Annotated in this window: 49 protein-coding genes, 1 tRNA gene and 2 pseudogenes (2 of these 52 running past the window's edge); 41 read left to right on the top strand and 11 right to left on the bottom strand. The window is 60.3% G+C overall.

Annotated elements, in window-relative coordinates; translation table 11 throughout:
* The 4 genes and pseudogenes from CKW32_RS26090 to CKW32_RS26075 all read right to left on the bottom strand — a co-directional run.
* A pseudogene (locus CKW32_RS26090) lies at positions 1-2339 on the bottom strand (amino acid adenylation domain-containing protein) (it extends 1038 nt beyond the left edge of the window).
* Positions 2336-3274, bottom strand: a complete 939-nt coding sequence (locus tag CKW32_RS26085) for a diiron oxygenase (protein ID WP_095186345.1) — start codon at positions 3272-3274, stop codon at positions 2336-2338. Before CKW32_RS26085 ends, CKW32_RS26090 begins: the two are co-directional and overlap by 4 nt.
* Positions 3271-4029 carry a DUF3050 domain-containing protein gene (locus CKW32_RS26080; RefSeq protein WP_095186344.1) on the bottom strand — a complete coding sequence of 253 codons (759 nt, stop codon included), beginning with the start codon at positions 4027-4029 and terminating at the stop codon, positions 3271-3273. Before CKW32_RS26080 ends, CKW32_RS26085 begins: the two co-directional genes overlap by 4 nt.
* A 340-nt stretch (positions 4030-4369) precedes the next feature.
* Complete coding sequence (locus CKW32_RS26075) at positions 4370-5077, bottom strand: GntR family transcriptional regulator (protein WP_032884807.1); 708 nt, start codon at positions 5075-5077, stop codon at positions 4370-4372.
* 266 nt (positions 5078-5343) lie between these two features.
* Between CKW32_RS26075 and CKW32_RS26070 the strand changes: the two genes are divergently transcribed.
* The 10 genes from CKW32_RS26070 to CKW32_RS26025 all read left to right on the top strand — a co-directional run bounded on the left by CKW32_RS26070 (position 5344) and on the right by CKW32_RS26025 (position 15644).
* Positions 5344-6237 (top strand): TauD/TfdA family dioxygenase, encoded by an 894-nt coding sequence (locus CKW32_RS26070; protein ID WP_095186343.1) that lies wholly within the window; start codon positions 5344-5346, stop codon positions 6235-6237.
* 14 nt (positions 6238-6251) lie between these two features.
* Positions 6252-7277 carry an ABC transporter substrate-binding protein gene (locus CKW32_RS26065; RefSeq protein ID WP_095186342.1) on the top strand — a complete coding sequence of 342 codons (1026 nt, stop codon included), beginning with the start codon at positions 6252-6254 and terminating at the stop codon, positions 7275-7277.
* Position 7278: 1 nt separating this feature from the next.
* Positions 7279-8130 (top strand): ABC transporter ATP-binding protein, encoded by an 852-nt coding sequence (locus CKW32_RS26060; RefSeq protein ID WP_032884813.1) that lies wholly within the window; start codon positions 7279-7281, stop codon positions 8128-8130.
* 11 nt (positions 8131-8141) lie between these two features.
* The gene (locus CKW32_RS26055; RefSeq protein WP_032884815.1) at positions 8142-8990 is read left to right on the top strand and encodes an ABC transporter permease; all 849 of its coding nucleotides are present in this window, start codon (positions 8142-8144) and stop codon (positions 8988-8990) included.
* A 99-nt stretch (positions 8991-9089) separates the two neighbouring features.
* A complete protein-coding gene (locus tag CKW32_RS26050) occupies positions 9090-9716 on the top strand; it encodes an energy transducer TonB (protein WP_095186341.1) in 627 nt (208 codons plus the stop codon).
* A gap of 52 nt (positions 9717-9768) precedes the next feature.
* Positions 9769-10689: a LysR family transcriptional regulator gene (locus CKW32_RS26045; RefSeq protein ID WP_095186340.1), complete on the top strand. Its 921-nt coding sequence runs from the start codon at positions 9769-9771 to the stop codon at positions 10687-10689.
* Between the two features lie 233 nt (positions 10690-10922).
* A complete protein-coding gene (locus CKW32_RS26040; protein ID WP_095186339.1) occupies positions 10923-12458 on the top strand; it encodes an MFS transporter in 1536 nt (511 codons plus the stop codon).
* Positions 12459-12473: 15 nt separating this feature from the next.
* The gene (locus CKW32_RS26035; RefSeq protein WP_095186338.1) at positions 12474-13532 is read left to right on the top strand and encodes an HlyD family secretion protein; all 1059 of its coding nucleotides are present in this window, start codon (positions 12474-12476) and stop codon (positions 13530-13532) included.
* The gene (locus CKW32_RS26030) at positions 13529-14974 is read left to right on the top strand and encodes an efflux transporter outer membrane subunit (protein WP_095186337.1); all 1446 of its coding nucleotides are present in this window, start codon (positions 13529-13531) and stop codon (positions 14972-14974) included. The genes CKW32_RS26035 and CKW32_RS26030 overlap by 4 nt, the downstream gene beginning before the upstream one ends.
* Before the next feature lie 103 nt (positions 14975-15077).
* Positions 15078-15644, top strand: a complete 567-nt coding sequence (locus CKW32_RS26025) for a hypothetical protein (protein ID WP_095186336.1) — start codon at positions 15078-15080, stop codon at positions 15642-15644.
* Between the two features lie 86 nt (positions 15645-15730).
* On the opposite strand, the gene CKW32_RS26020 is transcribed toward CKW32_RS26025, so the two are convergent.
* Complete coding sequence (locus tag CKW32_RS26020) at positions 15731-16435, bottom strand: DUF3142 domain-containing protein (RefSeq protein WP_095186335.1); 705 nt, start codon at positions 16433-16435, stop codon at positions 15731-15733.
* Positions 16432-18591: an outer membrane assembly lipoprotein YfiO gene (locus CKW32_RS26015; RefSeq protein ID WP_095186334.1), complete on the bottom strand. Its 2160-nt coding sequence runs from the start codon at positions 18589-18591 to the stop codon at positions 16432-16434. Before CKW32_RS26015 ends, CKW32_RS26020 begins: the two co-directional genes overlap by 4 nt.
* A gap of 180 nt (positions 18592-18771) precedes the next feature.
* Between CKW32_RS26015 and CKW32_RS26010 the strand changes: the two genes are divergently transcribed.
* The 20 genes and pseudogenes from CKW32_RS26010 to CKW32_RS25915 all read left to right on the top strand — a co-directional run bounded on the left by CKW32_RS26010 (position 18772) and on the right by CKW32_RS25915 (position 41283).
* A complete protein-coding gene (locus tag CKW32_RS26010; protein WP_095186350.1) occupies positions 18772-20358 on the top strand; it encodes a glycosyltransferase family 39 protein in 1587 nt (528 codons plus the stop codon).
* A 33-nt stretch (positions 20359-20391) separates the two neighbouring features.
* Positions 20392-20646: a DUF2789 domain-containing protein gene (locus CKW32_RS26005; protein ID WP_095186333.1), complete on the top strand. Its 255-nt coding sequence runs from the start codon at positions 20392-20394 to the stop codon at positions 20644-20646.
* Positions 20647-20780: 134 nt separating this feature from the next.
* Positions 20781-21026, top strand: a complete 246-nt coding sequence (locus CKW32_RS26000; protein ID WP_095186332.1) for a type II toxin-antitoxin system Phd/YefM family antitoxin — start codon at positions 20781-20783, stop codon at positions 21024-21026.
* A pseudogene (locus CKW32_RS25995) lies at positions 21016-21297 on the top strand (type II toxin-antitoxin system RelE/ParE family toxin). Before CKW32_RS26000 ends, CKW32_RS25995 begins: the two are co-directional and overlap by 11 nt.
* 204 nt (positions 21298-21501) lie before the next feature.
* Positions 21502-21912, top strand: a complete 411-nt coding sequence (locus CKW32_RS25990) for a MarR family winged helix-turn-helix transcriptional regulator (protein ID WP_032884831.1) — start codon at positions 21502-21504, stop codon at positions 21910-21912.
* On the top strand, positions 21909-23987 hold the full coding sequence (locus tag CKW32_RS25985) for an FUSC family protein (RefSeq protein ID WP_095186331.1): 2079 nt from the start codon (positions 21909-21911) through the stop codon (positions 23985-23987). The genes CKW32_RS25990 and CKW32_RS25985 overlap by 4 nt, the downstream gene beginning before the upstream one ends.
* Positions 23984-24193, top strand: a complete 210-nt coding sequence (locus CKW32_RS25980) for a DUF1656 domain-containing protein (RefSeq protein ID WP_003187469.1) — start codon at positions 23984-23986, stop codon at positions 24191-24193. The genes CKW32_RS25985 and CKW32_RS25980 overlap by 4 nt, the downstream gene beginning before the upstream one ends.
* Entirely contained in the window at positions 24190-25080 is an 891-nt protein-coding gene (locus CKW32_RS25975) for an efflux RND transporter periplasmic adaptor subunit (protein ID WP_095186330.1), read from the top strand. Before CKW32_RS25980 ends, CKW32_RS25975 begins: the two co-directional genes overlap by 4 nt.
* Positions 25077-26519, top strand: coding sequence for an efflux transporter outer membrane subunit (locus CKW32_RS25970; protein ID WP_095186329.1), 1443 nt, complete (start codon positions 25077-25079; stop codon positions 26517-26519). Before CKW32_RS25975 ends, CKW32_RS25970 begins: the two co-directional genes overlap by 4 nt.
* Before the next feature lie 81 nt (positions 26520-26600).
* Positions 26601-27233: a hypothetical protein gene (locus CKW32_RS25965; RefSeq protein ID WP_032884836.1), complete on the top strand. Its 633-nt coding sequence runs from the start codon at positions 26601-26603 to the stop codon at positions 27231-27233.
* A gap of 147 nt (positions 27234-27380) precedes the next feature.
* Complete coding sequence (locus CKW32_RS25960; RefSeq protein ID WP_095186328.1) at positions 27381-28877, top strand: YdgA family protein; 1497 nt, start codon at positions 27381-27383, stop codon at positions 28875-28877.
* Between the two features lie 318 nt (positions 28878-29195).
* Positions 29196-31676, top strand: a complete 2481-nt coding sequence (gene pgaA, locus CKW32_RS25955; protein ID WP_095186327.1) for a poly-beta-1,6 N-acetyl-D-glucosamine export porin PgaA — start codon at positions 29196-29198, stop codon at positions 31674-31676.
* Between the two features lie 12 nt (positions 31677-31688).
* Positions 31689-33686, top strand: coding sequence for a poly-beta-1,6-N-acetyl-D-glucosamine N-deacetylase PgaB (gene pgaB, locus CKW32_RS25950; protein ID WP_095186326.1), 1998 nt, complete (start codon positions 31689-31691; stop codon positions 33684-33686).
* A 2-nt stretch (positions 33687-33688) separates the two neighbouring features.
* A complete protein-coding gene (gene pgaC / locus CKW32_RS25945; protein ID WP_032884842.1) occupies positions 33689-35029 on the top strand; it encodes a poly-beta-1,6-N-acetyl-D-glucosamine synthase in 1341 nt (446 codons plus the stop codon).
* Between the two features lie 2 nt (positions 35030-35031).
* On the top strand, positions 35032-35514 hold the full coding sequence (pgaD, locus tag CKW32_RS25940) for a poly-beta-1,6-N-acetyl-D-glucosamine biosynthesis protein PgaD (protein WP_032884843.1): 483 nt from the start codon (positions 35032-35034) through the stop codon (positions 35512-35514).
* Between the two features lie 695 nt (positions 35515-36209).
* Positions 36210-36692 (top strand): hypothetical protein, encoded by a 483-nt coding sequence (locus tag CKW32_RS25935; RefSeq protein ID WP_256585358.1) that lies wholly within the window; start codon positions 36210-36212, stop codon positions 36690-36692.
* 54 nt (positions 36693-36746) lie between these two features.
* On the top strand, positions 36747-36965 hold the full coding sequence (locus CKW32_RS25930) for a hypothetical protein (RefSeq protein WP_095186325.1): 219 nt from the start codon (positions 36747-36749) through the stop codon (positions 36963-36965).
* Positions 36966-37139: 174 nt separating this feature from the next.
* Positions 37140-37565 carry a hypothetical protein gene (locus CKW32_RS25925; RefSeq protein ID WP_095186324.1) on the top strand — a complete coding sequence of 142 codons (426 nt, stop codon included), beginning with the start codon at positions 37140-37142 and terminating at the stop codon, positions 37563-37565.
* Positions 37566-37590: 25 nt separating this feature from the next.
* On the top strand, positions 37591-38172 hold the full coding sequence (locus CKW32_RS25920; protein WP_095186323.1) for a hypothetical protein: 582 nt from the start codon (positions 37591-37593) through the stop codon (positions 38170-38172).
* A gap of 525 nt (positions 38173-38697) precedes the next feature.
* Entirely contained in the window at positions 38698-41283 is a 2586-nt protein-coding gene (locus tag CKW32_RS25915) for an autotransporter outer membrane beta-barrel domain-containing protein (protein ID WP_095186322.1), read from the top strand.
* A gap of 872 nt (positions 41284-42155) precedes the next feature.
* Here the strand turns inward: CKW32_RS25915 and CKW32_RS25910 are convergent.
* Both CKW32_RS25910 and CKW32_RS25905 read right to left on the bottom strand, forming a co-directional pair.
* Complete coding sequence (locus CKW32_RS25910) at positions 42156-42743, bottom strand: lipoprotein (protein ID WP_032884850.1); 588 nt, start codon at positions 42741-42743, stop codon at positions 42156-42158.
* 16 nt (positions 42744-42759) lie between these two features.
* A complete protein-coding gene (locus CKW32_RS25905) occupies positions 42760-43371 on the bottom strand; it encodes a hypothetical protein (RefSeq protein WP_095186321.1) in 612 nt (203 codons plus the stop codon).
* A 173-nt stretch (positions 43372-43544) separates the two neighbouring features.
* Here CKW32_RS25905 and CKW32_RS25900 point away from each other — a divergent pair, with 173 nt between their 5' ends.
* The 7 genes from CKW32_RS25900 (at position 43545) to CKW32_RS25870 (ending at position 49044) form a co-directional block, all read left to right on the top strand.
* Positions 43545-44126, top strand: coding sequence for a hypothetical protein (locus CKW32_RS25900; RefSeq protein WP_032884853.1), 582 nt, complete (start codon positions 43545-43547; stop codon positions 44124-44126).
* Between the two features lie 38 nt (positions 44127-44164).
* Positions 44165-44845 carry a CsgG/HfaB family protein gene (locus tag CKW32_RS25895; RefSeq protein WP_032884854.1) on the top strand — a complete coding sequence of 227 codons (681 nt, stop codon included), beginning with the start codon at positions 44165-44167 and terminating at the stop codon, positions 44843-44845.
* A 29-nt stretch (positions 44846-44874) separates the two neighbouring features.
* Positions 44875-45237, top strand: coding sequence for a DUF4810 domain-containing protein (locus CKW32_RS25890; RefSeq protein WP_032884856.1), 363 nt, complete (start codon positions 44875-44877; stop codon positions 45235-45237).
* Positions 45234-45884: a DUF799 domain-containing protein gene (locus CKW32_RS25885; RefSeq protein ID WP_032884857.1), complete on the top strand. Its 651-nt coding sequence runs from the start codon at positions 45234-45236 to the stop codon at positions 45882-45884. The genes CKW32_RS25890 and CKW32_RS25885 overlap by 4 nt, the downstream gene beginning before the upstream one ends.
* Before the next feature lie 215 nt (positions 45885-46099).
* Positions 46100-47722 carry a VWA domain-containing protein gene (locus CKW32_RS25880; RefSeq protein ID WP_095186320.1) on the top strand — a complete coding sequence of 541 codons (1623 nt, stop codon included), beginning with the start codon at positions 46100-46102 and terminating at the stop codon, positions 47720-47722.
* A 153-nt stretch (positions 47723-47875) separates the two neighbouring features.
* Complete coding sequence (locus CKW32_RS25875; RefSeq protein ID WP_032884859.1) at positions 47876-48448, top strand: RNA polymerase sigma factor; 573 nt, start codon at positions 47876-47878, stop codon at positions 48446-48448.
* Positions 48445-49044: a hypothetical protein gene (locus tag CKW32_RS25870; protein ID WP_095186319.1), complete on the top strand. Its 600-nt coding sequence runs from the start codon at positions 48445-48447 to the stop codon at positions 49042-49044. Before CKW32_RS25875 ends, CKW32_RS25870 begins: the two co-directional genes overlap by 4 nt.
* A 49-nt stretch (positions 49045-49093) precedes the next feature.
* Here the strand turns inward: CKW32_RS25870 and CKW32_RS25865 are convergent.
* Positions 49094-49170: transfer RNA gene (locus CKW32_RS25865), tRNA-Arg, on the bottom strand.
* Positions 49171-49528: 358 nt separating this feature from the next.
* Here CKW32_RS25865 and gabD point away from each other — a divergent pair.
* The 3 genes from gabD (at position 49529) to CKW32_RS25850 (ending at position 53780) form a co-directional block, all read left to right on the top strand.
* Positions 49529-50971 carry an NADP-dependent succinate-semialdehyde dehydrogenase gene (gene gabD, locus CKW32_RS25860; protein ID WP_095186318.1) on the top strand — a complete coding sequence of 481 codons (1443 nt, stop codon included), beginning with the start codon at positions 49529-49531 and terminating at the stop codon, positions 50969-50971.
* 183 nt (positions 50972-51154) lie between these two features.
* The gene (gene gabT / locus CKW32_RS25855; protein WP_032884867.1) at positions 51155-52432 is read left to right on the top strand and encodes a 4-aminobutyrate--2-oxoglutarate transaminase; all 1278 of its coding nucleotides are present in this window, start codon (positions 51155-51157) and stop codon (positions 52430-52432) included.
* 139 nt (positions 52433-52571) lie between these two features.
* Entirely contained in the window at positions 52572-53780 is a 1209-nt protein-coding gene (locus CKW32_RS25850) for an HDOD domain-containing protein (RefSeq protein WP_095186317.1), read from the top strand.
* 65 nt (positions 53781-53845) lie between these two features.
* Here the strand turns inward: CKW32_RS25850 and CKW32_RS25845 are convergent, their stop codons facing one another.
* Positions 53846-54847 (bottom strand): sensor domain-containing diguanylate cyclase, encoded by a 1002-nt coding sequence (locus CKW32_RS25845; protein ID WP_032884871.1) that lies wholly within the window; start codon positions 54845-54847, stop codon positions 53846-53848.
* Positions 54848-55035: 188 nt separating this feature from the next.
* On the bottom strand, positions 55036-56220 hold the full coding sequence (gene desA / locus CKW32_RS25840) for a delta-9 fatty acid desaturase DesA (RefSeq protein ID WP_032884873.1): 1185 nt from the start codon (positions 56218-56220) through the stop codon (positions 55036-55038).
* Positions 56221-56386: 166 nt separating this feature from the next.
* On the opposite strand from desA, the gene dibA reads away from it, so the two are divergent.
* Positions 56387-57671 carry the 5' portion of a phosphodiesterase DibA gene (gene dibA / locus CKW32_RS25835; protein ID WP_095186316.1) on the top strand. 629 nt of this gene lie beyond the right edge of the window, so only the first 1285 of its 1914 coding nucleotides appear in the window; the start codon lies at positions 56387-56389; its stop codon lies beyond the right edge, outside the window.

The raw sequence follows: 57671 nt of genomic DNA, 5'->3' as shown, positions 1-57671 counted from the left end.
GCCGACGAAACTGTTGGCCCCCGTCACAATCACCTTGTGCGGATCACCAGCGCAATTCCTATGCAAGGGAGTGATCACCCAATCCCGTTGGGCATCCAAGACTGCCTGGCCAGAGGATGCGTCGGGTGGTTCTCCGTCCTCCATCAGCGTTGCGAGCGTACGAATCGTCGGAACTTCAATGAAGTGGCTCAACGCGAAACTACGCCCAAATTGCTCGCGAACACGCAGCAAGAGAGTCGACAGCAAAATTGAATGGCCGCCCAACGCGAAGAAGCTTTCGTCGATGGACAACTGATGGCTGGGCACACCCAGCAGCTCGCTCCACACCTCGCTCAATCGTGCTTGAAGCGGTGTGTGTGCAGCCCGGTGCGCAGCGCTGAAAATCGGTTGGAAGGGGAGCGCCAGCAGCGTCTTCCGGTCGACCTTGCCGTTGTTGGTGTACGGCATGCATGGCAGCTCCACCCAGAAACCGGGTTGCATATAGTCCGGTAACCGTTGGCGCGCATGCTGCTGTAGGGCCACCAGCGTGGCGCCGGGTGCGGGCTGGGCGACAAAGACGCAGATCCTGCTTTCATGGTCGATCACTACCGCCAGTTCGCGATACAGCCGGCTATTGCGCAGGCATTGTTCAATCTCTCGGGGTTCGACCCGGAAACCGCGGATCTTCACCTGATCGTCGCGACGCCCACCCAGCACAATCCCTTGGGCCGTCCACTGTGCCAAGTCGCCGCTGCGGTAGGCCCGCAGCGGTTGACCGCTCGGCATCAGCAGTTCGACGAATGGGCTGTCAGCCTGATGCGGCGCATTCACATAGCCCAGGCTTAATCCGGGGCCGACGATGTACAACTCGCCCATCACCTGTTCATCCACAGGTTGCAGATCGTCATCGAGTATCAGCACCTGGCTATTGGCGATCGGGTGGCCAACGTTGCGATTGTTGTCATCGGGTGCGAGCGTCCGGTGCGTAATCAGCACTGTGGTTTCGGTGGGGCCATAGAGGTTGTGAAGCTGACACTGCGCTGCCAGTCGCTCGACGACATGGGGTTCGCAGGCATCGCCACCGGTGAGCAGGTGCGTCACACCCAAGGGTTGATCCAGCGGCAGGATATTGAGCAGCGCGGGCGGTAGGAAGGCATGGGTAACGCACTGTCGACGGAGCAGTTCCACCAGTTGCTCAGGGTCGCGTCGTTGTTCTTCACTGGGCACGATCAACTGCGCACCTGCAATCAGCGCAGGGAAAATGTCGATCAATGACGAGTCGAAACCCAGGGGCGAAAACTGTAGAACGCGGCTCCATTCATCTGGCTTCATGCAGGACCCAAGCCAAGCAGTGAAGTGCGCCAGGTTACCTTGACTGAGGAGCACCCCTTGGGCTGGCCCGTGCTGCCAGAGGTATAGAGCACCATGCACGGCATATCCGAGCAGGGCCGATTGTGCATCAACGGATGAGCAAATTTGAGGGTGTGTGGCTCAACGGTGCTGACATCGAGTGAAGTGAAATGCGCCCGTAACGGGTGCTGGCCGGTATCCAGCAACACTTGAGCCCCGGCGCTTTCGAGCATGGTCTGATGCCGTTTAAGAGGCTGCTCAGATTCCAGTGGCAGGTACACCGCGCCACAGCCGAGCAGCGCAAGAATGCTGGCGTACAGTTCGATGGACTTTTCCATGCACACGCCAACTATCCACGGCGTTTCAACAGCCTCCAGCAAGGGCTGTAATCGTTGCTGGATTGCTATGGCTTGAAGGTGCAACTCGCGGTAGGTCACCGTGTGCCCGGCGATATTCAGAGCCGTCCGGTCGGCGAAGGCATAAAGGCTGGACTGGAGCTGTTCGATCACAGGCACCTGGGCTTTCTGGATCAGGTTGGGGTCTGCCGTACGATTGAATCGGTGCATAAAGGCCAGCGTCTCCAGCCCCCGCAAGCTCTGCTCGGGCCAGGCAGTGGCAATCGCGCTCGTAGAGAGAGCCCCGGGATCACGTGAAAAACCACTGACGAGCAGCGCGACCCAGTCCACCACTGTGTCTGTGACCTGCCGACGCAGTTGCTGGCCGTTACCACTGGGTTCTTCGGCGATGTCCAGCACGGCAGACAAACGTCGCTCACGGTCATAGGCGCGCAGTTGCAACAGGGGCAACCCGCAATCGGTTACCGGACCGACCCCAAGGCGCAGACTTATACAGGAGGCTTTGCCCACGTCATCCGGCAACGGCAGGCTACCGTCTTCAATCCACAGGTCGATGTTCTTATCGCCCGACACATGCCCGTATTGCTCCAATACGGGCCTGATGGCGCCAAGTGCCTTGCTTGTTCCGAGCCAGCCGATTGTCAGGCACCTCATGGCGACACCGGCAGGTAGTCGTTCAGCGCCTGCGCCACACTTGGCGTTTGCAGCAAGCCGCTGTGTTGCAGGAAACCCATGATATTGCCCATCAATGGGTGCTGGCGGGTGATGGGAAACGCCAGCGCTGCGACTTCATCGCGCAGCTTCCCGCGTAGGCGGTTGCTGATGTCGAGGTGCTCGATCAGTTGCAGGTCGAAGTTTTTCTGCAGGTCGTTGGTCAGGTAATGCGCCAGGAATGTGGGCAGTACCTGAGCGATGCTGTCACGGTCGTCCGGGCTCGCGGTTTGCCAGTAAATACGCACCAGCCGGGTCCAGAACTGCGCGTGGCGGCCTTCGTCAAACAGGTGGTCGGCCATCAAGCCACGAACAGAAGCTTTGACACTGCTGTCCTTAGAGAACGCTGCGACATCGTGGGTTACGGTGTTTTCGGCGATAGCCACGCCAATCAGTTCCACAGCATCGCTCAGATGGGCGGGGGCCTGCGCCTGTGCCGCCGGCAGCGCACGGCTCAGTTCGATATGCTCCGGCAGGTCGAGCGGTTGTATGCCGGTCATTTCCACTGTCTGTTGCAGGAAATCCAGCGCTACCAGGGCGTGGTAGTCCTCATCCACCACCACCGTCATCGCATCAACGCGACAGGCTAGGGGGAAGGGTAGCGAGAAGCGATTCTTGGCAATATTGCGCGCAGTTTTTTCGACGATTTCGGTTTCAAAAATGACCACGTCGTTGATGAATTTGTAGAAGCTTTGCACCAGCACGAAGTCGCGCCATTGTGCGCAGTGTTCAACAAAGGTCTTGCTGAGTACCAAGGGCTGGCGGCACATCGGATAGATCAGATTGTCATCGTTTTCCAGCAAGCGGCGAGGGCGTGTACGGATGGTCGCGCGGCGTTCCCAGTCGTCGGCGATGGGGGTGTAGCCCGCGGTATTCATGGGCGCACCTCTTGCAGCGCGGCCCGCACCTCGTCCCAGAACGTGATACGGCTTTCTACGGCGGCAAGGGCTGCTTCGTCGGCTTGTTGCGGGTAACTCGGAGCCACTGCCAGCAAGCGTTCGAGCAACTGCTCAGCTGCCGGCCCATGATGCTCAGCGTCTAACTCAATGTGGCGCTCGAAGTAGCCGCACAAGGTGGGTGCTTGGCGATGGATAAACGTATCAGTCTGCAGGATGCGTTCGAACATGCGTGGGACGACACACTCACGGCCATGAAGGAATACGGCGGCTACACAATGGGTGGGTGCGTTCAGTGCCATGTGCAATGTGTCGCTGACGAAGCGTGCAGCACCAGCAGGAGCGTTCGACATGCTCAGGGCAGTATTTGCATCAACGCCTTGGTGTTGCAGTGCAATGAAACGGTTTATCGACGAGGTGCTAGCGCCGACTTCGACCATGGCTTCCAAGTACAACTCGAAGTGGCTGCAATAGCCTTGCCTGGGGTGTGAGTCTGACTCTTCGCCCAGCACTATCTCATTGATCAGGCGTGCAGCGTTCGGGTCGGCCGGTGGCAGCCAAGGCAGGCGAGTGCATGTCAGGTCCTGTTGCAGGCGTTTGGTGAGTGTCATGAAGTCCCAAACTGCAAACACATGGTGCTCCATGAATAGTTGTAATTTTTGCAGTGAGGTTATTTCCAGAAATAACGGATGGTTGCACAACTTCAGTTTTCTTTTTTCAAGTAATGGTGGGTACATGGTTGATGCCTATGAGTTGTTGCGTCTGCTGTTTAAGCAGTATTGGGTTGTTGTGAGTGGCAAGGAGATAAAGAGATATAAGCCAGACTTGGCGCGCACAAACGCTCGCGCGATTGGGGCTGCGCCGTCGAGTTAAGTGTCTGGTTTAGTGGCGGTGGATAATAAGCGGGTTAAACAAGTTGGTAAGCATATGAATGCATTAGATGTTTTGCTAAATAATATTAGCTGTCGGCAACTTGCATTATAAGAGTGAGAAGTTTCTTCGGCGCGGGGTGTGCTACCTGATCAGGTAGGAAGCCCCGCAGCTCTTGAGCGTCAAGACGAGAGACCTGGCGCTTTGTTATGGGGTGTTTTTTACAGTGGTATTCGGGCTGTTGAGATAGGCTGTGATCACTTCCATTCCGCGCATCAAGTGATTACGCAGTGTCAGGATGCTTTCGTCGGTTTTCCTCTGCGCCACAAGGTTTAGCAGTTCACGGTGATCTTCCTGGGATGTCTCACCCAGCCCCATCGCTTCTAGGTTGAAACGCAGGAAGCGCTCTTCCTCATTTAACCCGTGCTCTACCAATTTGAGTAGCCGTTGGTTAGGCGCCTTGCTGTAAAGGGTCATGTGAAACAGGCGGTTGAGACGACCGATCTCGGTGTAGTCCTTTTCCTGTTCGAGGGCACAAATGAAATTCTCTGCATCGGCCAGATCTGCTTCGGTCAGCAAGGGAATCGACAAGCGTAGCGCTTCAGACTCCAGCAACAGTCGCAGCTCATAGGTCTCAGCTGAGTTGTCTTCGATCAACGGTGCCACGACGGCGCCCTTGTGGGTGACCACATGCAGCAGTGACTGCGCCTCTAACTGGCGCAAGGCTTCACGCACCGGCATGCGGCTGACCCCGAACAGGCTGGCGAGCTCCTGCTGGCGCATGGCGGTACCGCAGGGCAACCGGCCATCGAGGATGGCATTGCGCAATGTTTCTTCAATCACGGAGCGAGCGAGATGGGCGGGAATAGGACCGCTGATCTTGATGCTGTTCAAAGGGTTCGGCTTCTGCGTCACGGCTACGCTATCCTCCTTATTCAAAGAGTGGTGGCTAATTGGATCCAATGCACACTAGTGGCTGCCAATAAGCTTGTCAAACGGCCACGGTTTCGGCTTGTAAGCGTTTCAACGCGGGGCTCCGGTGGCCCACATCCGAGCTTTCCGGGGTCTTACACGCTGCTGCCATGTTGCGACATTCCCGCATATCGATATTCATTAACGGTATTTAAAATGCCGTTCTTATACCTATAAAGTCACTCTCCTGTCTGACCGGGAGTGAACTCATGTCTGCCACCTCTACTGTTCCAACAGCGATCCTTTCCGCCCAGGATTTCGAGGTTCGCCCGCTGCCCGGCAGCGTCGGTGCGGAGATTATCGGTCTGGACCTGTCCCGGCCAGTCAATGACCAGGATTTCGCGCGTATTCATCGCGCGCACCTGGATCACCATGTGGTGGTCTTTCGCGACCAGTGCATCACCCCCGAACAACAGATTGCCTTCAGTCGCCGTTTTGGCGTGCTGCAGATCCACGTACTCAAACAGTTTCTGCTGGCCAACCACCCGGAAATCCTGATCGTTTCCAACATTATCGAAAACGGCCAATCCATCGGCCTGGGCGACGCGGGTAAATTCTGGCATTCGGACCTGTCCTATAAAGAACTGCCGAGCCTTGGCTCGATGCTCCATGCGCAGGAGTTGCCCTCTGAAGGGGGCGACACTTTGTTCGCCGACATGCACAAAGCCTGGGACCAACTGCCCGAGCACCTGCGCAAAGCTGTCGAAGGCCGCAGCGCCGCCCATTCCTACACCGCGCGCTACAGCGAGACCAAGTTCGAAGGCAATTGGCGCCCCACGCTTACTCCCGAGCAGTTGGCGCAAGTCGCAGAAGTGGTACACCCGATTGTGCGCACCCACCCGGAAAACGGCCGTAAAGCGTTGTTCGTCAGTGAAGGGTTCACCACCCGCATCGTCGGCCTGCCGGAAGACGAAAGCCGCGATCTGCTGGCTCAGCTGTACGCCCACAGCGTGCTGCCGCACAACATCTATCGCCACCAATGGCAGCCCCACGACCTTGTGTTCTGGGACAACCGCTCGCTGATCCACCTCGCCGCCGGTTGCCCGAGCCATCTGCGCCGCAAGCTGTTTCGCACCACCATCCAGGGCGACGCGCCTTTCTGATTCGGAGCATGACCATGTCCAGGAACATTCCATTTGCACGATTGGCCGCCACAGTTGGATTGGGTATCAGCCTGTTGGCGGGCAGCCTCGTCGCTCCAGCAGCGGCCCAGGCCGAAGGCGAGATCCGCATCGCCGAACAATTCGGCATCGTCTACCTGCTGCTCAACGTGGTGCGCGACCAGAACCTCATCGAGAAATACGGCAAGCAGGAAGGCATCGACATCAAGGTCGACTGGACCCAACTTTCCGGTGGCGCGGCAGTCAACGATGCGCTGCTGTCCGGCTCCATCGATATCGCCGGTGCCGGTGTCGGTCCACTGCTGACCATCTGGGATCGCACCCACGGTAAGCAGAACGTCAAGGCCGTAGCGTCCCTGGGTAACTTCCCGTACTACCTGGTCAGCAACAATCCCAAGGTCAAGACCATTGCCGACTTCACCGACCAGGACCGTATCGCCGTGCCTGCGGTGGGCGTTTCGGTACAGTCGCGCTTCCTGCAATACGCCGCTGCCAAGCAGTGGGGTGATAAGGAATTCAATCGCCTCGACAAGTACACCGTCGCCGTCCCGCACCCTGACGCCACCGCCGCATTGATCGCAGGCGGTACTGAACTGACCGGGCACTTTTCCAACCCGCCATTCCAGGACCAGGCCCTGGCCAACCCCAATGTGCATGTGGTGCTGAACACCTATGACCTGCTGGGGCCGAACTCACCGACGGTGTTGTTCGCCACCGAAAAATTCCGCAACGACAACCCGAAAACCTACAAGGCCTTTGTGGACGCGTTGACCGAAGCCGCACAATTCGCCCAGAACGATAAGGGCGCCGCAGCCGACACTTACATCCGCGTGACCAAGGCCAAGATCGACCGCGCCGAGCTGCTCAAGATCATCGACAACCCGCAGTTCGAGTTCAGCGTCACGCCGAAAAATACCTACCCGCTGGCGGAATTCCTCTACCGCGTCGGCGCCATCAAAAACAAGCCTGAATCGTGGAAGGACTACTTCTTCCAGGACGCCAAGCCCCTGCAAGGAAGCTGAGATGAACGCGCCCTTGCAAGGCCACACGGCCAGCAACCTGCACACCGCCGAGCCGTTGCTGGCGGTGGATAGCGTCAGCCTCGAATACCGTACTCCCGAGCGCGTGGTACGGGCCACGCACCAAGTCAGTTTCGAGATCGATCCGGCTGACCGTTACGTGCTGCTGGGCCCTTCGGGCTGCGGCAAATCCACGTTGCTCAAGTCCATCGCCGGGTTTATCAAACCTTGCGAAGGCGAGATTCGTTTGCTGGGGCAAAAGGTCGAACAACCCGGCCCGGACCGCATTGTGGTGTTCCAGGAATTCGACCAACTGCCACCGTGGAAAACCGTCAAACAGAACGTGATGTTCCCACTGTTGGCGTCCAAGACCCTCAAGCGCCGTGAGGCCGAAGAACGCGCGCTGCACTACCTGGACAAGGTGGGCCTGAGTGCCTTCGCCGACGCTTACCCCCACACGCTTTCCGGCGGCATGAAAGCCCGTGTGGCCATCGCCCGCGCGCTGGCCATGCAGCCGAAAATCCTGCTGATGGACGAACCCTTCGCCGCCCTTGATGCCCTGACCCGGCGCAAGATGCAGGAAGAATTGCTGCTGCTCTGGGAGGAGGTGCGCTTCACCTTGTTGTTCGTCACCCACTCCATCGAAGAAGCACTCGTGGTGGGCAATCGCATTCTGTTGCTGTCCCCCCATCCGGGGCGCGTACGTGCAGAAATCCACAGCCATCAATACGACCTGCACAGCTTGGGCGGTGTGGACTTCCAGGCGTCGGCGCGGCGTATTCATCGCTTGTTGTTCGATGAAACCAGCGCAGCGGAACCCGAGTTGGGTTTTGCCGACATCCGCATCGCTTACTAAGGGGGTAACCCATGCGCCAGGAATATGAAGTCACCCTCGAACCGCTGCTCAGTGTCCCCGTGGAGCGCGAGTTGCCCCTGCGCCAACGCCTTTGGCAACAAGGCTGGCTGCGCAAGGGCCTGATCCTGATCGTGCTTGCGATCCTCTGGGAAGTCGTGGCGCGCTATCAGAACAACGACCTGCTGCTACCGAGCTTTCTGCAGACTTTTAACGCGCTGTCCGACGGCCTGCTCAGCGGTGAACTGCTGAGCAAGGTGAGTATCTCGCTGGTGGTGCTGATCAAGGGTTACCTGATCGGCATAGTGCTCGCCTTTGCCCTGACCACCTTGGCCGTGTCGACCCAATTGGGCCGCGACCTGCTGAGCACCCTGACCTCGATGTTCAATCCACTGCCGGCCATTGCGTTGCTGCCGCTGGCGCTGCTGTGGTTCGGCCTGGGCCAGAACAGCCTGATTTTCGTGCTGGTGCATTCGGTGTTGTGGGCGCTGGCGCTCAACACCTATTCGGGGTTCCTCGGTGTGTCTGAGACGCTGCGCATGGCGGGTCGCAACTATGGTCTGAAGGGCATGCGCTTTGTGCTGTTTATCCTGATCCCGGCTGCACTGCCGTCGATCCTCGCCGGCCTGAAAATCGGCTGGGCGTTTGCCTGGCGCACGCTGATCGCCGCCGAGTTGGTGTTCGGCGCCACCAGCGGCAAGGGCGGGCTGGGTTGGTACATCTTCCAGAACCGCAATGAGCTATATACCGACAAGGTGTTTGCCGGCTTGGCGGTGGTGATCCTGATCGGTCTACTGGTGGAAAACCTGGTGTTTGACACCTTCGAGCGGCTCACCGTGAAGCGTTGGGGCATGCAGCGCTAAACAGGAATGATTGCTCTTTGTCCGACGTGAACCTGATAATGCCGGCCGAATTCGACGCTGCTCCGGCGTCGGATAGGCTTGGTAAAAGGATTTACGACGATGCGTTTTTTTGTCTTGGCCGCGGCCTTGTTGCTGTCGACCTCTGCGTTGGCCGAGTTCATACCCGAAACGGTATCGATGCCCAAGCCGGTCTACCCTGGCAACCTGACTAACACCCAAGGGCATGCGCGCATCAGCCTGAACATTCACAGCGACGGCACCGTCAGTGACGTCAAAGCACTCAGCGCCACCAAGCCGGAGTTCGGTGAGGCGGCCGTGGCGGCAGCCTCAAAATGGCGCTTCAAACCCTGGGCGGTGAATGCCGATCGGCCAGAGGTAATCGATGCTCAGAACGACATGATTTTCTCGCCCGTACCGACGAGTGAAGAAAGTACGCGACTGACCTTTACGCAAACCACCTATCAATCCTGCAGCGCGTTGAACGAGGAAGTCAGCCAGTTCCGGCGCGATCATCCCTCCCGGCCACTGATCGCCATGAAGAGCTTTGCCATTACCCGTGTGGCAGTGATGTTCCCGGCGTTAAGCGGTAAAAGCGACTACAACGAAGGCCTGTCCAAGGCCGACGAGCTTGAAAGCGCTCTGCCGGACATCGTGCGCAAATGCCAGGCCAATCCCAAACGAACCTACGCCGACTACCTGCCACGCAACCTCAAACGTTACCTGTAAAGCCTGCTACGATTGCGCCCAGTTCACTCCCTTCTGATCACGAGTGCTTGGCATGCAACTACCGGACATGAACCTGCTGGTCGCCCTCGACGCCTTGCTCGACGAGGGCAGTGTGGTCGGCGCCGCCCGGCGGATGAACCTCAGTCCGGCAGCCATGAGCCGTACCCTCACGCGTATCCGCGAAGCGGTGGGCGACCCGATTCTGGTGCGGGCCGGTCGGGGCCTGGTGCCAACGCCCAAGGCCCTGCAACTGCAAGGTCAGGTGCGCACCGTGGTGGAACAGGCGGCGCTGCTGTTTCGGTCGGCGGATCAAGTGGACCTGACCACCCTGCGCCGTCGCTTCAGCGTGCGCGCTAATGACTTTTTTATTGGCGTGTATGGCGGTCGTCTCTTCGACACCATGGAGCGTATGGCACCGCTGTGTGAGCTATGTTTCGTGCCAGAAGGCGACACCGACGACGAAGCGTTGCGCGAAGGACGCTTGGATTTGCGCGTGAGCAACACCCAGCCGGCAAGCCCCGAGGTCAAGGTGCAGAACCTGTTCTCCACCACCTTCGTCGGCCTGGCGCGGCAGGATCACCCGTTATTCGACGAGGAGATCACCGCCGCACGTTTCGCCAGTTACTCCCACATCAGCATCTCGCGACGCGGCATCGCCCGGGGGCCGATCGATACCGCGCTGAATGCCCAGGGTTTGGAGCGCCGTGTGGCGATGATCGCCCCAGGGTTTCACGGTGCGATGTTCATGCTGCCTGACTCCGACTTGATCCTGCCGGTGCCCAAGGAGGCGCTCTACAGCGCTAATCGCCTGAAGCTACCCTTGCGCGCCTTCCCGCTGCCGATCTCTTTGCCGACCCTTGTCCTGGCCCAATCCTGGCACCCTCGCTTCGATAAAGACCCCGCTCACAAATGGCTGCGCGAAACCATGCGCGAGAGCTGCCACGCCACGTGGCTGGAAGCCCAGCCGACCTGAACATCAAGCGTACACAGGGCAAATGTGAGAGGGCGCTTGCCCCCGATCGCGGTGGATCAGACAGAGAATCTGAGCCTGCCACACGGCAATCGGGGCAAGCCCCCTCCCACGAGAGATCTGTGGTGGATTCAGGATTGCGTCTGACGCACTTATACCCTGCCAACATGTAACTTTTTGTCATGTGTGTGCCTGATTAAACTGCTCGGGTATTTTTAATCCCGAGTTATCCGTTCATGACTTCCCTCGCTGCCCCCACCCTCGCGGCCGCAGCCAAACCCACCGCCATCACCCCACCCGTATTCGGCCCGCGCATCATCATCGGCCTGGTTGGCGTGTTGTTGGCGGTGCTGGTGTCCGGTCTCAACGAGATGGTCACTAAGGTGGCCCTCGCCGATATCCGTGGTGCGCTTTACATCGGTTTTGACGAAGGCACCTGGCTCGTCGCGGCCTACACCGCCACCTCGGTCGCGGCCATGGCCTTTGCCCCCTGGTGCTCGGTGACGTTCTCCCTGCGCCGCTTCACCCTGTGCGCCATAGCCCTGTTCACCGTACTCGGGATCCTGTGCCCCTTCGCGCCGAACTACGAAAGCCTGTTGCTGCTGCGCACCGTGCAAGGCCTGGCCGGTGGCGCGTTGCCGCCAATGCTAATGACCGTGGCGCTGCGCTTCCTGCCGGCCAACGTCAAGCTGTATGGCCTGGCCGGCTACGCGCTCACCGCTACCTTCGGCCCGAGCCTTGGCACACCACTGGCGGCGCTGTGGACCGAATACGTCGGCTGGCAGTGGGCGTTCTGGCAGATCGTCGCGCCATGCCTGCTGGCGATGGCGGCCGTGGCCTATGGCTTGCCCCAAGACCCGCTGCGCTTGGAGCGCTTCAAGCAGTTCAATTGGCGCGGCCTGCTGCTGGGCTTCCCGGCGATCTGCATGCTGGTGATCGGCATCCTGCAAGGCAATCGGCTGGACTGGTTCGAGTCGGGCCTGATCACCTTTTTGCTGAGTGGCGGCTCGCTGCTGCTGGTGCTGTTTATGCTCAATGAATGGTCGCACCCGATGCCGTTTTTCAAGTTGCAGATGCTCGGCCTGCGTAACCTCTCGTTTGCTTTGATCGTGCTGGCAGGCGTGCTGATGGTGCTGACCTCAGTGATCATCATCCCGTCGAGTTTCCTCGCCCAAGTCCAAGGCTATCGACCTCTGCAAACCGCGCCAGTGATGCTGCTGATGGCGTTGCCGCAGTTGATCGCGCTGCCGCTGGTGGCCGCGTTGTGCAACCTGCGCTGGGTCGATTGCCGCTGGGTGCTGGGGATCGGCTTGAGCATGTTGGTGCTGTGCTGCATCGGCAGCGCGCACCTCACTTCGGCGTGGATCCGCGACGATTTTTACGGCCTGTACGTGCTGCAAATCTTTGGGCAGCCCATGGCTGTGTTACCGCTGTTGATGCTGTCCACCGGCAGCATTCAGCCACAGGACGGCCCGTTCGCTTCGGCCTGGTTCAACACCGTCAAAGGCCTGGCCGCCGTGGTCGCCACCGGCGTGCTGGACGCGCTGACCACCCAGCGCCTGCACTTTCACTCGACCATGTTGGTGGATCGCCTGGGCAATTCGCCCCTGGCCGACGGCGACACGCCGGGCCTCGCCCATCGGCTGCACGAGCAGGCGGTGGTGCTCACTTCTTCGGATCTTTATTACGTCATGGGCGGTGTCGCCGTGGCGTTGATCCTGCTGATTTTCTGGATGCCCACGCGGATCTTCCCGCCTCGCGCACCGACCTAGCCACAAGGACTTTCCATGAAACGCAAAGACAAAATTGCCGTCTCCGTCATCACCGTATTTGCCGTCGGTGTGCTGTTCTATCTGGTCGCGCCAGGCTTGCTGGGCAGCAAGCATCAGAGCACTAACGACGCGTTTGTTGCGGCAGACTTCACCCTGGTTGCCCCGCGCGTGGCGGGTTTTATCAAGGAAGTGCTGGTGGAGGACAACCAGCGAGTTAAGGCCGGACAGTTACTGGCGCTGATCGACGACCGTGATTTTCGCGCCGCCGCCCAGGCCGCTGATGCGGACACATTGGTTGCCCAGGCCCAGCTGAAAAACGCCACCGCGACCCTGGAACGCCAAAGCTCGGTGATCGCCCAAGCCCAAGCCACCGTCGCGGCGGATCGCGCCGAAATGGCCTTCGCCGAGCACGAACTGAACCGCTACAACCACCTCGCCGGTGTGGGCGCCGGTACTGTGCAAAACGCCCAGCAAGCCAAGACTCGCATCGACCAGGCCACCGCACGCCTGGCCAATGCTACGGCGGTGCTGGCGGCCGAACGTAAGCAGGTGGAGATTCTCACCGCCCAGCGCGATGCGGCCGAAGGCGGGCTCAAGCGCGCCCAGGCAGCGTTGGAGATGGCCAGCTATCAGCTGTCCTACACGCGCATCGTTGCGCCGGTGGATGGCATGGTCGGCGAGCGCGCCGTGCGGGTCGGCGCCTATGTGACGCCGGGCAGCAAGATCCTCGCCGTGGTGCCGTTGGCGCAGGCGTACGTGGTGGCTAACTTTCAAGAGACCCAACTCTCTCACATGCGAGCCGGCCAAGCCGTTCAGGTGCGTGTCGACAGCCTCGACGGCGAGCTGCTCAACGGCCATCTGGAGAGCCTCGCACCCGCGACTGGGGTGACCTTCGCCGCGGTCAAACCGGACAACGCAACGGGTAACTTCACCAAGGTGGTGCAGCGCATTCCGGTCAAAATTGTGCTGGAGCCCAACCAGCCGCTGACCGAGCGCCTGCGCGTCGGCATGTCGGTGGAGGCCAGCGTCGACACTCAGCCGGTCGCACGTCAGCGTGAGGTTGCCCAGCAATGAAACGAGTTGCCTGGCTCACCCTCAGTTTGATCAGCCTGAATGCATGCACCGTCGGCCCGGATTTTCAGCGCCCGCAGAACGCTCAAGTGACGCAATGGAGCGCACCCCAAGGCCGCCAAGCCGACAGCCGCGCCGTCAGCGACCCGCTCCAGGAGCGCTGGTGGGATGTATTCCACGATGCACAACTCTCGGCCCTGACGCGCCGCGCCCTCACCGATAACCTCGACTTGAAACTGGCCAGCAGCCGTCTGGAACAAAGCCGCGCCGTGCGCCAGGTGACCACTGCCGAGCGTTACCCCAAGGTTGATGCCACGGGGGCTTACCAGCGCAAACGCAACAGTGGCAAAGGCTTGAACGACCCGTCCGGCGAGAATGGCCGCGCGGCGTTCAGCCAATGGGATTCGGGTTTCTCCGCCTCCTGGGAGCTGGATTTCTGGGGCCGGGTCAAACGCGAAACTGAAGCCGCCGATGCCACCTTGCAAGTCGCCGAAAACGACCGTCGTGCTGTGCTGCTCTCGGTGCTGGCCGAGACCGCCCAGGACTACATCCAACTGCGCGGCATGCAAAATACCCGCGCGGTGACCGAGCAAAACCTCGACGTCGCACGCCATAGCCTCAAGCTCTCGCAACTGCGCCTGGCTGATGGCGTCGCCACCGACCTGGACGTGGCCGAAGCCGCCGCCCAAGTCGCCGCCATCGAAGCGCGCCTGCCGGATTTGCAGCAACGCCAGGACCAGTTGATCAACGCCCTGAGCCTGCTGATGGGCGAGCCACCCCAAGCCCTGCACGCGCAGTTGTCCAAGGACGCCGCCGTACCGCAGACCCAGCGCCAAGTTGCTATCGGCCTACCGTCGGAGCTTGCCGAACGCCGTCCGGATATCCGCCAGGCTGAAGCTCGCTTGCATGCCGCCACCGCCAACATCGGCGTGGCCAAGGGCGATTTCTATCCGCGTATCACCCTGTCCGGCAGCCTCGGTTCACAGGCCATGCAACTGTCGGATTTCGGCTCCTGGGGCTCACGCGCCTTTGCCTTCGGCCCACAGTTCAGCCTGCCGCTGTTCAATGGCGGGCGCCTGCAAGGCATGGTGAATCTGCGCGAAGCCCAGCAACAGGAAGCGGCGCTGGCCTATCAGCAAACCGTGCTGCGCGCCTGGCATGAAATCGACGACCAACTGACCCGCTACAACGCCAGCCAACTGCGCCGCGACAGCCTGGCCGAAGCCGTGCGTCAGAACCAGATCGCCCTGACCACCGCGCAACATCAGTACGTGGAAGGTGTGGCAGATTTCGTCAATGTTCTCACCGTGCAAAGCGCGTTGCTGGCGACGCAAGAGCAGTGGGTGGAAAGCTCGACCGGCGTGTCGTTGGCGATGGTGGGGTTGTACAAGGCGTTGGGGGGAGGATGGGAGTCGGTGTATCCGCTGCAAGCTGTTAACCGATGAACTCACGAAGTCGAGAGTAGGAAGGCTCTCTATTTTGGCGCGGGCCAAAAAATCGGGAACGCGAGCAGTACTGTGGCGGGCTATTCCTTAAAGAGCCCTCGCTATGTCCATTGCTGAAAACCCTTACGCACCGCCGCAAGCCGATCTCACCCTCGCAGCGGCCCGGCCCGCTGCCTTTTTTGTGGTGGCCCACCGCAAGCTGCTGGTGATGATGCTGTTGTCCTACGGCCTTTATGGCTTTTACTGGTTGTATAAGCACTGGGATGCCTATCGCAGCGCTACCGGTGCCAGAGTGCTGCCTGTGGTTCGGGCATTTTTTTCAATTTTTTTTGCTTATTCGCTCGTCCTGAAAATCAAGCGGGCGCTCGATTTGAAAGATGCGTCCTATCGATGGTGGCCTCGTTGCTTCGCCCTGGGCTGGATAGGCTGCGCCTTTTTACCCTATACCTACATCTGGTTTGTATCGCCTTTGACGGTAGTAAAAGTGGGTGTCTGCTTCACCATTGTTCAGGTTGCCCTGATGGTGCAGATTCAGCTCGCGGTGAACCACCTTGAGGATGATCCAAAAGGCGAAGCCAACAGCCGTTTTACATGGGCCAACGGAATTTGGATCGTCATAGGCGTGAGTTTGTGGGCGCTGGGAATAGCGTCTGCGTTCCTTACCGCTTAGTAGACGTGAGCTTGCTCGCGAAGGGCCAGCAGTCGCCGCGTGCATGCAGAATGCACGCGTATTTGTTGATGTTTTTCTAGCGTTCATCAGAGGTTCTGCAAAAACACCACATACCCCCGAAACCACTCACTCCCCTTCAAATACTCCGGCTCCTCCCACGCCCCGCCCTGGATCAAACCAATCTTGAACGCCAGCCCCAACCGATTCATACGCGGTAAGTACGCCGCGTAATCCGGGATGCTGTGGCGGCCTTGATACGTTTGCACCACCACCTCATCCACCACGCCCTTGAGTTGGGCGATGGCGGCCGGGTCGGCGTTGCTGCTCCAGTCCATCAGGCCGGTGATGCTCAGGCGCAGGTCGGCGGGCAGACGGTGGCGCAGGTCGCGCAGGAAGTCGGCGTATTCGTGCAGGTATTGGGTGCGGGCGTCAAAGTCGATCTGGATGCCGACCACCGGGTTGCCCGCGTCGCGCCAGCGTTGCACTTGGCCGAGCAGTTGGGTGTAGACCCGTTCCGGCCAATGCAGGGTGTGGGCGCGGTAGACCACCCAGACTTCACCTTGAGTGATGCGCGGCACGCTGATGCCCTGGGCGATAAATTGCACGCCGCGTTGGGGCGCGCGGCGCGTTGAGTTGATCTGGCCCTGGAGGATGTACAGGGTTTTCGCCTGTTTGAGTACCGGCTGGGGCGTGACGCCGCTCCACAGCCAGAAGGCGTCATAGTCGCGAGCGTCGACGGCGGCGAAGGCTGGGCTTGCCAGCAACAGCAAGCCCAGCCACAGCTTTTTCACCAGTAGTACTGCAGGGATTTGCCCCACTGGGTGTCGCCAAACCCGGTCTTGAGTTGGCGGAACCAGGCTTTGCGCACAGCCGGTTCCACGTCCTGGCCGCCGCAGCTGTTATAGCCGGCCGGCGCGTAGCAGTTGATGGCGCGGAACAGGGCGTAAGCCTTGTCGTTCTTCGGCGCCTTGGCATTGGCGATGACCTGCTTGTAACCGTCGAGGCGCGAGAAGGTTTCTCCTTTGAAGTCCGACGCGGTGCTGCCCAGGCTACCGGCGGCGCGGGCCTGTTCCAGGGGCATGCCGTCCAAGTTGTTGCGCAGGATGAACTCGCCGAAGCAGTTCAGGGCTTGCGGGTTTTTCGCGTCAGCCTGCAACGCCGCTGCGGTTTGCGCGATGCTCGGGCAGGCGTAGCCGGATTCGGCTTTGTCACCGCTCCACTGGAACAACTTCAGGGTCTGGTTGCCGCTGTAGACATAACCCAGGCTGGTGCCCAATTTGTCCTCAGTGGGCGAGGCGGGCAGTTGCTTGAGATCTTCGGCGAAGGTGGCGTACTGGCCGCGCAGCAGGTCTTTATAAAGCAGGACGAATTGCGCGGTCTGGCGCTCCAGCGGATCGCTGGCCTGGGCGATCTGCTGGCGCAGTAACTCAGGCCCGGCGACGTTGCGCAGCAGAATGTAGCGCACCTGCTTGGCACTGATGGGCGAGTCGCTGGCAAACACCTTGGCTAATTGGCCGCTGCGTTCGTAGTTCATGGCCAGAGCCAGTTCCAGTTGGTCACGTTGCAATGGCAACTTGGCCTGAGCGAGCAGTTTCAGCCACAGTGCTTCGGCGCTTTTCCAGTCCTTTTTTTCTTCAAGCGCCAATGCACGCAGCGTTTGTTGGCTGAAGGCGAAATAATCCAGGTTCGACGGCATGTCCTGGGGTAGGTGCTTCAAGGCGGTGTCGGGCTGATGCTCGACGTACAGCGCAAAGGCCGCCTGCAGGTAGTCGTACAGTGCTGGCGTGTTGGCAAACGTGGCTTTCTGCTGGGCGAGGGCTTCGCGGGTCAGGCGTGGCGGAGTGTTGGCGCGCATCAGCATCAGATCGGTGACGGTTTGCAGCAGCGGCTCTTTGAGGTTGGCGCTGTTGACCATCAGCAGCTTGAGGTCGGCTTCTTCCACCAGTTCGTCCACCGACACATTGCGTTGGGCGTCGGTGGCTTGGGTCAACTGCCAGGCGAAGTCTTCGGCCAGTTTGTCGTTGTCGTCCGCCAGCCAGTGCACGCGGCGCAGCAGGCCGTGGGCGGACGTCGCGTAGACACCTTGTGGATAAGTGTTCAGGTAGACCAGAAACCCAGCTTCCGCCTGGCCCAGTGCAGACTTATCCACATGCTCAAGCTGCGGCATGCCGTACTCATCGAAGGCCTCAGCTTGGGCCTGGTTGAGTGAGTTGCGCGCGGTCATGTACAGCGCGGTCTCCTTCAGCCAAGGGATCGTCGACAGGTTAGCGGCGGCGAATCCGCGTTCGGCGTCACTGAAGCGGCCGCTGTAGAAGTCAGCGGCGGCTTGCAGGTAGGTGCGAAAGAGCAGGCCGTGGGCGGACTCGATGGGATCGGTCACCACCTGGCCATCCCAGTCGCAGGTGGTGAGCAATTGCAGGCGGGCCTTCACCAGCGCCGTGCGCTCGGTGCTCGGCATGTCGGCGTTGATGACCTGGCTGATAAACGCGGTGGCGCTGTCATCGTCATTGCTGCGGCAGCGGCTGCCTTCGCCGTCGACGAAGGCTTCGCCAGCGGTCTTGTACTCTTCGCGCTTGATCCCCAGACCGGTCAACAAGGTGTCCAGCTCGGCGGTGGGCGATTGGTCGGAGTCGGGCTGCGTCTCTGCGCTTGAGGCGGGTATCAGGCGATACACCGGAAACGGCACCGGGCCAAAGCCCTGGGACAGATCATCTTCACTCAGCGCGTTGGGCGTCAGCGCCGCGTTCTTTTTGTCGGCCAGCAATAGGCGCAGGTTGGCCCGGCTGTCATTGCCAGGGCTCAGAAACGGTAGGTTGTTGCAGGGATCGAGGCTGTCACGTGACACCCGCCAGTCCGGGTAGCACGAATCGTCTGAACTGGCCTGGGCCGGCAGGGAAACACTGGCCAGCAGGGCCAATGCCAGGGGTGACAGAAAACCGATGCGCATGACGTGTCCTTGATCCTGAGTCCTTGGAGGGAGGCAATCATAGCCTGATCCGACGCGTGCTTCGTTGAAGCCCTACACAAATTGCCGATTTGTCCGATTCCAGCAGCGACTCAGGGGCTTTTGTCCTAGAGTGGCGGGAGTTTGCACATGAGCAATCAAGGCAGTGGCAGGGGAATCGGGGTGCGTCGGTCTGTGGTAGAGCAAAATGAAAAGGTCGGGGCGTTGCCCGCAATCAGCCGTCTCACGTGGGAGGGGGCTGCTTGGCTGAGCCGTCTTTGGTGGGTGCCGATCCTGGCGTTGGCCATGGCCCTGCGGTTTTATCACCTCACGTCGGCGGCGATCTGGGGAGATGAAGGTTCCAGCCTGCTGCTCAGCGAGTACGCCCTTGGCGACTTGTGGTTTCACGCCGCCCATGATGTGCACCCGCCGCTGTATTTCTTCCTGCTGCGCGGCTGGATCGAGCTGTTTGGCGACAGCATCTGGTCAATTCGCGGCATGAGCGCCATTCCCGGTGTCATTGCGGTGGGGCTGGGCATCTGGCTGACGCGGCAACTGTCCACCCGTCGCGCTGCAGTGCTGGCGGGCGTGCTGCTGGCGCTACTGCCGACCGCCGTGCGCTACAGCCAGGAAGTGCGCATGTATTCACTGCTCGGTGTGTGGCTGCTGGGTGCCACGCTGGCGTTGGTCTACTGGGTGCGCCAACCTGAGCGCACGCGATACATGGCGGTGTATGTACTGCTGATGAGTGCCGGGTTTTATACCCACTACTTCACGGCGCTATGCGTGCTGGTGCATTGGGCGTACCTGGGACTGTTGAGTGCCGCCCCCGGTCAGCGTTTGATCAAGCGCCCGGCGTGGTGGGGCGCCAATGTCGTGATTGTGTTGCTGTACCTGCCCTGGTTGCCGAACTTGCTGGACCTGGTGCAACACGTCGACCAGCTCAAAGTGGGCGGTGACATTGGCTGGGAAGAACCGGTCAACCTGCTGTCCCTGCCGTCGATGATCTGGCAGTTCGTGCTGCAGGATGAAGGTGTTGGTTTCTGGCCGCCGCTGTTCTGGCTGTTTCCGTTGCTGCTGGTCGCGGTCGTCGTGGTGACCGCCTGGCGCGACCGCGAGCGTTATCGACCGGCGAGCCTGCTGGCGTTGTTCTTTCTGCTGCCGCTGCTGCTGGTCTACGCCGTGTCGTTTATTTCACCGGTGTTTATCGAGCGTTATCTCACGGTGTACGCCCTGGCTTTGCCGATCCTGCTGGCGCTGGCCATCGACCGTTTGTCGTGGCTGGGTGCGGCGGTGTTTGTACTGTTTGTGGGCGTGGAGCTGGTGGGGCTGAAGAACAACTTCGCTGTGGATGAACACGACCAGTTCAACGTGCCCGTGGAATTCGTCAACCGTAACTACCAGGAAGACGACCGCATCGTGCTCAGCGACATGATGTGGTACCTCAGCTACGTGTATTACGACCAGACCGATGCCCAGTTGCAGCTCTACACCCCGCCAAAACCCGATGGCACGCCGACCCGCCCCAACGCCTACGGCTTCGGCACCCTGGTGGACCAGGACGGTGGCCGTATATACCTCGACCACTTGTCGGCATTGCCCGAAGGCACCCGCCGCGTTTGGCTGATCAGCAGCAACGAAGCCCCGGACGATTTCGCCCCACTGCCTGCGGGCTGGCGCGAACTCAGCCGCCAGGACGGTGGTGGCGCCAGGGCGCGGTTGTTCGTGCTGTGCAACGCGCCATCGGCGCAACCCGAGGGCTGCCGCTAGACTCGTTTCAACCGCCTTTATCAGGAGCTCATCATGGAATCGCCTGTGCATAGCTTGTCGTCATTGTTCAAACAGCTGGGCCTGCCGGATGACCCGGTGAGCATCGAAAAGTTTGTGTCCGTTCACTCGCCACTCAAGTCTGAGCTGCATCTGGCGGACGCGTTTTTCTGGACGGGCAGTCAACGGGCGTTTTTGCGTGAGGAGATTTTGGAGGATGCGGATTGGGCTGAGGTGGTGGATGAGTTGAACTTGATGTTGAGGGGTGGGCGAGGGGGGCAGAAAGCTTAGGCAACACCGTCGGATGTGAAAAATCTGATGAAAGGATGAAGGATCTGTGTAGAACGTTCTGTAATCAAACTGCTCGGTGTTGCTGAGTGGGACAAAAATAGACCAGAATAAAGCACCTAATTGAGGTCTTTATTATGCAGATTGTCTTGGCCGATATGGCCGTCAGTGTTTCCGAACTTAAAAAAAACCCCTCTGCAGTGCTGAGTGGTGCGCACGGTGGCCCGGTTGCTGTGCTCAACCATAACCGTGTGATGGGTTACATGGTCCCCGCCGAAGTATTCGAAGCGATGATGGATCGTTTAGATGACTTGGAGTTGGCTGAACTCGTTCGTCAGCGTAGCCACGAGACGCCTGAGCCGGTGAACCTGGATGACCTATAAGCTTGAATTTCTGCCTTCGGCACGTAAGGAGTGGGACAAGCTCGGACACACATTGCGAGAGCAGTTTAAAAAGAAGTTGGCCGAGCGTCTTTTGTTGCCGCGCATACAGTCTGACGCGCTGCATGGAATGCCAGATTGCTACAAGATAAAACTCAAGGCTTCAGGCTATCGCTTGGTTTAACAGGTAATCGAGGCGCGTGTAGTAGTCGCGGTCGTCGCGGTAGGTAAGCGTGAGCGTAGCGATGTTTATGAGCGCGCTAAAAAGCGGTGAGTTTTGAAACGTCGGGGGTATGTACGAAACCATGACGCCATGGTTGGGCAAGCCAGCCCATATTGCGAAGCGCAGAAATCAGCCCCTTCCCATCCGCAAAATTGTTTCAAAACTTGACGCATCCTCCTCCTTCCACCATATTGATAGTTAGCAAACTAACTGTATGCGAACTATCCAGTGCCTCAATCCCTCGAACAACTCCAGATGAACCTCAGCAGCAGCATGGTGGTGGGCGCCCGTAATTGGCGCAAAATCTGCCAGACCACGCTGGTGAGCTATGGCATCTCCGAAGCCTGCGCCGTGCCGCTGTTGATGATCGGCCGCTTGGGTGACGGTGTGCACCAGGTCAAAGTCGCCCAGGCGTCCGGTATGGAGAGCCCATCCCTGGTGCGCCTGCTCGATCGCCTGTGCAGTGACGGCTACGTATGCCGCACCGAAGATGTCCACGACCGTCGCGCCAAGGCCTTGAGCCTCACCGAGCGTGGCCGTGAGCTGGTGCAAGCGGTGGAAGTCCAATTGGTGCGCCTGCGCCGTGAAGTGCTGGCGGACATCGACTCCACCGATATGGAAGCCGCGCTGCGTGTGCTGCGGGCCTTTGAGGCAGCGACGCTTTGAACGGATTCTTTACCGGTTTTCCGCCGGCCCGCGACTGGTTCTACGGCGTGCGTACTTTCGCCGCGTCGATGATCGCGCTCTATATCGCCATGCTGATGCAAATGCCGCGTCCGTACTGGGCGATGGCCACGGTGTACATCGTCTCCAGCCCGTTTGTCGGCCCCACCAGTTCCAAGGCCCTGTACCGCGCCATCGGCACCTTGATGGGCGCGGCGGCGGCGGTGTTTTTTGTGCCGATGTTCGTGCAGTCGCCGTACATTTTGGTGGTGGTGATCGCACTGTGGACGGGCACTTTGCTGTTCCTCTCGATGCACCTGCGCACCGCCAACAACTATGCCTTGATGCTCGCTGGCTACACCTTGCCGCTGATCGCCCTGCCGGTGGTGGATAACCCGTTGGCGGTATGGGATGTGGCCGAGGCGCGAACCGAAGAAATCTTCCTCGGTATTGCGGTCGCCGCCGTAGTGGGTGCGATGTTCTGGCCGCGCCGCCTGATGCCCGTGTTCGATGGCTCGGTGGCCAAGTGGTTTGCCGATGCTCAGGTCTACAGCCAACGCTTTCTGACGCGCAATGTGCAGCGTGAAGAAGTCAGCACTTTGCGCGGCGGCATGGTCGCCACCTTCAACACCCTCGAATTGATGATCGGCCAATTGCCTCACGAAGGCGCGCGGCCGCAAACGGTGCGCAACACCAAGGAACTGCGTGGACGCATGATCCACCTGCTGCCGGTGGTGGATGCCCTCGACGATGCGCTCTACGCCATCGAACATCGGGCGCCGGAATTTCTCGACCGCATCCAGCCGATTCTGGAAGCCACAAGCCAGTGGCTGGAAAACACTCAACAAAGTGCACCGTTGGAAAGCTGGCGCGCCCTGCGTGACCAGGTCGACGCCCTGCAACCCCAAGGCGAGGCGCTGGACGACCGCCACACCCTGCTGTTTTCCAACGCGCTGTATCGCCTGGGCGAATGGATCGACCTGTGGCAAGACTGCCGCAGCCTGCAAGCGGCCATCCAGTGTGAAAGCCAGGACAGCTGGCGCGCCGTGTATCGTCACTGGCGCCTGGGTCGGCTCACGCCATTCCTTGACCGTGGTCTGATGTTCTATTCGGCGTTTTCTACGGTCACCGCGATCATCGTCGCCTCGGTGCTGTGGATTCTGCTGGGCTGGACCGACGGCGGCAGCGCGGTGATTCTGGCCGCCGTGGCGTGCAGCTTCTTCGCCTCGATGGACGATCCGGCGCCACAGATCTATCGGTTCTTTTTCTGGACCGCCATGTCGGTGCTGTTCGCCAGCCTGTATCTGTTTCTGGTGCTGCCCAACCTGCACGATTTCCCGATGCTGGTGCTGGCGTTTGCGGTGCCGTTCATCTGCATCGGTACCCTTACTGTGCAGCCGCGCTTCTACCTGGGCATGTTGCTGACGTTGGTGAACACCTCGTCGTTCATCAGCATCCAGGGTGCCTACGACGCGGACTTTCTCAACTTCGCCAACGTCAACCTCGCCGGCCCCGTGGGCCTGCTGTTTGCGTTTGTGTGGACATTGGTTGCGCGGCCTTTCGGCGCCGAATTCGCCGCCAAGCGCCTGACCCGTTTCAGCTGGCGTGACATCGTCGGCCTCACCGAGCCCGCAACCCTGGCCGAACACCGACACCTCGCCGTGCAGATGCTCGATCGCCTCATGCAGCACCTGCCGCGCCTGGCACTCACCGGCCAGGACACCGGCATCGCCCTGCGCGATTTGCGCGTGGCGCTGAACCTGCTCGACCTGCTGGCGTACTCGCCGCGCATCCTTGGAGTGCCACGGGTGTTGCTCAACCAGGTCGTCGAAGGGGTGGGCGCTTACTTCAAAGCCTGCCTCAAGGCGGGTGAACGCTTGCCCGCGCCCAGCGGTCTGCTGATGACCCTCGACCGCACCCGCCGGGCCCTCAACGGCCAGGGTCTGCAAGACGAGGACGATACTCGCCTGCACCTGTTGCACGCCCTGGCCGGCCTGCGACTGGCGTTGTTGCCTGGCGTCGAATTTATTGGCGGCACCGAGATGGAGGCGCCGCTGCCTGATGGAGCGCCTTTATGATCGGTGATCTGGATATAAGCGGGGTGTTCCTGCCCACGCTGCTGGTGCTGATGGGCATTACGTACGTGTTGTTTCTGGTGGTGCACGGGCTGTTGACGCGCATGCACTTCTATCGCCTGGTCTGGCACCGGGCATTGTTCAATGTGGGGCTCTACGCGCTGTTGCTGGGCGCGGTGGACTCACTCAGTCGATACCTGATGACATGAAAAAACCTTTTTTGACCATCGGCCGTGTAGTCCTGACGCTGCTGATCGTGAGCTTCGCGGTCGTCGTTGTGTGGCGCATGGTCATGTACTACATGTTTGCGCCCTGGACCCGCGACGGGCACATCCGTGCTGACATCGTGCAGATCGCCCCGGACGTGTCCGGGCTGATTCAGCGCGTGGACGTGCGTGACAACCAGTTGGTGACCAAGGGCCAGGTGCTGTTTGCCGTCGACCAGGACCGCTTCAAGCTGGCCCTGCGCCAAGCCCAGGCCGCCGTGGCCGACCGCCAGGAAACCCTGGCCCAGGCCCAGCGCGAGTACAAGCGTAACCGTGGCCTCGGCAACCTGGTGCCCAGCGAGCAACTGGAAGAAAGCCAGTCCCGCGTGGCCCGTGCCCAGTCGGCCCTGGCTGAAGCACAAGTGACGGTGGATTCGGCCCAACTGAACCTGGATCGCTCAGTAATCCGCAGCCCGGTGGACGGCTACGTCAACGACCGGGCGCCGCGTAACCAGGAATTCGTCACCGCCGGCCGGCCGGTCCTGTCAGTGGTGGACAGCAATTCCTTCCATATCGACGGCTATTTTGAAGAGACCAAACTCGACGGCATCCACGTCGGCATGGCGGTGGATATCCGCGTGATCGGTGATAACGCTCGCTTGCGCGGCCACGTGCAGAGCATCGTCGCCGGTATCGAAGATCGCGACCGCAGCAGCGGCTCCAACCTATTGCCCAACGTCAACCCGGCGTTTAGCTGGGTGCGCCTGGCCCAGCGGATTCCTGTACGCATCGCCTTTGACGACGTGCCGGCGGACTTCCGCATGATCGCCGGGCGTACGGCCACGGTGTCGATCATTGGCGACAAGCCCAATGACGGAGCCACGCCATGAAGCAACTGTTGGCAACCGCCGCGTTGGGTTTGCTGCTGTCGGCCTGCCAAGTGGTAGGCCCGGACTACCAGTTGCCGGACAAGGCTGCGGTCAACCGTGGCGACCTGCAAGGGCAACTCGCGGGCGAGGGCGCCAACGTGGTGTCAGCGCCGGTGCCGACCGACTGGTGGAAACTGTACAAAGACCCGCGCCTGGATGAGCTGGTGCGCCAGGCCATGGCGTCCAACACCGACTTGCGCGTGGCCGCTGCCAATTTGCAGCGCGCGCGCTTCCAGACCCAACAGGCTGAATCCGCCGGCGGCTGGAGCCTCGGCGCCAAGGCTGAGGCGCAGCGCCTGCAGGAGTCCGGCGAAGCATTTTTGCTGGCCGACAAAGTGCCGGTGGGTAACATCGGCAGCGTCGGCATTACCACCTCGTATCAATTCGATCTGTTCGGCACCTTGCAACGGGGCATCGAAAGCGCCCAGGCCAGCGCCGATGCCGCTCAGGCCGCTGCCGATATCGCGCGCATCACCCTAGTGGCCGATGTGGTGCGTTACTACACCCAGGTGTGTGCGGCCAACGAAGAGCTGGCGATTGCCAACGAGTCCCTGGACTTGCAAGCCCAGAGCACCAAGCTGACCCAACGCCTGCGTGACGCCGGCCGTGGCGATGAAACCCAGGTCACCCGCTCGCAAACCCAGTACAAATCCCTTCGCGCCGACATGCCGCGCTACGAAGCTGCGCGCCAGGCCGGGCTGTTCCGTCTGTCGATGCTGCTGGCCAAGCCGTTGGACCAACTGCCGGCGGGCACCGGCAACTGCGCCGAGCTGCCGCACATTGCCCAGTTGTTGCCAGTGGGTGACGGCGCGGCGCTGCTCAAGCGGCGTCCCGATGTGCGCCAGGCCGAACGCCAATTGGCCGCTGCCACCGCACGTATCGGCGTGGCCACCGGCGCCCTGTACCCAGACATCGCCATCGGCGCCACCGTAGGCACCGTCGGCTTGCTCGACAACCTCGGCACGCCTGCGACCAACCGCTGGGGTTTTGGCCCGATGATCAGCTGGACCGTGCCGACCAACGGCGCCCGGGCCCGCGTCCACGAAGCCGAAGCCGCCACCCAGGGCGCCCTGGCGCATTTCGATGGGGTGGTGCTCAACGCCATTCGCGAAACCCAGACCGGTCTGGCGCAATACACCGCGCAACTGCAACGCCGTGATGCGTTGGCCGAAGCCGGCGAGTCGGCCAAGGAAGCGGCGGGGCAGACCCATCGCTTCTTCCAGGCCGGCCGCGCGTCGTTCCTGGCCGACCTGCAAGCCACCCGCACTTACACCGATGTGCGTGCGCAATTGGCGGCGGCAAATACCCAGGTCGCCATGAGCCAGATCGATCTGTTCCTGGCCCTGGGCGGCGGTTGGGAAAGCGGACGAACGCAAGCGTCACAGCCCGGCAAACCCTGAGCGGGTAGCTATGCTTTGTCAGGTGGGCCGCCGTGATGGCCTACCTGACACTGCTCGCGTTTGCTCATGGGGATTCCAATAATGAAAAACCCTTATGCTCCCGCTTTCTGGTGCGTGCTCCTCGCACTGGTGCTGTTATCGGCCGCGTATTTCTACGGCGTCATGCTCGCCCACCAGCTCGACAAGGCCATGGTCTTTCTCGACAGCGCCTGCCTGGTGATCGGCACCTTGTCCATCGGCGTGGTGGCCTGGGCCTCTTACCAAAATCAACGGATCAAGAAAAAACTTCTCGAACAAGGCAAGACCCGCGTGGCGATCTGGGACACCAAGGTCGCGCTCCGGCGTGTGGAAACCGTGTTCGATCGTTATTTCTGGGGCAGCTACTGGCAGCCGGGTCGCACCTTTCAGGAGGTCATGGGCGACCTCACCGGCACCCCCCTGGAAAAAAGCCTCGAAGTTCTGAAAAAACAGTGCGTGGCCCTCGATCAGCAGGTCGCCGATGGTAGGCATTGGCTTAACAATGCGCGTGAATTGTCTGACGTCGCGACGCAGATGGCCCGCGAACGCTACCAACTGGACTTCTGCGACCCCAAGGCCGATACCCCCGGCAACGCGGTGATACACCGCGAATTTGAGGTGTTGGTGTACACCTGGACCGCACGGCTGAAGAGTTTCGATCACCAACTCGACGAGATCGAACTGGAATACTCGTGAACCAACTGCTCGCCTGAACCTCTGAGAAATCTGGGCCCTTCGCGGCTGCCAGTGCTAATCTTCCCCCGTTTTCGGCGGGCTTGAGCCAACCCCATCGGGGTTCAAGGAAGACAGCCCACTTCTCACAGGATTTGATCAGGTCACTTCATGAATAAGCCAGCAGTCGTTCTTTTGGGTTTTGTTGTCGCCGTAGGCGTCGTCAGTGCAGGCGGCGCCTGGTACACCGGTAAACAACTGGAGCCAGTGCTGCAAACCGCGATCCAGAACGCCAACAAGGAACTGCAGACCTCCATGGCCGGCGTCGATGGCACTGTGGCCCTGGAGCTGGTCTCCCTGGACCGTGGCGTGTTCAGCAGCACCGCCCATTACCGCTTGAAAGGCCAGGGTTCGGTCTTCGGCGAAGAAAACCCTAATCCGGAACTGCTGTTCGTCGACCATATCGAACACGGCCCGCTGCCGTTCTCGCGCCTGGTGACACTCAAGTGGCTGCCGGTCATGGCCACCAGTCACTACGAGCTGGAAAAGAACGCCACCACCGAGAAGTGGTTCGCCGCCGCCAAAGACGTATCTCCACTCAAAGGCGTGGCCAACATTGGTTACACCCGTTCGGTCAACGGCAATATCGAATTGCTGCCCCTGGAGTTCAAGGACGATACGTCTTCGGTGAGCTTCTCCGGCGCAAACATGAATTTCGACAGCACTGCCGAAGGCCAGAAGGTCAAGGCCGACGGCTTCATGAACAGCGTCAAGGTCGCCGCGGTAGACGCCAAGGGCGAGCACTTCGAAGCTGAGCTGTCTGGGCTGACCATCGCCAGCAACCTGGAAAAATCCACCTTCGGCTTCTACACCGGGCAAAACACCGTTGAGCTGACCGACAGCAAGTTCACCTTCGGCCCGCAGAAAGCCGTGCTGACCGTCAAAGGCTTCGAGCAGAAAGACTCCAGCGAAACCAAGGACAACAACCTGGCCGGCCGTGTCGACTACAAGATCGACGAGATCGGCTACCAGGGTAAACCTGTAGGTTCGGCGGCCTTGGCCGTGAGCATGAAGAATGTCGACATCCCGGCCATGCTGGTGCTGACCAAGCTGTACCAGGACAAGATGCAACCGGTGCAAGCCGCCGCCGCCGCCAACCAGCCTGCCCCCGAGCTGCAACTGACTGAAGCCGAGCAAGCCCTGGCTGAAGCCAACGTCAATCAGGTCCTGGCTGCCAAGCCGCAAGTGGCTGTGGAAAACCTGTCGCTGAAAACCACCCACGGTGAAAGCAAGTTCAGCCTGCTGGTAGACCTGGCTAAACCGGTGTCCATGGAGCTGCCGCCAGTTGAGCTGGGCAAGCAGATGATTGCGCTGCTGGATGCCAATCTGACCCTTTCCAAGCCGATGATCGCTGACGTTTCCGCACTGCAAGCCCAACTCGGTGGCGTGACCGACCCGAAATCCATCGAGCAGCAATCCCAGATGGCCGCCGAGATGGTCAGCGGCATGGCGGTTGGCACGCAGTTGGCAACTTTGGTCGGTAGCGACGTGGTCTCCAAGCTGCACTACGCCAACAATGAAGTGACGTTCAACGGCCAGAAGATGACCGTCGAGCAGTTCATTGGTTTTGTAATGGCCAAAGTTGGTGCGGTCAGCGGCGCACAGTAACGCCTCAACACTCGGCCTCTTCGTGAGGCTGCTTGAAATGCAGTCAAAATGTGGGAGCGGGCTTGCCCGCGAATGCAGTGGATCAGTCACCACTGCGTATTCGCGAGCAAGCCCGCTCCCACATTTGTTTTGTGCAGGCCCGACTCAGCGGCTACCCATCAATTCTGAACAATTGTTCTGAATTGGTCTTCTCCCTACTTTCCTAAGAGATAGTTCACACAGGAAAGCTAGGCCGGGTCATTAGACGCCGGCACCCTGTAGCATGTCGCTCAGGATCACCTATCGTTACAGCTTTCCGTGTGTAAGGAAGCTCACGATATGTTGCGAAACCTACCACTCAGTGCATCAGGCCGGTTGCGACTGCTCATCGGGGCAGCTTTATGCAGCCAGCTGTTGATGCCCACTTTCGCCATGGCCGATCCGGCCTATGACGCGCTGATTATCCAGGCGCGCAACGGCAACTTCACACCCGCCCTTACGCAATTGCGTCAGCTGTCTGCCGAGCGCCAGACGCCAGGCCAGGTCAGCGATCATGTGGTGATCGCCGGTTGGGCCGGGCAGGACGCCGAAGTGCTGAAGGTGTACGAAGCTGAGGGTAAACATCGCAACCTCAGTACCCAAGCGCTCGCCACCGTGGCGCGCACCTATCGCAATCAAAAGCAGTGGCCCCAGGCTGAGGCGACCTATCGCCAGGCGCTGCTGCGTGAACCAAATAACGTCGACCTGCAACTGGGCCTGGCCCTGACCCAGGCTGACGGCGGCAAAGCCAATGAAGCCGTGCAACGCACCCGCGCGCTGGTGGCCGCCAAGCCAGACGACCCCAACCGGCGCATGGCCCTGGGGTATGCGCTGACCCGCGCTGGCTTGAACTACGACGCGCTGTTTGAATTCGATCAGGCGTTTATCCGTGCTGGCGACAAGCCTGAAGTCGCCCGCGAATACATCGTCGCCCTGCAAAAGGCTCGCTTGCCGGAAGCCGCTTTGCGCCTGTCGGCCCAGCGTCCGGGCCTGCTGGACCCGGTGACCCAACGCCGCCTGGAGGGTGACCTCGCCGCCGAACGGGTGCGCATGGCCGAGTTCGCCACGCGCAGCGAAAAAGACCGCTATGTGATTGCCGACCGCGCCCTGGCGGACTACGACAAACTGCTCGCCCGCTGGACCCCGGACGCCACCGCCCATGACGATGTGGTGCGCTGGCGCATCGACCGCCTGGGTGCACTCAAGGCGCGTGCACGTACCGCCGAGGTGATTCGCGAGTACGAAACGCTTAAGGCCGAAGGTGTGCAACTGCCGACCTACGCCGTGCGTTGGGTGGCCGCGTCCTACCTCGACCAGCGCCAGCCGGAAAAAGCCGAGCCGCTGTATCGCCAGGCGCTGAGCGCCACCGACGCGGAGCCCGATGATCGGGTCGAAGACACCACCGCGCTGTTCTACGCGTTGCAGGAAAGCGACAAAGGCGAGGATGCCAACGAGGTCGCCAAAGGACTCGCCAACAGCCAGAACCCTCGGGTCGAACTCAAGGGCTTGCCCATCGGCAACCCCAACGACGCGTGGATGGACGCCCAGCAACTGTCGGCCCAGGCCGGTGTCTACGGTGGCGACCTGCCGGGCAGCGAAGCCGGTTTGGAAGCGCTGGTAGCAAAAGCACCGGGCAACGTCGGCCTGCGTCTGGCCCAGGCTGACATGTACCGCGCCCGCGATCTGCCCCGGCGCGCCGAAGGCATTCTCAAGGAAACCGAAGCCCAGGCCCCGCGCGACATCGGCTTGGAAGTGAGCCAGGCATACACCGCCATGGACCTGCAGGAGTGGCGCCAGCTCGACGTGCTCACCGACGACGTGGTTGCGCGCAACCCGGATAACCGTCAGGTGCAGCGCCTCAGCCGCCTGCGCGATGTGCATGACATGGCCGAGCTGCGCGTCGAGGCCTACACGGGTAAAAGCTTCGGCGGCGGTAACGACAGCGAAGCGGGTGCGGTGTCGGGGAGCCGTGACTGGGGCATCGAAAGCCGTCTCTACACGCCGCCTATCGACGAAGACTGGCGCCTGTTTGCCGGTGCCGGCTATGCCCGCGCAGATTTCGAAGAGGGTACCGGCCAGCATCGTTGGCAGGTTGTCGGCGTGGAGCGGCGCACCCGTGACATGACCATCGAAGCCGAGGTATCCAACCATTCCTACGGCGATGGCTCCAAACAAGGCGCCGCGATCTCGATTGCGCGCGACATCAACGACAACTGGCAATACGGCGGCAGCCTCGGCTACCTGCTGAGCACCACGCCGTTGCGCGCGCTGAATGATGGCATCACCGCCAACGGCGGCAGCGGTTTTATTCGCTGGCGCGCCAACGAAAGCCGCGAGTGGAAACTGACCCTCAGCCCGTCCCACTTCAGCGACGGCAACGACCGCTTCGAAGCCTTGCTCAGCGGCCGCGAAGGCCTCTACAGCTCGCCGCGAGTGCAAGTGGACCTGGGCCTGGAAGTCGGCGCCAGCCGCAACAGCAAGGAAGACACGGTGTACTTCAATCCGAAGTCGGATTTGACCGTGCTGCCCGTCATCAACATCAACCATGTGCTCTATCACCGCTACGAGACCCAGTGGAGTCAGCAGTTCCAGGTCGGTGCGGGTACCTATAGCCAGCGCGATTACTCCACCGGCGGCATGGCGTTGATCGGCTACGGCCAACGCTATCGCTGGAACGATGTACTCGACGCTGGCGCCAACCTGAGCCTGATCAGCCGACCTTACGACGGTGATCGCGAACGCGATCTGCGCCTGCTCGTCGACCTCACTTACCGTTTCTAAAAGAGCCTGACCATGACCTTCCTCAGCCGTTGCTTGTTGGTTCTGGGCGTATTGCTGGCCAGTGCCTGCGCCCAGCAACCCGCACCTTTCACTCCACCCGCCGAGCGGCCGACACCGCTCAACGAGCAGGCGTGGCCGAAAAACCACTTCCTGGGCATTGCCTACCACGATGTGTCGGATCGTGATCCTGACCAGGCCGTGGTGGCGGTGCGTACCGAGCGTTTGATCGAGCAGTTGGCTTGGTTGCGCGAGAACGGCTACCAGGCGGTCAGCGTTGACCAGATCCTGGCCGCCCGCCATGGCGGCCCGGCATTGCCGCCCAAAGCAATCATGCTCAGCTTCGACGACGGCTATTCGAGCTTCTACACCCGCGTGCTGCCGATTCTGCGCGCCTACCATTGGCCGGCGTTGCTGGCGCCGGTGGGCAGCTGGATCGACACACCGCTCAACCAGCCGGTGGATTTTGCCGGTTCACCCCGGCCGCGTGGTGAGTTCCTGACCTGGCAGCAGATTCGCGAAGTGTCCCAGTCCGGCCTGGTGGAAATCGCCGCGCACACCGATGCCAATCACAAAGGCATCCTGGCCAACCCCCAGGGCAACCTGGAGCCAGCTGCGACTTCCCTGCGTTATGACCCGGCCACCGGTCGTTATGAAAGCCAGGCCCAGTTCGATGCGCGGTTGCGTGCGGATGTGGTCGCGATCTCCAACAAGATCCAAACCGTGACCGGCAAGAAACCACGGGTCTGGGTATGGCCGTACGGCGCCGCCAAAGGCACCTCGCTGGCCATCGTTGGCGAGCAGGGCTACCAAATGGCCCTGACCTTGGAAGACGGCCTCGACAGCTCCGATGACCTGATGAACAGCCCGCGCTTTCTGGTGGCCTCCGATCCGGACGGCGAGCATTTCGCCAACAGCATCGTCGCTGTGCAAACCCCGGCACCGCTGCGGGTGTTGCATGTGGACCTGGATAACGTCTACGACCCGGACCCGGCCCAACAGGCGCGCAACCTCGACCAGTTGGTGCAGCGCGTGGTGGACATGGGCGCCGGCACGGTGTTCCTGCAAGCCTTCGCCGACCCCAAGGGTGACGGCCTGGTCCACTCGCTGTACTTCCCCAACCGCCACCTGCCAGTGCGCGCCGACCTGTTCAACCGCGTCGCCTGGCAACTGCACACCCGTGCCCATGCCAGCGTGTATGCCTGGATGCCAGTGCTGAGTTTCGCCCTTGATCCCAAGCTGCCGCGTGTGACGCGCTGGGACCCGGAAACCGGCAAAGTGGGCATCGACCCGGATCAATACAAACGCCTGTCGCCGTTCGACCCGCAAGTGCGCAAAATCATTGGCGAGATCTATGAAGACCTGGCGCGCAACAGTGCCATCGACGGTGTGCTGTACCACGACGATGCGGTGTTCTCGGACTTCGAAGACGCCAGCCCCGCCGCGCTCAAGGCCTATGCTGCCAACGGCCTGCCGGGCAGCATCGAGGCACTGCGCGCCGACCCTGCGGTGATGCAGCGCTGGACGCGCTTCAAGAGCCGCTACCTGATCGACTTCACCAAGGAGCTGACCGCCAAGGTCCGCGCTATCTCTGGGCCGCAGGTGCTGACCGCGCGCAACATCTTCGCGCAGCCGATGCTCAACCCAGAAAGCGAAGCCTGGTTCGCGCAGAACCTCGACGATTTCCTCCAGACCTACGACTGGACCGCGCCCATGGCCATGCCGCTGATGGAAGGGGAGACGCTGAAGAACTCCAACGCCTGGCTGGAGAAACTGGTGGCGACGGTCAAAGCCCGCCCCGGTGCGATGCAGCGAACGGTATTCGAACTGCAAGCCAAAGACTGGCGCACCCCAGCAGCCCCCGACCTGTCCGCCGAGCAAATGGCTGAATGGATGGGTGTACTCAAGCGCCAGGGTGTCACGAGTTTTGGCTACTACCCGGACAATTTCCTGGAAAACTCCCCGGACCTGAAGACTGTGCGTCCGGCCCTTTCCAACCAATGGAACCCTTGACCATGTTCGACAGAATCCTGGCTTTATTCGTGCTGGCACTGGTATTAGGCGTGCCCCTGGGACTGATCTTCCTGGTCACCGGGCAGTTCCTGATGGACTTCGTGTTTTTCTACCCGCTGTTCATGTCGGCGCTGTGGATCTCCGGCGGCTTGTACTTCTGGTTGCACTGGGAGCGCCACTGGCCCTGGGAAGAAGACACCCCGGCGCCGACCCTGGCCGGCAACCCGCTGATCTCGATCATCATCCCTTGCTACAACGAGGGTGATAACGCCGCCGACACCATTCATGCGGCCCTCGGTCAGATGTACCCGAACATCGAAGTGATCGCGGTCAACGACGGTTCCAAAGACAACACCGCCGCAGTGCTCGACGCCCTGGCGCTGGAGCATCCACGCCTGCGGGTGCTGCACCTGGCGCAGAACCAGGGCAAGGCCGTGGCCTTGCGCATGGGGGCCGTGGCGGCGCGCAGCGAATACCTAGTGTGCATCGACGGCGATGCATTGCTCGATAAAAACGCGGCGGCTTATATGGTCGCGCCGATGCTCGACAACCCGCGCCTGGGTGCCGTGACCGGCAACCCTCGTATCCGCACACGCTCGACCTTGATCGGCCGCGTGCAGGTGGGCGAGTTCTCGTCGATCATTGGCTTGATCAAGCGCACGCAACGGGTGTTTGGTCGGATCTTCACCGTGTCGGGTGTGGTGGTGGCGTTTCGTAAAAAGGCGCTGGACCGCATCGACTACTGGTCCACCGACATGATCACCGAGGACATCGACGTCAGTTGGAAGCTGCAACTCGACCACTGGAGCATCTTCTACGAGCCTCGCGCGCTGTGCTGGATTCTGATGCCCGAAACCGTCGGCGGCCTGTGGAAACAACGGCTGCGCTGGGCCCAGGGTGGCGCCGAAGTACTGTTCAAAAACATCCGTGGCATCTGGCAATGGCGTCACCGCTACCTGTGGCCGCTGTTGTTCGAATACTGCCTGTCCACCGGTTGGGCGTTCACCTTCATGCTGTCGGTCATCTTTTGGGGCGTGGGCAAATTCACGCCGCTGCCCCAGGCGATCGCGGTGGACTCACTGATGCCGCCCGCGTTTACCGGCCTGGTGTTGGCGATGGTATGCCTGCTGCAATTTGCCGTGAGCATCCTGATCGACCGCCGCTACGAGAAAGACCTGTGGAAAACCCTGTTCTGGACCGTGTGGTACCCGATGGTGTTCTGGCTGGTCAGTCTGTTCACCACCCTGGTCAGTTTCCCCAAGGTGCTGTTCAACCAGCACCAGAAGCGCGCGCGCTGGGTCAGCCCGGATCGTGGCATCAAACCTGTTGAAGAGGAGGCGTGATCATGAAACTGGTCAGAACTCGCCAAAGTACCGTCATGTGGATCATCGACGTGGTGTTGACCCTGATGGCCTGGGCCGGATTGGTTTGGCTGCTGGCGCGAGGGATTACCTCGATGCTGGATACCCACGGCGGCCCGCGCATCGACGCGCCGATTTTTGCGGCGCTCAACACCTTGCAGATCTACCTCTGGATCGCGTTGTTCAACGCCGTGATCCTGGTCAGTTGGGCACGCTACCAGCAGCGCAAAGGGCGCAAGTTCGCCCAGCGTCGCGCCCAGGCCAAGGCCCTCAGCGACAAGAGCCTGAGCGAAAGCTTCAGCCTGGCAGAAGGCGACTTGGAGCAACTGCGCCGGCCAGGCGTGCTGGTGATTCATAACGACGAAGAGGGCGGCGTGTCGGAAGTGAAATCCCATGTCTCTCGTGACGTGGAGAAACCGGGGTTGACCTTGGTACCTGGCGCTGTCCAGAACAAAGACGCCAGCTAGTGCGCTAAACAACGCCTAAAGGTCGACCCATAACTCTGAAGTGAGCGGACTTGCCCCGCGCTGGGCTGCGAAGCCGCACCAAAACCTGCCACCGCCTTTTTACTGAGTAAACGCGCCGGTCTTAATGGGGCTGCTTCGCAGCCCGGCGCGGGGCAAGCCCGCTCACCACAGAGTCGTGTGGCAGCTTTTAATATTTGCGTCTATATCCATGCACCGGTAGCGGTGGGTCAGTTACAGATTTATTAGCTGACGCTCCCTCATCGGCGGCTGTTTCATCCTGCCAATAGTGATTATTGCGATCCAGTTCCCAGGCCCACCCCGCGAACTTTTCTGCATTTCCCATTACTAATTTACTGGGCAATAACTTGACGGCCAACTAGTGGCAGCTTCTAAGTTCTCCGACGAATCGATATCAAAACAGCTGCCGCCTGTCGGATTAATAGATTCGGTCTCAGGTCGCCAAACTTTTTGATGATTATTTATTGTTATCAATTAATGTGTTGGGGCTTCAAGTAGCGCGAATGTCCAACTAGCTCGGATTCTTTGGTTGGTCAAAGTTTGATGTTAGTTTTCCTGCCCTTGAAATAGGGGTCAGACCACGGTTACATTAATAGTGGTCTGATCCCTGTGGTTTTCCCATTGCCCTGCTAGTTGACAGGGAACCACGAATTTATCAAATAAATCAGGAAGTCACGGTGATAATCCAATGGCCTCGCTTGCTTAGATTCAAACAGGATGATGTCCTTGATATACCCGAGGGCTCCCGTTCACTCATTGATGAGGGTGTCTACAGCATTTCAGACACTCAATACTGTCTCGCCGATGTGATTAATGAGAACGGACAGGACACGCTGAGGGTGCTCTCGTTTTACTGGGCTGCCAGTCAGGGTGCGTTTCGGCGAGCCTGTTTCAGAGAAGTTGAAAGTGATGATATGGCTCTCGGTTATCCACCAGAAGTGCTAATACCTGAGCGGGCAGGGGCGACCTATAGTCAAATAAAACAAGCATTGACGGCGATGGGTGACGTCATGGAGCATGCTTCTTATCGAATAATGTCTGATGGCGCCTTTATTCATAAAAGCTTGGAGAGCGCGTCAGTGGTGTATCATTTTCGGTCGCTAGACTCGCTGGATGATGAGTTGCCTTATGCAATTGTATGGAAGTGTCGTCGTACTTAGCGTCTCTGCATAAAGTTGAAAGGAGACAGCGTATTTACATAGCAAGGAGTGGCCATGAGAAAAAATGAACCTTGGTGGGTAGCTGTTTATCTGCCTTGTGCCTCGGCGTTAGCGCTAGTGTTTATGTGTGCATTTTTTCAGATAGCGGGTTATTGGCTGAGTGGTGGTGAGGATATTATTAGCCTCTTGGAAGCGCATGTATTTTTCTATCTGCAAATGGCCGTGGCTGGATTTGCTTTAGGTTTCGTGCTTTGGTTTTTTAATGTCCGTTAGTGTTCCTGTAATAGAAGAGGCCTCTTGGTTAGGGTGTAACTCTGATCGGTGAGCTATTAAGTGAAACTGCTTTTTTAATTTAAACTAGTGTGTCGCTATAATGTGCAGGACGACTGGCCTCGACAACCCGGATAATCGGCGCGCTGAGTTATTTTCTCTCTTCAAGGATGATCAATGAATCCCCGTATTCCGACACCACTGGCGCGCACGTTGAGTATCGGCTGTCGAGTCGCGCAGGGGTTGTGCCTGCTGGTAATGGCCGTCAGTGCCACTGCGTTCATGCTGGTCTGGGTCTACTTCGATAGGCGTGCGTCAATGTTGGGCTCGGCGGCGGCCGGTGTTTTGTGGTGCGCCATCGGGCTGTTGTTCGCGTTTGTGTTTGAGCAGCCTCGCACGCCGCGGGCAACGCTGCGATTTATGGTCAGTCGGATTGCTGGGGTGGTGGTGCTCGCAGCAGCGGCCGCCTATTTGGTCGGCACGCTTTGGATTGAGCCTGAGCGCGCATTGCTGGACGCTAATACCATCATGATCCAGCCCGGCAATCTGGCCCAGGTGCTCAGCCTCGCGGACCGTTTTGATAGCGGTAAATCCTGTGGCTGACAATCAACAAACAAGGACATTTCAGATGCTGTACAGAGCTTTTATCCTCCTTTGCCTGACGGCGCTCGCGGGCTGCCAGGGCCTGCCTTACCGGGGTGCGGAAGATCAGGCGCGGATCCGGGCCGACCTGGCGCTGGAGGCGACGCCCGCTGAGTTCACAAGGTTGCGCTGGGCTTATACGAACTACGGCGTTCAGGAGGGCGGCCAGACAAAGGATGCAATCGCCGTGGTGCAACCCGGGCTGGTGACGCTGGTGGGGTATGAGAGTGGGCGTTATGTTCGCCAGGCCAGTTTTCCCGCTGCCGTTGTGGACTGTGCCTACATCTTCGAAAGCCAGACCAGTGATCGGCCGATCTGGCTGTTGCAGAAAGACCGCATCGTGTTTCTGACTGTCAGCGACTTTCGTGGCAACGGCGATGTGCTCAAGCGCACGCAACTGGTCAAGGCGTTGGCCGCCAGCGGTTTCAGTCTGCACAGTGATGCTCAGGGACCTGCCTACCGACCGACGGGGAAGTCGGAACGCCTGTTGGTGCTCAACTCAATCGTCGGCAAGCATATGGAAGAGGTCGCCGAGAACCGGGCCTACAACGTGTGCCGTGGGCAATGATGGGATGGGCGGCGCCACGGCCGCCTGATTTAACTCAGGCCGGGTTGGCATTGAGCCTGGGCTGATCGCATCCAACCGATCAAAGCCGTTGCGCAGCAGAATCGCCAGCAGATGGGCGGTTCACTCAATCGTCGCCAAACCCGGTGGCCATTTGGACGACGGCCGGACGATAAGCCCCCGCCCAGCGGAATCCCGCTCCCCGCAAACACCGCCGCATTGTGATCGACTACACAACTTTCCGACACAATCCTGAACCTTTTCGTACATTTGAAGGTCTTTACCGCGCCCACCCGCACGCGGTCGGGCTGCATGGACTGCAGCGTTTTCAAAAACATTAAGGATTGATGTGAGCCTTTTTCCCCCTATTCCCTTCTTCGCCACTGCCTTGTGCGGTGCGAATGGCTGCGCGCGCGTATTACGCAAACGCGCCGAGGGCATGCCTCTGGATCCGTTGATCCCTCACTCGATACACCTACTGCCGCCGGGCCTGTTGGCGGCTTTGACCTGTAGTTCATGGAGTTTGAAATGAAGCGTAAGCAGTTCCAGAAAAGCCTGTTGGCAATCATGGTCGGCGCCATCAGCACGCAGGTGCTCGCGGTGGAAGTGGACCTTGGCGCGGGCAAGACCCAGTTTGTCAGCGAGACCTACAACGAGTCGCTGATCCTCACCGGGCAAACCACCCAGGTGACCACACCGACCAGTGCGCCCCCAGCCGGGCTGGGTGTCGCCGATACCCATATCCAGGGTTCGTTGATCAACCGCGCTGACATCACGCTGAATGCCGACGGCTACACCGTGCGGGGCTTTGCTCTGGACCCGATGTACTGGACTGGCCCGCCCAACCTCAACCCGGGCTCTGTCACCGGTGACGTGGTGCAGGCCGGTAACATCCTGATGAACAACGGTGGCGACGAAGGCCTGGAAATCGGCAAGACCAACATTGGCGGCAGCGTGATCAACTCCGGCACGATCATTTCGACGGCACCGTCGGCGCCTGCACCGCCGCCGTTCTATATCGGTGGGGGCGAGGGCATTTACCTGCACGGCACCACCATCGGCGGCGATGTGTCCAACACTGGTCTGATCGACATGGCCGGCGAAGGCGCGATCGGTATCGTGCTGGATCGCGACAACTTTACCCCCACCACCATCGGCGGCAAGATCCTCAACTCCGGCACTATCAAGGCCACGGGTGAAGGCGCTTGGGGCATCGAAGTGGAAACGGATACCAGCCCGCTGCGTATCGAAAACAGCGGTTTGATTTCTGCCAACGGCAATGACGCCAAAGGCATATTTTTTTATAACGGCACCATCGATTACATCCTCAACACCGGCACGCTTGAGGCCAAGGGCACCAATGCCAATGCCTTTGAGTTCCTGGAGGCCACCTTCGCCCAGAACAGCGCGAGTGGTTCGCGCGGCATCGTCAACCGTGGCACGGTCATCGCCGATGGCACGGCGATTCTGGTCGGCCCCGATCAAACGTCATCGTTCGAGATCAACCAGCAAGCCGGCGAAATTCGCAGCAACGCCGGCACGGCCATCGATGCGCGCAACCTGGCAACCCTGAACTGGACCGGTGGCGACATCATTGGCGATGTACTCAACCTGAGCGCGGTGAATATCGACGGCCAGGCGGGGTTCACCGGCAACCGCATCATCGCACCGGTGTCGGTCAACTCAGGGTCGCTGAACCTGTCGGCGCCCGGCACCGCCATCACCGGCAACCTCAACGTCGCCAGCGGCGCGGGCATCGATATGCACCTGTCCGACAGCGTCGTGCCGACTACGCCGTACCTGACCGTCAACGGTGCCGCCAATTTCGCCCAGGCGTCGAAGCTGACTGTGAGCGCTAACCCTGGCGACTTCGCCAGCACCAACGACGGCACGCAATACACCCTGTTGCAAGCCACCAGCGTGCAAGACAACGGCCTGTCCGTGGGCAGCTCTTCTGCGTTGCTGAATGTGCTCAGCTACTCGTCCGATTCGCAGACGGTCAAGGCCGTGGTGGCGGTCAAGGCTGACCAGCAAGTTGAGACAGACCTCTCTGGCGTGGGCGCGAGCCGTGCGTCGGCAACGGCGGTCAATACCTTCAAGAACGGTGTCCTGAGCCGTCTCAGCGCAGACGATGCAGTCTTCCAGGCGCTGGCCAACGCCGGCACCGCCGACCAACTGGCACGGGTTGGTGACCAGCTCGCGCCGGACGTCAACCGTGGCGCGCTGGACATCGCCTTGTCCGGGCAGACCGTGGTCAACGGCGCGATCTTCAACCGTCTCACCGAGCAGCGCGAAGCCAAAAAAGCCGGCGGTGTGTGGGTGCAGGGCCTAAGCAGCAACATGGATCAGGACGGTCGCGGCGGCAACAACGGCTACTCGGCCAACAGCAGCGGCATGGCGGTGGGTGTGGACAGTCGTGTGAGCGACACCACGACCCTGGGCGTGGCTTACAGCTACCTCAATTCGAATATTCATTCGGACCTGGGCAACAAGACCGACGTCGAGGGGCACGCACTGTCGCTGTATGGCAACTGGTCGCTGCAAGACTGGTTTGTCGATGGAAGCCTCAGCTACGGCCACAACGAAAACGACAGCAAGCGCCACATCGCCGGTACCACGGCCAAGGGCAGCTACGACAGCAATGTGTTGTCGGCCAGTGTGATCGGTGGCTACAGCTTCAAGCCGTCGCAAGCGGTGGTGATCGAGCCACGGGTGGCTGCGCGTTATTCCAACGTGCGCATGGATGGCTACGACGAGAAAGGCTCCTCGGCCGCACTGAGCACACGTTCGCAGCGTTATGAAGTGGGTGAGTTGGGCGCCGGTGTGCGTCTGGCGGGCAACCTGCCGATGGGCGCTGGCAGCCTACAACCGGAAGCGACCTTGATGGCCTATCACGACCTGATGGGTGATCGCGTGGCGCAAACCTCCAGCTTCGTGGCCGGTGGTTCAGCGTTTACCGTGACCGGTGCGTCGGTGGCGCGTGACAGCTATGAGGCCAGTGTTGGCGTTAACTATCAGGTGTCGGACTTCAGCGTGGGCGCCAGCTATACGCGCCAGGCGCGCAGTGGTTTTGATGCTGACGGCGTAATGCTCAAAGCACGCTACGCGTTCTAAGCAACCGTCTGGCCGTAATACTGATTTGTGGTGAGGCTGTTCACCACAGATCAGCCCTGCTTGGGTTGTGATCAGAGCAACTTGCGCTGCACCGGTTAGCAGGTTGCAACACCGATCTGTGGTGAGCGGGCTTGCCCCGCGCTGGGCTGCGAAGCGGCCCCAAGGCCAGACAATGCGTTCTTTCTGAAAGGACGCGGTGTTTGTACTAGGGGCTGCTTCGCAGCCCAGCGCGGGGCAAGCCCGCTCACCACAAAAATGCCCCTGTTCACCAGAAAAAAGCTTCTGTTCATCACATAACAAGTCCCACTGGGCCTGCTTCAGTGGTGTGAGGTCAGAGCAACTTGCGCTGCACGGGTTAGCAGGTTGCAACACCGATCTGTGGTGAGCGGGCTTGCCCCGCGCTGGGCTGCGCAGCGGCCCCAAGGCCAGGCAATGCGTTCTGTCTGAAAGGACGCGGTGTTTGTACCAGGGGCTGCTTCGCAGCCCAGCGCGGGGCAAGCCCGCTCACCACAAAAATGCCCCTGTTCACCAGAAAAAAGCTTCTGTTCATCACATAACAAGTCCCACTGTGCCTGCCTCAGTGGTGTGAGGTCAGAGCAACTTGCGCTGCACCGGTTAGCAGGTTGCAACACCGATCTGTGGTGAGCGGGCTTGCCCCGCGCTGGGCTGCGCAGCGGCCCCAAGGCCAGACAATGCGTTCTGTCTGAAAGGGTGCGGTGTTTGTACTAGGGGCTGCTTCGCAGCCCAGCGCGGGGCAAGCCCGCTCACCACAAAAATGCCCCAGCTCACTACAAAAAAGCCCCTGTTCACCACAAAAAAGCTTCTGTTCATCACATAACAAGCCCCACTGGGCCTGCTTCAGTGGGGTGAGGTCAGAGCAACTTGCGCTGCACCGCTTCATCCAGCGTACTGCGCGTCAGCGCTTCCACGACTTCGCGTGTATCGGCCTGGAATGGGATGCCTACGATCAGCACCAGATGCATCCAGGTACGCACCGATTCGCTCTTTTTGACCCGACCCAGTTCCTTGCCATCCTTGTCTTTGAACACCGTCTCCAAGGTGAAAATATTCTTCGCCGTGGACGGAATGATGAAGAACGTGAAGCCGGTGATGAACGCCGACACCGGGCTGTACTCTTCGTTGTTATGCAGTGTGGCATCCACGTAGATATCCGAGTCGACCTTGTCGGTGCTCACCCGCGTAAAACGGTTGGACTCGCGAAAGGAATCGGCCACGGCCTTTTCCCACAGCACCACCGGGGCGCCGACCGCAGCGTTGCCCGGGCCGCCGTTGACGTGGTTTTGCGCTGTGGTGTGCACGTACGCCGTGGGTTTTTGCGCCGGGGTGTTAGCGGTTGGCGGCCAGGGTTGCACGGCTGGCAGTTCGTGCTGTGAATACGACACGCAACCGGTCAACAACACGGCGGCCAGTACCAGGCTGTGTTTCATCAATCCTTTCATGCTTCGCTCCTTGAAATTATGGCTTGGCCAAGTTGGCAGTGGCGGTATCGAGCAGTTGCCCGACCAGTTTGGTCAGCTGTTGGCCGCCCATCGAAGGTGCCCAATATTGGCCGCTGTAAAGCCCGACGTTATGTTCGAATTTGATCGAATCCTTGGCCTTGGCCAGCTCTTTACCGTTGCGGTCGACGATCACCAGGTCGCCGGCCACCTCGAAGCTGTCGACGTAGATCGGGCCGTTGACCCAGATCCAGATGGTCAGCGTCAGCAGCGCGCCGGGTACGTACGCCGGGTGCGGGCTGCGATGGCCTTTTAGAGAAGTCATGTTGAATTTGAGCGTTACGTCTTGCTCTCCCAGGCGTACCGGATACTCGGTGACCTGCTTGAAGTAACCCGCAGTGCGCACGTACTGACTGATCTGGGCCGTCAGGGAGCTGCTGATGGCAGCCTTGTTGGCCTCGTTAACGTCGGCAGCACTCACCGCCACATCAGCGATTTGCGCGCTGCGTGGACTGCTGACAGCTACCGGGTGGAGCGGGGCGGCGATAGGGCCGGTGACGGTGTAGGAAACGCAGCCGGTCATCGACAGCGTCGCGATCAGGGCCGTAGCCCGAAGGAAAACTTTAAACACGCAATATCCCTATTAATAAACAAACACAAAACAGTGTCTCGACAGGATGTTACACAACTTGAGGAATGTGCGGCGGCGCACGCAGGCGACCAAAAGCACTTGAGAAGCCCTCTCAACCCCGTAAAATGCCGCGATTGTTTAAAGCACGATACTTTTCAGGGAAGAAGTCATACATGCGCGTGTTCGCCATTTTCATTGCTGCCTGCCTGATGGCGGGCTGCGCCTCCAAGCCGGAGTACTACATCTCCCCGGCGCCGGTCACCATTCCCAAGAACGCCACTTACTGGCTCGACACGTTTGATGTCGAGGTCGTGGGCAAGAACGAGCGTTTTTTGCCGGATGACAAGGTTCGCCAACAACTCGGCGTCGATCTGGTCGACCGTCTGCTCAGCGCCAAGCGTTATGCGCCGAGCAAAGAAAAGGCCGATTACCTGCTGGATGTCAGCATTGTCTATACGCGCCATATCCCGGACTCAAAAGGCGGCCTCTCGACGTTGATCGTTGATGACAACACCATTCTGGCCGCTGTCGATTTCAGCTATCAGGTCAAGGTCAAGAAGGGCGCTGGCGAGGTGCTGCATTTTGCCAAGACGCGTAACAACCTTGTGCCTGCTGGCGTAATGGGCGAGGCGCAAAAATGGAGAACCATGGGCGGCATTATCACCAACTCCGGTAACTCCAGCGTCGAGCGTTTTTATACCGGCGTTTTGAGTCGCGACATCGTCGATGACCTGCGCGCCATTCCTTCTCGCTAACGCTATCTACCCCCGATTTATCACCTCAGGAGCACTACGTGAAAGCACTCTCCAAAATCCTGCTGTCAGGCCTCACCGCCGCAGCGCTGCTGACCGTGGCCGGTTGCGCCACCGAAAGCAACCGAGCCCTGCCGGTGGAGCAAGTCGCCAGTGCAAACGTCGCCTATTCCGGCGTGCGCGTGCCGATTGCTGTAGGTAAGTTCGACAACCGCTCCAGCTACATGCGCGGCATCTTCTCCGATGGCGTCGACCGCCTCGGCGGTCAGGCCAAGACCATCCTTATCACTCACCTGCAGCAAACCAATCGCTTCAGCGTGCTGGACCGCGACAACATGGGCGAAATCTCCCAGGAAGCTGCGATCAAAGGCACCGCGCAGAAGCTCAAGGGTGCTGACTATGTTGTAACGGGCGACGTGACCGAGTTCGGTCGTAAAGAAACCGGCGACCGCCAGTTGTTCGGCATCCTCGGCCGTGGCAAGACCCAAGTGGCTTACGCCAAAGTCGCGTTGAATATCGTCAACATCAACACGTCCGAAGTGGTGTATTCCACCCAGGGCGCCGGTGAATACGCGCTGTCCAACCGTGAAGTGGTCGGCTTCGGCGGCACCGCCAGCTACGACTCCACCCTCAATGGCAAGGTTCTGGACCTGGCCATGCGCGAAGCGATCAACCGCCTCGTCGACGGCATCAACGCCGGCGCCTGGAACCCGCGCAACTGATCAGCAACACCTCAAGGAGCAGTACACGGATGAGCAAGGCAGTGAAGTTGGCGCTGATGCTGACAGCAATCGCGGCGGTCGCCGGGTGCCACACGGCGCCCCAACCCCTGTATCAATGGGAAAGCTACCAGCCGCAGGTTTACGAGTACTTCAAGGGCGAGCCCAAGGAAGCGCAGGTCGAGGCACTGGAGCGCGATCTGCAAAAGATCAACGCCAGTGGTCGCAAGGCACCGCCGGGTTACCACGCGCACCTGGGCATGCTGTACCTGAGCATGGGCAAGGATGACCAGATGGTGCAGGAGTTCCGCACCGAGAAGGCACTATTCCCCGAGTCCGCTGCTTACATGGACTTTCTGCTGAAAAACGCCAAGACCGGAGTGGCCACCAAATGAGCCTGTTGAAACTCACTGGCGCCCTGCTGGCCTTGGCTTTGCTCGGCGGTTGCGCGACGCCAAAGACCGTGGATTACACGGCGTATAAACAGGCTCGGCCGAAATCGATCCTGGTGCTGCCACCGATCAACGAATCGCCGGAAGTGCAGGCCTCGTACAGCTTGGTCTCGCAAGTGACCTACCCGCTGGCCGAAGCTGGTTACTACGTGTTGCCGATCGCTTTGGTGGACGAAACCTTCCGCCAGAACGGCCTGACCACCGCCAACGATATCCAAGGCCTGGCGCCGACCAAGCTGCATGACATCTTCGGCGCGGACGCGGCGCTGTACATCACCGTCAGCGAGTACGGCACCAAGTACATGCTGATCACCAGCGACACTGCCGTGACCGCCTCGGCCAAACTGGTGGACCTGCGCACCGGCACCACCCTGTGGACCGGCACCGCACGTGCGTCCAGCGAGGAAGGCAACAACAACGGTGGCGGCCTGGTGGGCATGTTGATTACGGCAGCGGTCAAGCAGGTGATCAACAGCTCCACCGATGCGGCGCACCCGATTGCCGGCATCACCAGTGCGCGATTGCTGTCGCCGGGTCAACGCGCCGGGATCCTGTACGGCCCGCGTAATCCTAAGTACGGCACGGACTGACCTCGATTCTGAACGCGCCTCAGATCAATGTGGGAGGGGGCTTGCCCCCGATGGCTTAGTGTCAATCACTGCATCGGGTGACTGACCCATCCCCATCGGGGGCAAGCCCCCTCCCACACTTGAACTGCAGTGTTTTCTGAATCAGGTTTAACCCGAACCACCCGCACCTTGCGTCTGACCTTGTGAACGGATTATTCACTCACGAGGCTCAGCCCATGTCCTACCCTCTGCTCTTCCTGCGTCCTGCTGCCCAAGGCTTTGCGGTTACCGTGCTGGTAGCGCTGGCCGGGTGTGGGCTGTCGTCTTCGCCTGAGCTGGCCAAACCGGCGGCCCCCGTAGCCGAGCTGCAAAGCGCGCCGGTCCAAGGCGCGTTGGTCAAACGCATGGCAATGCCCGCCCCAATGCGCATGCAGGAATCAGCAGCGATGGACTATCGCAGAGAACCCCGCGAGCAATACGCCAACCTGCCGGACAACCCGGTGCACCGCGTGGCCGAAACGCCGGTGTCCACCTTCAGCGTCGATGTCGACACGGGCAGCTACGCCAACGTACGACGCTTCCTCAACCAAGGCAGCCTGCCGCCCGAAGGCGCTGTGCGATTGGAGGAAATGGTCAACTACTTCCCCTACAGCTACGCACTCCCCACCGATGGCTCACCGTTTGGCGTGACCACCGAAGTTGCCGCCACCCCATGGAACCCGCGCACCCAACTGCTGCGCATCGGCATCAAGGCGTCCGACCGTGCAGTGGCGGAGCTCGCACCGGCCAATCTGGTGTTTCTGGTGGACGTGTCCGGCTCCATGGATCGCCGCGAAGGGTTGCCGCTGGTGCAAAGCACACTGAAATTGCTGGTGGACCAGTTGCGTGATCAGGACCGAGTTTCATTGGTGGTGTATGCCGGTGAATCCCGCGTGGTGCTAAAGCCAACCTCAGGTCGCGACAAGGCCAAGATCCGCATTGCCATTGATCAACTCACCGCCGGCGGTTCCACGGCAGGCGCATCCGGCATCGAACTGGCCTACCAGATGGCCCGCGAAGGCTTTATCGACAAGGGCATCAACCGCATCCTGCTGGCCACTGACGGTGACTTCAACGTGGGCATCAGCGACTTCGACAGCCTCAAGCAGATGGCCGCCGAGCAGCGAAAAAGCGGTGTCTCACTGACCACCCTCGGCTTCGGAGTGGATAACTACAACGAACACCTGATGGAGCAACTGGCTGATGCGGGCGACGGCAACTACGCCTACATCGACACCCTGCGCGAAGCCCGCAAGGTGCTGGTGGACCAACTCAGTTCAACCCTGGCAGTGGTTGCGCGGGATGTGAAATTGCAGGTGGAATTCAACCCAGCCCAAGTCAGCGAATATCGCCTGCTGGGTTATGAAAACCGCGCCTTGAAGCGTGAGGATTTCAACAACGATAAGGTAGACGCCGGCGAGATCGGCGCAGGGCATACCGTGACAGCGCTGTACGAAATTGTGCCGAAGGGCGAGAAGGGCTGGTTGGAGCCTTTGCGTTATGCCAGCGCGCCTGCGGCGGAAGGTAAGTCCAATGAACTGGCGATGGTGCGCGTGCGCTACAAGCCTGCGGCGGGCGGTGATAGCCGCTTGATCGAACGGCCCATCAGCAACGAAACCACCCAGGCCAGCGACGACGTGCGTTTCGCGGCGGCGGTGGCCGCCTTCGCCCAACAGCTCAAGGGCGATGGCCGCTACACTGGCAACATGAGCTTGAAGGACACCGCCGCACTCGCCCGCTCGGCGCGAGGCGATGACCCGTTCGGCCTGAGAAATGAATTCGTGCAACTGGTGGACTTGGCCCAAAGCCTAAAACCCTGATCTTAACCACGACACGGATCAAATGTGGGAGGGGGCTTGCCTCCGATGGCGGTAGATCAATCAGTACATTTTTGACTGACCCACTGCTATCGGGTGCAAGCCCCCTCCCACACTTGAACAGCGTTAACTTTACAAAAGGAGTTTGCCCCCTACATGGCTGTTCCCGATGATCCACCCAGCGACGAATCCCTGCTGGCCCGCTACCGCACCGGCGAGGCCGCCGCGTTCGAAGTCTTGTACGCGCGCCACCGCCAGGGCCTCTACCGCTTCCTCGTGTCCCTGAGCAACAAGGCCGAACTGGCCGAGGAAATCTACCAGGAGACCTGGCTCAGCCTGATCCGCAGCAGCACCCAGCCACAAGGTCGGGCGAGCTTTCGTACATGGCTGTTCCAGATCGCCCGCAACCGCCTGATCGATTACTGGCGCAAGCACGGCATCCATAACCCGTTGCACGACAGCTACGACGAGCAACTGCACGCCCAGCCCGACGACAGCGCCGGTCCTGAGCAACAGCTAAGCCTGAGCCGCGACCAAGCGCGCCTCGACGCCGCCCTGCAAGCCTTGCCCGAAGACCAGCGCGAAGTCTTCCTGCTACGCCTGCACGGCGATTTGGACGTGCCGCAAATCGCCGCGCTCACCCACGCGCCGCTGGAAACCGTAAAAAGCCGCTTGCGCTACGCCCAGCAGAAATTGCGTCGTCTGCTGGCCGAGGAGGTACCTGTATGACTGACTCCCGACACACCCCTGACGACGAGCTGCTCCAGCACTTTCGTCAACACAGCCCCGGCGAACCGCCCGCGTCCCTCGACGCCTTCATCCTCAACACCGCCCGCCGCGAAGCCCCGGCGCCGCAACCGAGCTTGTGGCAACGCTGGCTGCACGCCTGCCAACGCCCGCGCTGGCAAATGGCATTCGCCACCGTGGCCGGCTTGGCGCTGATGATCGGTGTGGTCATGCGCTCACCGGTGCCGCAAGCCGAGATATCCACAGCGACCTTCTCCGCCTTGCACGAAGAAGCCGCTCGCCCTGCGCCGCAAGCGTTGTCCGCCCCTGCACCGATGGCTCGCATTGCGGCCGCGCCCAAGGTTGAAAGTGCACCGGTTCAGGCTGAGATCGCCGGAGCGCTGGCAGATCAGTCCGCGGCAAAGCTGAGCAAGCGCGCGCCGCTCGCGCTGCCGTCATTGGAGGAGGAGTTGCAGGCGATTGTACGCTTGCGTGAAGCGGGTGAAAGCAAAGCCGCGGATGAAAAACTGCTGGCGCTGCACGCGCGCTTCCCCGAGGAAGACCTGCCAGCGCGGCTGGAGGCGTTGCACAAGCATTGACTCACAAAAAAGCCCCAGGTCTTTCGACCTGGGGCTTTTTATCTGTATCTGGTGCACCCGGCGGGATTCGAACCCACGACCCCTGCCTTCGGAGGGCAGTACTCTATCCAGCTGAGCTACGGATGCTTGTGCGGGCGACATCATACCCATGTCGTCCTTGGGCGTCCATGCTGGTGTTTGGCGCTAGACCGGTAGGAAAAGGCCCTAAGTCGGGCGCCGGTGGTAACGGTGTGGGAACGTGGCGGGAGCGCGCTGATCTGAAAGTTCTGGCTAATGCGCCATTTTCGTTCTTTTTTTCGAACAGACTATTGCCCTGTACCCCCATTGATCCTAGGATTCGTTTGAGATTTCAAACGCTCTGTCTCCCGTGCGCATTCATCTTTCTCGCGTGCTGGGGCTGATTTCCCTGACGGCAGCCCACAAGGCGCCTTTCAACAACTCTAATTCGCTCCGCGTGCGCGCGGTGCTGTTAAGGAAAGCCGACATGCAGCTTAAAGATACCCAGTTGTTCCGCCAGCAAGCCTTTATCGATGGCGCTTGGGTCGATGCGGACAATGGTCAAACCATCAAGGTCAACAACCCTGCCACGGGCGAGATTCTCGGTACCGTGCCAAAGATGGGCGCCGCGGAAACCCGCCGTGCCATCGAAGCCGCCGACAAGGCCCTGCCGGCCTGGCGTGCGCTGACCGCCAAGGAGCGCGCCAACAAGCTGCGCCGTTGGTTCGAACTGCTGATTGAAAACCAGGACGACCTCGGTCGCCTGATGACTCTCGAACAAGGTAAGCCGCTGGCAGAAGCCAAGGGCGAAATCGTCTACGCCGCGTCCTTTATTGAGTGGTTCGCCGAAGAAGCCAAGCGCATCTATGGCGACGTGATCCCCGGCCACCAGCCCGACAAGCGCCTGATCGTGATCAAGCAGCCAATCGGCGTGACCGCAGCTATCACTCCTTGGAACTTCCCTGCCGCGATGATCACCCGTAAAGCCGGCCCGGCCCTGGCCGCCGGTTGCACCATGGTGATCAAGCCTGCGTCGCAAACCCCGTTCTCGGCCCTGGCTCTGGTTGAGCTGGCCCACCGTGCCGGTATCCCGAAAGGCGTGTTGAGCGTGGTCACCGGCAGCGCTGGTGACATCGGCGGCGAGCTGACCAGCAACCCGATCGTGCGTAAATTGTCCTTCACCGGCTCGACTGAAATCGGTCGTCAACTGATGGCTGAATGCGCCAAGGACATCAAGAAAGTCTCCCTGGAACTGGGCGGCAACGCGCCGTTTATCGTGTTCGACGACGCGGACCTGGATAAGGCCGTCGAAGGCGCGATCATCTCCAAGTATCGCAACAACGGTCAGACCTGCGTCTGCGCCAACCGCTTGTACATCCAGGACTCGGTCTACGACGCGTTCGCCGAAAAACTGAAAGTGGCGGTGGCCAAATTGAAGATCGGCAACGGTCTGGAAGACGGCACCACCACCGGCCCGCTGATCGACGAAAAAGCCGTGGCCAAGGTTCAGGAGCACATCGCGGATGCCCTGAGCAAAGGCGCCAAGTTGTTGGCCGGTGGCAAGGTGATGGAAGGCAACTTCTTCGAGCCGACCATCCTGGTCGACGTGCCGAAAAACGCCGCTGTCGCTAAGGAAGAAACCTTCGGCCCGCTGGCGCCGCTGTTCCGTTTCAAGGACGAAGCCGAAGTGATCGCGATGTCCAACGACACCGAGTTCGGCCTGGCTTCCTACTTCTACGCCCGCGACCTGGGCCGTGTGTTCCGCGTGGCTGAAGCCCTGGAATACGGCATGGTCGGGGTGAACACCGGGTTGATCTCCAACGAAGTGGCGCCGTTCGGCGGCATCAAGGCCTCGGGCCTGGGCCGTGAAGGCTCCAAGTACGGGATCGAGGATTACCTGGAAATCAAATACCTCTGCCTGGGCATCTAAGCCCCGGTTTGGCATTGCAGTAAACGCAAAGGGCACGAGAGCGCTGACCCTTTGCGTGTTTCACACCGTTATTCGTAGTGGCCGGGAAAGCTGTGGCAGTCGATCATCGCATGCTGCCGTAGTTGCCTCCCCGCCACGTATTCCTTGGACCACGCCACCCGATGAGTGGCGAATGAGGACTTTATGAGCAAGACCAACGCATCCCTGATGAAACGCCGCGAAGCCGCTGTACCACGCGGTGTTGGCCAGATTCACCCGATCTTCGCTGAATCGGCGAAGAACGCCACCGTGACCGACGTTGAAGGTCGCGAGTTCATCGACTTCGCCGGCGGTATCGCCGTGCTGAACACCGGCCACGTGCACCCGAAAATCATCGCCGCCGTGACCGAGCAACTGAACAAGTTGACCCACACCTGCTTCCAGGTACTGGCTTACGAGCCGTACGTAGAAGTGTGCGAAAAGATCAACGCCAAGGTGCCAGGTGATTTCGTCAAGAAAACCCTACTGGTCACCACCGGTTCCGAAGCCGTTGAAAACGCCGTGAAAATCGCCCGTGCCGCCACGGGCCGTGCTGGCGTGATCGCTTTCACCGGCGCTTACCACGGCCGTACCATGATGACCCTGGGCCTCACCGGCAAAGTCGTGCCTTACTCGGCCGGCATGGGCCTGATGCCAGGCGGTGTGTTCCGCGCGCTGTACCCGAACGAGCTGCACGGTGTGAGCGACGACGATTCCATCGCCAGCATCGAACGCATTTTCAAGAACGATGCCGAGCCGCGTGACATTGCAGCCATCATCATTGAGCCGGTGCAGGGCGAAGGCGGTTTCTACGTCGCGCCTAAATCGTTCATGAAGCGCCTGCGCGAGCTGTGCGACAAGCACGGCATCCTGCTGATCGCTGACGAAGTGCAAACCGGTGCCGGCCGTACCGGTACCTTCTTTGCCATGGAACAGATGGGCGTTGCCGCCGACCTGACCACCTTCGCCAAATCCATCGCTGGCGGCTTCCCGCTGGCCGGTGTGTGCGGCAAAGCTGAATACATGGACGCCATCGCTCCAGGCGGCCTGGGCGGCACCTACGCCGGTAGCCCGATCGCGTGCGCCGCTGCGCTGGCGGTGATGGAAGTGTTCGAAGAAGAACACCTGCTGGACCGCTGCAAAGCAGTGGGCGAGCGTCTGGTGACCGGTCTGAAAGCTATCCAGGCCAAGTACCCGGTGATCGGTGAAGTGCGTGCCCTGGGCGCAATGATCGCGGTCGAGCTGTTCGAAGACGGCGACAGCCACAAGCCAAACGCTGCGGCCGTTGCCTCTGTGGTAGCCAAGGCGCGCGACAAGGGTCTGATCCTGCTGTCCTGCGGCACTTACGGCAACGTGTTGCGCGTCCTGGTCCCGCTGACCTCGCCGGACGAGCAGTTGGACAAAGGCTTGGCGATCATCGAAGAGTGCTTCTCGGAGCTGTAAGCGCAAGCTGACCTCTGCGACAGAAAAAACCCGCTTCGGCGGGTTTTTTTGTGCCCGTTGCCGCGTATTCAGGCCTTGTTCATTGTACGTATGGGCTTGCGTTGTCTAAGGTTGCAGCATTGCCGATGGAGCGTGCTGGATGACTGCTGTTGATTTACCGGCTGTACCCCGCGTGTTGATTGCCGAGGCGGATCCCTGGTCGCGGGATCTGCTCAAGCAAGTGCTGTTGAATGTGCGTTGCGACGCGCGGCTGGATGTGTGTGCCGATGGGCAGCACGCGGCTACGTTGCTGCGCGAAAAGGGCTACGACCTGATCCTGGCGGATTGGGAGCTACCGGGCATCGACGGCCTGAGCCTGCTGCGCAATGTCCGCCAGCAACGCCGCTCGCCCGCGTTACCGTTTATTTTGCTGAGCAGTCGCAATGACAGCGCCAGCGTGCGTGAAGCCTTGCCCCTGGCGCCCACGGCGTACCTCACCAAACCCCTGAACATGGAAAGCCTGACCCAGCGCCTGCAGGATCTGCTGCTTAATGAAGGCGAAAACGTGTACTGCGAAATTCCGCCGCTGGCGCCCGGCATGACGTTGCCCGTGTTCCTGGAGCGTCGTCGCGAAGCGTCTGATGGCGCGCCGTTGCGGGTCGATGTGAAAGCTGCCGTACAAGCCAGCCTCGGGCCTGATGGCCTGGACCTCAAACGCCTGGAAGACCTCGTGCGCATGGACCCGCAGATCACCGCCGTGCTGGTCGCTGCCGCCAACAGCGCCGGCCATCACGGCAAGCCGGTGCAGACGCTACCGTCGGCTTTGCATAAGCTCGGCGCTGGGCAAAGCATGAACCTGATCCTCGGCCTGGCTCTCAAGCACAATGTGGTGCTGGGCGACCCGGGCTTGGAGGCTTACGCCGAGCGTCATTGGCAGGTGTCCCAGGACACCGCCGACTTTGCCGGTCGCCTGGCGCGCATGTTGGAGCTGGATCACGAGCGCTGTTACGCCGCCGGCATTCTGCATCGGCTGGGTGATTTGGCATTGCTGCGCTGCCTGGAAGACTGGCGCCAGGGCGGCGGGGCGTTGGATGACGAAGCAATTGGTGAGTCCCTTTACACCTTCGGCGCCGCCTTTGGTTCGGCGTTGCGGGCGCGCTGGCGCTTGCCGCTGGAGTTGCGCCAGCTGATCGCCGCGATTTATTCACTGGAGGGCGGGGTGTATGCCCGGGATGCGCTGGTGGTGAACCTGGCGGCGCAGATGGCACGACTGACCGAACATGAAGGTCTGGAAGAGCTGGCCGTGAGCAAGACCGCGCGCTTGCTCAAGATCGGTTTGTCTGAGCTGACGCGGGTGCGCAAGGCCTAGAGGGTGATGACATTCAAGCCCTTCCCACAGGTCATCTCTGCTGTTGCATAGAGTGGGGGATGAGCCTAACCCGCAATCACGCGGTTCTTGCCCTGGCGCTTCGCCTCATACATGGCGGCATCGGCCCGGGCGAACAGGCTGTCCAGGGTCGAGTCTTCTTCAGTGAGGCTGGCCAGGCCCTGGCTGATGGTCACGCCGAACGCTTGGCCTTCGTAGCTGAAACTCAGCTCTTGGATTTCCTTGCCCAGGCGCTCAGCCACTTGCAAGGCCATCTCCGGCGCGCAACCCGGCAGTACGGCCGCAAATTCTTCGCCGCCAATGCGCCCGAACAGGTCACCACGGCGTAATACGCCACGACCACTCTCGGCGATACGCCGCAGCACCTGGTCGCCTTCCAGGTGGCCATAGGTGTCGTTGACGTCCTTGAAATCATCAATGTCCAGCAACAGGAAGGCCAGTTGCGCGCCTTGGGCACAGGCGGTGTCGAAGGCCTGGTTGGCGCATTCGAAGAAGTGCCGGCGGTTGCTGCTCTGAGTCAGAACGTCGGTGGTGGCGAGGCGGTGCAGCTCCAGTTCCAGCTGCTTCTTGTCAGTGATGTCTTCGGCCATACCCACGACGATCAGCGGCTCGCCGGGCTCGGCCTGCTGGTTGATGTAGCACTTGTCGCTCAGCCAGCGGATCTGCCCGTCGGCGGTGATAATGCGGTATTCGCGATCTTCCACGGCGCCCTGTTCCAGCACGCGGGCCAGGCTGTGTTCGGCGTAGTCGAGGTCTTCGGGGTGAATGCTGTTGCGCCATTCCCGATGATCGGCCAGTAACAGCCCGGTGGAACGGCCGAATATCCGCTCGTAGGCCGGGCTCACGTAGAGCACGCGGCGGGTCTCCCAATCGATGGCCCAGAGCACGGCATTCACACTGACCAGCAGTGAGCTCAGCAATTGCTCGCGCTCGCTCAACCGCTCGACTTCGCCCTGGGCATGCACCAGTGCCAGCAGGGTCGCTGCCGCAGCCGGACGCGGGGGGTCAGCGGTAGCGATGTCGGTAGGAAAGGGCATTTCGTGAACCATCGGCACAACTCTCTCTGGGCGCGCCGCAGGATTTAGCAGCGGTCACAACAAGGGGCCACCATGATGGCGAAGTGTTCATTGAGAGAGGGTAAATGCGATGAAGTTCCGTGAACGGTGCCGATTGGCGGTGCCCGGAAAATGACGCCAAAAAGAGGATGCGTGGGAGGGCAAGCCCTCCCACGGCTTTGTCAGACTGCCGCAGGACGCAGCGAATAGGTCTTCAATTGGTGGGCGAAATCCCGCAGGGACTGGATGCCGCTGGCCTCGGCCTCGTGCACCCATTCCTTGATAGCGGCGAGCATATCGTGGCCGTTGGTGCTGGTCTTGAGCCAGATCTGCTGCAATGCCAGGCGCTTTTCGTAGATCACTTTCAAGGCCTGGCTATGTTCCAACATGCTCTGGATGCGTAGGTGGTGGCGGTCATCCAGCAGGCTGGTTTCCCGCGACAGCAGGCGTTTGGCACGGTGGAACTGGTGGCGCACCGAGTGATCGACCTTTTCCAGCTCCTGCTTGACCAGCGGGCCGATCACCAACTTGCGGTACTGGGCCATGATCTGGAAGCGGTTGTTGAGGATCGCCATGGCAGTGTCCATGTCCAGATGGCCTTTGCCCTCGACGCGATGAGCAATCGGCGCCACACGCTGGACCTTGGCCAAGCGCAGGAAACTGAACAGCTTGATCCACGCCCAGCCCAGGTCGAACTCCCACTTCTTAACCGACAGCTTGGCCGAGTTGGGGTAGGTGTGGTGATTGTTATGCAGCTCTTCGCCGCCGACGATGATGCCCCACGGCACCAGGTTGGTCGCCGCGTCACGGCATTCGAAGTTGCGATAGCCCACGGCATGGCCCAGGCCGTTGATTACGCCGGCGGCCCAGAACGGGATCCACATCATCTGGATCGCCCAGATGGTGATGCCGATGGTGCCGAACAGCAGCAGGTCGATTACACCCATGATCGCCACGCCCAGCAGCGGGTAGGGGGTGTAGATCTTGCGTTCGATCCAGTCATCCGGGCAGTTCTTGCCGTAGATGCGCAGGGTTTCGGGGTTTTCGGCCTCGGCGCGGTACAGCTCGGCGCCTTTGCGCAGCACCGTGGACAGGCCCTTGATCACAGGGCTGTGCGGGTCGTCGACGGTTTCGCACTTGGCGTGGTGTTTGCGGTGGATAGCGGTCCACTCGCGGGTGTTCTGCGCCGTGGTCAGCCACAGCCAGAAGCGGAAGAAGTGTTTCAGGCCGGCATTGAGCTCCAGGGAGCGATGGGCTGAATAGCGGTGCAGATAAACCGTGACCCCAACAATGGTCACGTGGGTCATCAACAGAGTGACTGCAACCAGTTGCCAGGCTGACAGGTCAAGAAAACCGTTGTACCACATAGGCTGTTTGGCCCTCTGATAAAGAAAAAAATAGCACCCGCATTATCACTGGCTTTAAGGATAAAACCAGTCACCGTTTCAGATAAGACTTACAAGGTGTTTCCTAATCTATAATCTCGGCGCGTTGTAGGACGATTCTGTTTTTTTAGTAAGGACTACTGGCCATATGCTGTTTTCATACCGAGGTGCCCTGCGTGTGGGGCTGGTATACCTGCTGGTTTCGATTGTGTGGCTCCAGCTCAGCAATCAGATATTGATCAACTTTCTCGATGAACGGGGGGAGTTGGGGTATTGGCTGCAGATGCGCGGCTACGTGTGGGTGGCCCTGAGTGCCTTGGCCATTTACTTCTTATGCGCGCGCTTTGCCCGGGCCCAGCAGTTGCAGCAACCCCTGAAGGAAAACCTCGATCGGTTGCGCCAGGCGGCTGCGGTCTTCGACTGCACCCGTGAAGGCGTGTTGGTCACTGACACCAGGGGCCTGATCGTGCACGTAAACCGGGCATTCATGGAGATCACCGGCTACCAGCGCGCAGACGTCATGGGTCAGCAGCCCAGCCTGTTCAAGTCCGGGCGCCATTCGTCGAATTTTTACCAGCAGATGTTCCAGACCCTGGAGCGTACCGGTGAATGGAGCGGAGAAATCTGGAACCGGCGCAAAAGCGGCGAGATTTATCCACAGTGGCAAACCATCCGTGTGATTCACGATGACCAAGGCCACATCAGCCATTACGTCGCGGTGTTTTCCGACATCAGTGCCATCAAGGATTCCGAGCACGAGTTGGCGCACCTGGCGCATCACGATCCACTGACCGACCTGCCCAACCGCCTACTGTTCACCGACCGCGCCGAGCAGGCGCTGGCCTCGGCGCAACTGCACAAACGCGGCTGCGCGCTGCTGTTGCTGGACCTGGACCACTTCAAGATTATCAATGACAGCCTTGGCCATAACGTCGGCGACCAGTTGCTCAAGCTGGTGGGCGAGCGGCTCAATACGCTGTTCGGCCCCGGAGTGACCCTGGCGCGACTGGGCGGCGATGAGTTCGCGGTGCTGGCGGAAAGTTGTTCACAGGTGATGCAGGCGGCGGCATTGGCGCAGCGCATGCTGGACGTGATGAAGCAACCGTTCATCTTCGACGGTCATCAACTGTTTATCAGCGCCAGCATCGGCATCAGCCTGTTTCCCAACGATGCATTGAGCGCGGAACAACTGCTGCGCAACGCCGACTCTGCGCTGTTCAAGGCCAAAAGCGTGGGCCGCGAGGGCTATGCCCTGTACACCGAAGAACTCACCGCTCACGCGCAGAACCGTGTGGAAATCGCCAGCGAACTGCGCCGCGCCCTCGACCAGCAGGAGTTGCGCGTCTACTACCAGCCTGTACACGACCTGCAAGGCAGCCGTCTGGTCGGCGTCGAAGCCTTGGTGCGCTGGCAACATCCGGAACGTGGCCTGG

It is taken from the genome of Pseudomonas sp. Irchel 3H9 (genome assembly GCF_900187495.1).
GTDB classification, from domain to species: Bacteria; Pseudomonadota; Gammaproteobacteria; order Pseudomonadales; family Pseudomonadaceae; genus Aquipseudomonas; species Aquipseudomonas sivasensis.
The sequence above is the reverse complement of the archived record's forward strand: the minus strand, read 5'-3'. Positions and strand labels throughout refer to the sequence as shown.

Coding starts and splice junctions, on each gene's coding strand:
- CKW32_RS26085 (WP_095186345.1), bottom strand. CDS start 3,274: ATGAATACCGCGGGCTACACCCCCATCGCCGACGACTGGGAACGCCGC.
- CKW32_RS26080 (WP_095186344.1), bottom strand. CDS start 4,029: ATGTACCCACCATTACTTGAAAAAAGAAAACTGAAGTTGTGCAACCAT.
- CKW32_RS26070 (WP_095186343.1), top strand. CDS start 5,344: ATGTCTGCCACCTCTACTGTTCCAACAGCGATCCTTTCCGCCCAGGAT.
- CKW32_RS26065 (WP_095186342.1), top strand. CDS start 6,252: ATGTCCAGGAACATTCCATTTGCACGATTGGCCGCCACAGTTGGATTG.
- CKW32_RS26060 (WP_032884813.1), top strand. CDS start 7,279: ATGAACGCGCCCTTGCAAGGCCACACGGCCAGCAACCTGCACACCGCC.
- CKW32_RS26055 (WP_032884815.1), top strand. CDS start 8,142: ATGCGCCAGGAATATGAAGTCACCCTCGAACCGCTGCTCAGTGTCCCC.
- CKW32_RS26050 (WP_095186341.1), top strand. CDS start 9,090: ATGCGTTTTTTTGTCTTGGCCGCGGCCTTGTTGCTGTCGACCTCTGCG.
- CKW32_RS26045 (WP_095186340.1), top strand. CDS start 9,769: ATGCAACTACCGGACATGAACCTGCTGGTCGCCCTCGACGCCTTGCTC.
- CKW32_RS26040 (WP_095186339.1), top strand. CDS start 10,923: ATGACTTCCCTCGCTGCCCCCACCCTCGCGGCCGCAGCCAAACCCACC.
- CKW32_RS26035 (WP_095186338.1), top strand. CDS start 12,474: ATGAAACGCAAAGACAAAATTGCCGTCTCCGTCATCACCGTATTTGCC.
- CKW32_RS26030 (WP_095186337.1), top strand. CDS start 13,529: ATGAAACGAGTTGCCTGGCTCACCCTCAGTTTGATCAGCCTGAATGCA.
- CKW32_RS26025 (WP_095186336.1), top strand. CDS start 15,078: ATGTCCATTGCTGAAAACCCTTACGCACCGCCGCAAGCCGATCTCACC.
- CKW32_RS26015 (WP_095186334.1), bottom strand. CDS start 18,591: ATGCGCATCGGTTTTCTGTCACCCCTGGCATTGGCCCTGCTGGCCAGT.
- CKW32_RS26005 (WP_095186333.1), top strand. CDS start 20,392: ATGGAATCGCCTGTGCATAGCTTGTCGTCATTGTTCAAACAGCTGGGC.
- CKW32_RS26000 (WP_095186332.1), top strand. CDS start 20,781: ATGCAGATTGTCTTGGCCGATATGGCCGTCAGTGTTTCCGAACTTAAA.
- CKW32_RS25990 (WP_032884831.1), top strand. CDS start 21,502: ATGAACCTCAGCAGCAGCATGGTGGTGGGCGCCCGTAATTGGCGCAAA.
- CKW32_RS25980 (WP_003187469.1), top strand. CDS start 23,984: ATGATCGGTGATCTGGATATAAGCGGGGTGTTCCTGCCCACGCTGCTG.
- CKW32_RS25975 (WP_095186330.1), top strand. CDS start 24,190: ATGAAAAAACCTTTTTTGACCATCGGCCGTGTAGTCCTGACGCTGCTG.
- CKW32_RS25970 (WP_095186329.1), top strand. CDS start 25,077: ATGAAGCAACTGTTGGCAACCGCCGCGTTGGGTTTGCTGCTGTCGGCC.
- CKW32_RS25965 (WP_032884836.1), top strand. CDS start 26,601: ATGAAAAACCCTTATGCTCCCGCTTTCTGGTGCGTGCTCCTCGCACTG.
- CKW32_RS25960 (WP_095186328.1), top strand. CDS start 27,381: ATGAATAAGCCAGCAGTCGTTCTTTTGGGTTTTGTTGTCGCCGTAGGC.
- pgaA (WP_095186327.1), top strand. CDS start 29,196: ATGTTGCGAAACCTACCACTCAGTGCATCAGGCCGGTTGCGACTGCTC.
- pgaB (WP_095186326.1), top strand. CDS start 31,689: ATGACCTTCCTCAGCCGTTGCTTGTTGGTTCTGGGCGTATTGCTGGCC.
- pgaC (WP_032884842.1), top strand. CDS start 33,689: ATGTTCGACAGAATCCTGGCTTTATTCGTGCTGGCACTGGTATTAGGC.
- pgaD (WP_032884843.1), top strand. CDS start 35,032: ATGAAACTGGTCAGAACTCGCCAAAGTACCGTCATGTGGATCATCGAC.
- CKW32_RS25930 (WP_095186325.1), top strand. CDS start 36,747: ATGAGAAAAAATGAACCTTGGTGGGTAGCTGTTTATCTGCCTTGTGCC.
- CKW32_RS25925 (WP_095186324.1), top strand. CDS start 37,140: ATGAATCCCCGTATTCCGACACCACTGGCGCGCACGTTGAGTATCGGC.
- CKW32_RS25920 (WP_095186323.1), top strand. CDS start 37,591: ATGCTGTACAGAGCTTTTATCCTCCTTTGCCTGACGGCGCTCGCGGGC.
- CKW32_RS25915 (WP_095186322.1), top strand. CDS start 38,698: ATGAAGCGTAAGCAGTTCCAGAAAAGCCTGTTGGCAATCATGGTCGGC.
- CKW32_RS25910 (WP_032884850.1), bottom strand. CDS start 42,743: ATGAAAGGATTGATGAAACACAGCCTGGTACTGGCCGCCGTGTTGTTG.
- CKW32_RS25900 (WP_032884853.1), top strand. CDS start 43,545: ATGCGCGTGTTCGCCATTTTCATTGCTGCCTGCCTGATGGCGGGCTGC.
- CKW32_RS25890 (WP_032884856.1), top strand. CDS start 44,875: ATGAGCAAGGCAGTGAAGTTGGCGCTGATGCTGACAGCAATCGCGGCG.
- CKW32_RS25885 (WP_032884857.1), top strand. CDS start 45,234: ATGAGCCTGTTGAAACTCACTGGCGCCCTGCTGGCCTTGGCTTTGCTC.
- CKW32_RS25880 (WP_095186320.1), top strand. CDS start 46,100: ATGTCCTACCCTCTGCTCTTCCTGCGTCCTGCTGCCCAAGGCTTTGCG.
- CKW32_RS25875 (WP_032884859.1), top strand. CDS start 47,876: ATGGCTGTTCCCGATGATCCACCCAGCGACGAATCCCTGCTGGCCCGC.
- CKW32_RS25870 (WP_095186319.1), top strand. CDS start 48,445: ATGACTGACTCCCGACACACCCCTGACGACGAGCTGCTCCAGCACTTT.
- gabD (WP_095186318.1), top strand. CDS start 49,529: ATGCAGCTTAAAGATACCCAGTTGTTCCGCCAGCAAGCCTTTATCGAT.
- gabT (WP_032884867.1), top strand. CDS start 51,155: ATGAGCAAGACCAACGCATCCCTGATGAAACGCCGCGAAGCCGCTGTA.
- CKW32_RS25850 (WP_095186317.1), top strand. CDS start 52,572: ATGACTGCTGTTGATTTACCGGCTGTACCCCGCGTGTTGATTGCCGAG.
- CKW32_RS25845 (WP_032884871.1), bottom strand. CDS start 54,847: ATGGTTCACGAAATGCCCTTTCCTACCGACATCGCTACCGCTGACCCC.
- desA (WP_032884873.1), bottom strand. CDS start 56,220: ATGTGGTACAACGGTTTTCTTGACCTGTCAGCCTGGCAACTGGTTGCA.